The 55713-nt window shown below is 65.5% G+C and carries 50 protein-coding genes and 1 tRNA gene (2 of these 51 running past the window's edge); 28 read left to right on the forward strand and 23 right to left on the reverse strand.

The window, feature by feature from the left end; all coding sequences use genetic code 11:
• Positions 1-244, reverse strand: partial view of a hypothetical protein gene (locus PE058_RS10675; protein WP_271030570.1) — the 5' portion only. Its footprint begins 119 nt before the window's first position; 244 of the gene's 363 nt are visible here — the first part of the coding sequence; the start codon lies at positions 242-244; its stop codon lies off the left edge, out of view.
• Between the two features lie 117 nt (positions 245-361).
• On the opposite strand from PE058_RS10675, the gene PE058_RS10680 reads away from it, so the two are divergent.
• From PE058_RS10680 to PE058_RS10730, 11 genes are all read left to right on the forward strand, one after another.
• Positions 362-877 (forward strand): DUF1993 domain-containing protein, encoded by a 516-nt coding sequence (locus PE058_RS10680; protein WP_271030571.1) that lies wholly within the window; start codon positions 362-364, stop codon positions 875-877.
• Between the two features lie 13 nt (positions 878-890).
• Complete coding sequence (locus PE058_RS10685) at positions 891-1442, forward strand: AAA family ATPase (RefSeq protein ID WP_271030572.1); 552 nt, start codon at positions 891-893, stop codon at positions 1440-1442.
• A 166-nt stretch (positions 1443-1608) separates the two neighbouring features.
• A tRNA-Asp gene (locus PE058_RS10690) sits at positions 1609-1685 on the forward strand.
• Between the two features lie 359 nt (positions 1686-2044).
• Positions 2045-2410: an NADH-quinone oxidoreductase subunit A gene (locus tag PE058_RS10695; RefSeq protein ID WP_271030573.1), complete on the forward strand. Its 366-nt coding sequence runs from the start codon at positions 2045-2047 to the stop codon at positions 2408-2410.
• Positions 2401-2979: a NuoB/complex I 20 kDa subunit family protein gene (locus tag PE058_RS10700; RefSeq protein WP_020087287.1), complete on the forward strand. Its 579-nt coding sequence runs from the start codon at positions 2401-2403 to the stop codon at positions 2977-2979. The genes PE058_RS10695 and PE058_RS10700 overlap by 10 nt, the downstream gene beginning before the upstream one ends.
• A gap of 72 nt (positions 2980-3051) precedes the next feature.
• Positions 3052-3648 (forward strand): NADH-quinone oxidoreductase subunit C, encoded by a 597-nt coding sequence (locus tag PE058_RS10705; protein ID WP_020087288.1) that lies wholly within the window; start codon positions 3052-3054, stop codon positions 3646-3648.
• Positions 3645-4085 (forward strand): hypothetical protein, encoded by a 441-nt coding sequence (locus tag PE058_RS10710; protein ID WP_020087289.1) that lies wholly within the window; start codon positions 3645-3647, stop codon positions 4083-4085. The genes PE058_RS10705 and PE058_RS10710 overlap by 4 nt, the downstream gene beginning before the upstream one ends.
• Positions 4082-4540 carry a thioesterase family protein gene (locus PE058_RS10715; protein ID WP_020087290.1) on the forward strand — a complete coding sequence of 153 codons (459 nt, stop codon included), beginning with the start codon at positions 4082-4084 and terminating at the stop codon, positions 4538-4540. The genes PE058_RS10710 and PE058_RS10715 overlap by 4 nt, the downstream gene beginning before the upstream one ends.
• A gap of 3 nt (positions 4541-4543) precedes the next feature.
• Positions 4544-4984, forward strand: a complete 441-nt coding sequence (locus PE058_RS10720) for a GFA family protein (RefSeq protein ID WP_271030574.1) — start codon at positions 4544-4546, stop codon at positions 4982-4984.
• A gap of 2 nt (positions 4985-4986) precedes the next feature.
• Positions 4987-5418 (forward strand): GFA family protein, encoded by a 432-nt coding sequence (locus PE058_RS10725; RefSeq protein ID WP_271030575.1) that lies wholly within the window; start codon positions 4987-4989, stop codon positions 5416-5418.
• A gap of 9 nt (positions 5419-5427) precedes the next feature.
• Entirely contained in the window at positions 5428-6618 is a 1191-nt protein-coding gene (locus tag PE058_RS10730; RefSeq protein WP_020087293.1) for an NADH-quinone oxidoreductase subunit D, read from the forward strand.
• Between the two features lie 30 nt (positions 6619-6648).
• Here PE058_RS10730 and PE058_RS10735 read toward each other — a convergent pair whose 3' ends face one another.
• Both PE058_RS10735 and PE058_RS10740 read right to left on the reverse strand, forming a co-directional pair.
• Positions 6649-7410 (reverse strand): glycerophosphodiester phosphodiesterase family protein, encoded by a 762-nt coding sequence (locus tag PE058_RS10735; protein ID WP_020087294.1) that lies wholly within the window; start codon positions 7408-7410, stop codon positions 6649-6651.
• 5 nt (positions 7411-7415) lie between these two features.
• Positions 7416-7883 (reverse strand): RidA family protein, encoded by a 468-nt coding sequence (locus PE058_RS10740; protein WP_271030576.1) that lies wholly within the window; start codon positions 7881-7883, stop codon positions 7416-7418.
• A gap of 196 nt (positions 7884-8079) precedes the next feature.
• Between PE058_RS10740 and PE058_RS10745 the strand changes: the two genes are divergently transcribed.
• On the forward strand, positions 8080-8979 hold the full coding sequence (locus PE058_RS10745; protein ID WP_198011224.1) for a cell envelope integrity EipB family protein: 900 nt from the start codon (positions 8080-8082) through the stop codon (positions 8977-8979).
• A gap of 10 nt (positions 8980-8989) precedes the next feature.
• On the opposite strand, the gene PE058_RS10750 is transcribed toward PE058_RS10745, so the two are convergent.
• Entirely contained in the window at positions 8990-9910 is a 921-nt protein-coding gene (locus tag PE058_RS10750; protein ID WP_245257705.1) for an ROK family protein, read from the reverse strand.
• A complete protein-coding gene (locus PE058_RS10755; RefSeq protein ID WP_271030577.1) occupies positions 9903-10208 on the reverse strand; it encodes a DUF3572 domain-containing protein in 306 nt (101 codons plus the stop codon). Before PE058_RS10755 ends, PE058_RS10750 begins: the two co-directional genes overlap by 8 nt.
• 185 nt (positions 10209-10393) lie before the next feature.
• Here PE058_RS10755 and PE058_RS10760 point away from each other — a divergent pair, with 185 nt between their 5' ends.
• Both PE058_RS10760 and PE058_RS10765 read left to right on the forward strand, forming a co-directional pair.
• On the forward strand, positions 10394-10801 hold the full coding sequence (locus PE058_RS10760) for a response regulator (protein ID WP_051113869.1): 408 nt from the start codon (positions 10394-10396) through the stop codon (positions 10799-10801).
• A gap of 47 nt (positions 10802-10848) precedes the next feature.
• Positions 10849-12219, forward strand: coding sequence for a PleD family two-component system response regulator (locus PE058_RS10765; RefSeq protein WP_020087300.1), 1371 nt, complete (start codon positions 10849-10851; stop codon positions 12217-12219).
• A gap of 644 nt (positions 12220-12863) precedes the next feature.
• Here the strand turns inward: PE058_RS10765 and rpmG are convergent.
• The 7 genes from rpmG to PE058_RS10800 all read right to left on the reverse strand — a co-directional run bounded on the left by rpmG (position 12864) and on the right by PE058_RS10800 (position 20939).
• A complete protein-coding gene (rpmG, locus tag PE058_RS10770; protein ID WP_020087301.1) occupies positions 12864-13031 on the reverse strand; it encodes a 50S ribosomal protein L33 in 168 nt (55 codons plus the stop codon).
• Between the two features lie 92 nt (positions 13032-13123).
• Positions 13124-13843, reverse strand: a complete 720-nt coding sequence (locus PE058_RS10775) for an NUDIX hydrolase (RefSeq protein WP_020087302.1) — start codon at positions 13841-13843, stop codon at positions 13124-13126.
• 20 nt (positions 13844-13863) lie between these two features.
• Entirely contained in the window at positions 13864-14322 is a 459-nt protein-coding gene (locus tag PE058_RS10780) for a DUF983 domain-containing protein (RefSeq protein WP_271030578.1), read from the reverse strand.
• Between the two features lie 116 nt (positions 14323-14438).
• The gene (rnr, locus tag PE058_RS10785) at positions 14439-16754 is read right to left on the reverse strand and encodes a ribonuclease R (protein ID WP_020087304.1); all 2316 of its coding nucleotides are present in this window, start codon (positions 16752-16754) and stop codon (positions 14439-14441) included.
• A gap of 31 nt (positions 16755-16785) precedes the next feature.
• Entirely contained in the window at positions 16786-19536 is a 2751-nt protein-coding gene (topA, locus tag PE058_RS10790) for a type I DNA topoisomerase (protein ID WP_271030579.1), read from the reverse strand.
• 254 nt (positions 19537-19790) lie between these two features.
• A complete protein-coding gene (locus PE058_RS10795; protein ID WP_020087306.1) occupies positions 19791-20054 on the reverse strand; it encodes a hypothetical protein in 264 nt (87 codons plus the stop codon).
• Between the two features lie 171 nt (positions 20055-20225).
• Positions 20226-20939, reverse strand: a complete 714-nt coding sequence (locus PE058_RS10800) for an HAD-IA family hydrolase (protein WP_271030580.1) — start codon at positions 20937-20939, stop codon at positions 20226-20228.
• A 143-nt stretch (positions 20940-21082) separates the two neighbouring features.
• Here PE058_RS10800 and rpiA point away from each other — a divergent pair, with 143 nt between their 5' ends.
• From rpiA to PE058_RS10815, 3 genes are all read left to right on the forward strand, one after another.
• On the forward strand, positions 21083-21811 hold the full coding sequence (gene rpiA / locus PE058_RS10805; protein ID WP_020087308.1) for a ribose-5-phosphate isomerase RpiA: 729 nt from the start codon (positions 21083-21085) through the stop codon (positions 21809-21811).
• Between the two features lie 104 nt (positions 21812-21915).
• Positions 21916-23283 (forward strand): glutathione-disulfide reductase, encoded by a 1368-nt coding sequence (gene gor / locus PE058_RS10810; protein WP_271030581.1) that lies wholly within the window; start codon positions 21916-21918, stop codon positions 23281-23283.
• Positions 23284-23507: 224 nt separating this feature from the next.
• Complete coding sequence (locus PE058_RS10815; protein ID WP_020087951.1) at positions 23508-24263, forward strand: SDR family NAD(P)-dependent oxidoreductase; 756 nt, start codon at positions 23508-23510, stop codon at positions 24261-24263.
• 22 nt (positions 24264-24285) lie between these two features.
• Here PE058_RS10815 and PE058_RS10820 read toward each other — a convergent pair whose 3' ends face one another.
• Positions 24286-24486 carry a hypothetical protein gene (locus PE058_RS10820; protein ID WP_020087950.1) on the reverse strand — a complete coding sequence of 67 codons (201 nt, stop codon included), beginning with the start codon at positions 24484-24486 and terminating at the stop codon, positions 24286-24288.
• Positions 24487-24843: 357 nt separating this feature from the next.
• Between PE058_RS10820 and ypfJ the strand changes: the two genes are divergently transcribed.
• Entirely contained in the window at positions 24844-25842 is a 999-nt protein-coding gene (ypfJ, locus tag PE058_RS10825; RefSeq protein WP_026868338.1) for a KPN_02809 family neutral zinc metallopeptidase, read from the forward strand.
• Positions 25843-25923: 81 nt separating this feature from the next.
• On the opposite strand, the gene PE058_RS10830 is transcribed toward ypfJ, so the two are convergent.
• Complete coding sequence (locus PE058_RS10830; RefSeq protein ID WP_271030582.1) at positions 25924-26406, reverse strand: cupin domain-containing protein; 483 nt, start codon at positions 26404-26406, stop codon at positions 25924-25926.
• Between the two features lie 190 nt (positions 26407-26596).
• Complete coding sequence (locus PE058_RS10835; RefSeq protein ID WP_271030583.1) at positions 26597-27526, reverse strand: SPOR domain-containing protein; 930 nt, start codon at positions 27524-27526, stop codon at positions 26597-26599.
• 406 nt (positions 27527-27932) lie between these two features.
• On the opposite strand from PE058_RS10835, the gene glmU reads away from it, so the two are divergent.
• The 4 genes from glmU to PE058_RS10855 all read left to right on the forward strand — a co-directional run bounded on the left by glmU (position 27933) and on the right by PE058_RS10855 (position 33714).
• Positions 27933-29294, forward strand: a complete 1362-nt coding sequence (gene glmU / locus PE058_RS10840) for a bifunctional UDP-N-acetylglucosamine diphosphorylase/glucosamine-1-phosphate N-acetyltransferase GlmU (protein ID WP_271030584.1) — start codon at positions 27933-27935, stop codon at positions 29292-29294.
• Positions 29295-29425: 131 nt separating this feature from the next.
• Positions 29426-31246, forward strand: a complete 1821-nt coding sequence (gene glmS / locus PE058_RS10845; protein WP_020087946.1) for a glutamine--fructose-6-phosphate transaminase (isomerizing) — start codon at positions 29426-29428, stop codon at positions 31244-31246.
• Between the two features lie 106 nt (positions 31247-31352).
• Positions 31353-32819, forward strand: a complete 1467-nt coding sequence (locus tag PE058_RS10850; protein ID WP_271030585.1) for an SPOR domain-containing protein — start codon at positions 31353-31355, stop codon at positions 32817-32819.
• Positions 32820-32895: 76 nt separating this feature from the next.
• Entirely contained in the window at positions 32896-33714 is an 819-nt protein-coding gene (locus PE058_RS10855) for a DUF502 domain-containing protein (RefSeq protein WP_271030586.1), read from the forward strand.
• A 43-nt stretch (positions 33715-33757) separates the two neighbouring features.
• Here the strand turns inward: PE058_RS10855 and recG are convergent, their stop codons facing one another.
• Complete coding sequence (gene recG, locus PE058_RS10860) at positions 33758-35872, reverse strand: ATP-dependent DNA helicase RecG (protein ID WP_271030587.1); 2115 nt, start codon at positions 35870-35872, stop codon at positions 33758-33760.
• Between the two features lie 200 nt (positions 35873-36072).
• On the opposite strand from recG, the gene PE058_RS10865 reads away from it, so the two are divergent.
• Both PE058_RS10865 and mfd read left to right on the forward strand, forming a co-directional pair.
• Positions 36073-36339, forward strand: a complete 267-nt coding sequence (locus tag PE058_RS10865; RefSeq protein WP_020087942.1) for a succinate dehydrogenase assembly factor 2 — start codon at positions 36073-36075, stop codon at positions 36337-36339.
• 42 nt (positions 36340-36381) lie between these two features.
• Positions 36382-39873 carry a transcription-repair coupling factor gene (mfd, locus tag PE058_RS10870; RefSeq protein WP_271030588.1) on the forward strand — a complete coding sequence of 1164 codons (3492 nt, stop codon included), beginning with the start codon at positions 36382-36384 and terminating at the stop codon, positions 39871-39873.
• 35 nt (positions 39874-39908) lie between these two features.
• On the opposite strand, the gene PE058_RS10875 is transcribed toward mfd, so the two are convergent.
• The 3 genes from PE058_RS10875 to PE058_RS10885 all read right to left on the reverse strand — a co-directional run bounded on the left by PE058_RS10875 (position 39909) and on the right by PE058_RS10885 (position 43796).
• Complete coding sequence (locus tag PE058_RS10875; RefSeq protein WP_020087940.1) at positions 39909-40247, reverse strand: hypothetical protein; 339 nt, start codon at positions 40245-40247, stop codon at positions 39909-39911.
• Positions 40248-40527: 280 nt separating this feature from the next.
• Positions 40528-42075: a class I adenylate-forming enzyme family protein gene (locus PE058_RS10880; RefSeq protein ID WP_271028380.1), complete on the reverse strand. Its 1548-nt coding sequence runs from the start codon at positions 42073-42075 to the stop codon at positions 40528-40530.
• 17 nt (positions 42076-42092) lie between these two features.
• On the reverse strand, positions 42093-43796 hold the full coding sequence (locus PE058_RS10885; RefSeq protein ID WP_271030611.1) for an extracellular solute-binding protein: 1704 nt from the start codon (positions 43794-43796) through the stop codon (positions 42093-42095).
• Positions 43797-44235: 439 nt separating this feature from the next.
• On the opposite strand from PE058_RS10885, the gene PE058_RS10890 reads away from it, so the two are divergent.
• Positions 44236-45105 (forward strand): invasion associated locus B family protein, encoded by an 870-nt coding sequence (locus PE058_RS10890; RefSeq protein ID WP_020087937.1) that lies wholly within the window; start codon positions 44236-44238, stop codon positions 45103-45105.
• Positions 45106-45207: 102 nt separating this feature from the next.
• Here PE058_RS10890 and hspQ read toward each other — a convergent pair whose 3' ends face one another.
• The 3 genes from hspQ to PE058_RS10905 all read right to left on the reverse strand — a co-directional run bounded on the left by hspQ (position 45208) and on the right by PE058_RS10905 (position 48289).
• Positions 45208-45528, reverse strand: a complete 321-nt coding sequence (hspQ, locus tag PE058_RS10895) for a heat shock protein HspQ (protein ID WP_020087936.1) — start codon at positions 45526-45528, stop codon at positions 45208-45210.
• 172 nt (positions 45529-45700) lie between these two features.
• Positions 45701-46756 carry an HpcH/HpaI aldolase/citrate lyase family protein gene (locus PE058_RS10900; RefSeq protein ID WP_020087935.1) on the reverse strand — a complete coding sequence of 352 codons (1056 nt, stop codon included), beginning with the start codon at positions 46754-46756 and terminating at the stop codon, positions 45701-45703.
• A 162-nt stretch (positions 46757-46918) separates the two neighbouring features.
• Positions 46919-48289, reverse strand: coding sequence for a polyhydroxyalkanoate depolymerase (locus tag PE058_RS10905; RefSeq protein ID WP_020087934.1), 1371 nt, complete (start codon positions 48287-48289; stop codon positions 46919-46921).
• Between the two features lie 268 nt (positions 48290-48557).
• On the opposite strand from PE058_RS10905, the gene PE058_RS10910 reads away from it, so the two are divergent.
• From PE058_RS10910 to PE058_RS10920, 3 genes are read left to right on the forward strand one after another with little or no spacing between them, the layout of a single operon-like run.
• Entirely contained in the window at positions 48558-51866 is a 3309-nt protein-coding gene (locus PE058_RS10910; RefSeq protein ID WP_271028381.1) for a transglutaminase family protein, read from the forward strand.
• Positions 51867-51879: 13 nt separating this feature from the next.
• Positions 51880-54378, forward strand: coding sequence for a circularly permuted type 2 ATP-grasp protein (locus PE058_RS10915; protein WP_271028382.1), 2499 nt, complete (start codon positions 51880-51882; stop codon positions 54376-54378).
• Positions 54375-55265, forward strand: a complete 891-nt coding sequence (locus PE058_RS10920; protein WP_271028383.1) for a transglutaminase family protein — start codon at positions 54375-54377, stop codon at positions 55263-55265. The genes PE058_RS10915 and PE058_RS10920 overlap by 4 nt, the downstream gene beginning before the upstream one ends.
• A gap of 14 nt (positions 55266-55279) precedes the next feature.
• Here the strand turns inward: PE058_RS10920 and PE058_RS10925 are convergent, their stop codons facing one another.
• Positions 55280-55713 carry the 3' end of an ATP-binding protein gene (locus tag PE058_RS10925; protein WP_271028384.1) on the reverse strand. It continues 1054 nt past the right edge of the window, so 434 of the gene's 1488 nt are visible here — the last part of the coding sequence; its start codon lies off the right edge, out of view; its stop codon occupies positions 55280-55282.

Consider the following 55713-nt stretch of genomic DNA (forward strand, 5'->3'; position numbering starts at 1 on the left):
TGTCCGCGATCGTCGCGGTCAGGTTGGTGCATTCGTTTCCGGCCATCTCGTAGAGCATCCGGCGGCCCTTCTCCATCGCGTCCTTCTGGACCTCCGGATCGTCGGATTTGAGGGGAACGGACATGTTGTAGCTGACCGTGACTTCAACGGCGCGTGCGGCGTCGGAGGCTTGCGCGCGGGGGGCCGTCGAAAATGCCGTCGCGGCTGTGATGGCAAAAAGCAGGTGGAGTACAGATATACGCATGCCCGGTCCTTCCCGATGATGATCGCTGTCGAGACTAGGCACAGAAGATGACCATGGCACGTGCGCGGCGGCCCGATCGCGTGCGATGGTAAAGGCGCTCTAACCATGAGGAAACGCATGTCCATCACGATGCACGAAATCGCCGTTCCGTCGTTTACCAAGCATCTCGAGGCGCTCGACGCGATCCTCGACAAGGCGGCGGCTTACGCAGAGGCGAAGAAGATCGATCCCAACGCGCTGCTCACGGCGCGGCTCTATCCGGACATGTACACGTTCACCAAGCAGGTGCAGTCGGCCTGCGATTTCGCGAAGCTGTCGGTGGCGCGTCTCGCGGGGATCTCGGCTCCCGTGCACGACGACAGCGAGACGACGTTCGCGGAGCTCAAGACGCGTATCGCGGAGACGCTTGCGGTGCTCAAGGCCGCGCGCCCCGAGCCGATGGAAGCCGCTGCGGACCAGGAGGTGAAGATCAAGGCGGGTCCGCGCGAGCTGACGTTCACGGGGCGCGAGTATCTGCTCCACTTCGCGCTTCCCAACTTCTATTTCCACTGCGCCACGGCCTACGGAATCCTGCGCCACAACGGGCTCGAGATCGGAAAGCGCGATTTCATGCGGCGCATGCCTCCCGCGTAAGGGGCTGCAGGCTGTGAGCAGCGGCGGCGGGATTGAGCGGTTTCTCGTGGTGACCGGCGGACCTGGGTCTGGGAAGACGACATTGATCGATGCGCTTCGGGCGCAAGGCTTTCAGGCCATGCCCGAAGCGGGGCGCGCGATCATTCAGGACCAGGTGGCGATCGGCGGGGCGGCCCTTCCCTGGGCCGACCGGCTTGCGTTCTCCGAGCTGATGCTCGGCTGGGAGCTGCGCTCCTACCGCGAGGCGCAGGCGCACTATGGGCCTGTCGTGTTCGACCGCGGTGTGCCGGACGTGATCGGCTATCTGTCGCTCTGCGGGCTTCCTGTCGGAGATCACGTCGCGCGTGCGGCAGAGCTTCACCGCTATCGGCGTGAGGTGTTCATTGCGCCGCCTTGGCCCGAGATCTTCACGCAGGACGCCGAGCGCAAACAGTCGCTCAATGAGGCGGAAGCAACCTATCATGCCCTCGCGGGCGCCTATGAGCGCTGCGGGTACGGCCTCGTGCCACTGCCGCGGGCGCCGGTTGCGGAGCGGGTGCGCTTCGTGCTGTCGCGGATCGGGTGAGGGGCGGAACGGTGCTCGGCCGCCGCGGCGCTCTGCGGCAATGGCGCCCTCCGGTAAAAACACCTAAAATAGGTCGTTCGCTTCGCTTGACTTAGGCCACGCGAACACGTATCTCACCCTTCGCTTTTGCGTCGTTCGGCCGCCAAGTCGTGCCGGGACGCGGATTGCGGGAGTAGCTCAGTTGGTTAGAGCGCCGCCCTGTCACGGCGGAGGCCGCGGGTTCAAGTCCCGTCTCTCGCGCCATTTTTCCGAACCTCGATGCCATGACCGATGACCGATCTCGCCCTGGGCCGCACCTGGGGTTGTGACGCGTACTCGCGGCTCTTCGAGCCTGCTTGGCGCCCGAGCTGTGGCCGGGCTCGCTTCATCCGCAAATTTCTTCGCAGGGCTCAACCCAGATCAAAGACTGGGGGATTCGGAGCCGCCATGGTCCCCGCATCCTGGCCTTTGGTTCGCGGCAAAAAAGGCCGGCAGAGAGCCAGGATTTCCCTCGGTAGCTGTTGCGTGTCCGACGGGCTATGGGTTAACACCAAGGGCGTGATTTTGCGTCGCGATAAGTCCTCGCAAAAGCGGACGTGCGGGCTCCGGAAGGACGGGACTTCATGAACGAGCTGCTCACTGACTACCTGCCTCTTGCCGTCTTCATCGGCGTCGCGCTCGCTATAGGTGCAGCGCTCATGATCGCGCCGTTCCTGGTCGCCGTTCGCAACCCCGACCCCGAGAAGGTCTCGGCTTACGAGTGCGGCTTCAACGCCTTCGACGATGCGCGCATGAAGTTCGACGTGCGCTTCTACCTCGTGTCTATTCTGTTCATCATCTTCGATCTCGAGATCGCGTTCCTGTTTCCGTGGGCGGCTGCCTTCGGCGATGTGGGGCTGTTCGGCTTCTGGTCGATGATGCTGTTCCTCGGGGTGTTGACTGTAGGCTTCATCTACGAGTGGAGAACGGGAGCGCTCGAATGGGATTGATCGTTCCGCCGGAGTTTCAGCTTGACCGCGCCAAGGAAGGCGCTGGCGGGTCTCAGGGCGCGCTGGTGAAGCCGGGTGATCCGTTCTTCACGGAGCTTTCCAACGAACTCGGCGACAAGGGCTTCCTCGTCACCACGACCGACGATCTCATCAACTGGGCGCGCACGGGCTCGCTGATGTGGATGACGTTCGGCCTTGCGTGCTGCGCTGTGGAGATGATGCAGGCGTCGATGCCGCGTTATGACCTCGAGCGCTTCGGCTTTGCGCCGCGCGCTTCGCCCCGCCAGTCCGACGTGATGATCGTCGCTGGCACGCTCACCAACAAGATGGCCCCGGCGCTGCGCAAGGTCTACGACCAGATGCCGGAGCCCCGCTACGTCATCTCCATGGGAAGCTGCGCCAACGGCGGCGGCTACTACCACTATTCCTACGCGGTGGTGCGCGGTTGCGATCGCGTCGTGCCGGTGGACGTGTACGTGCCGGGCTGCCCGCCGACGGCGGAAGCACTCGTCTATGGCGTGCTGCTGCTTCAGCGGAAGATCCGGCGCACGGGAACGATTGAGAGATAGGCGGCAGTAGGGCCTCACCTGCTTCGATCACGCACTGCCTACTGCCTTAAGGCCTGTTGCCCAGGATCTGACATGCTGAACGAACTCGACGCGCACATTTCGTCCAAGCTCGGCGACAAGGTTCTCGACCGGCGGATCGCGGTTGGAGAGCTGACGCTCACAGTATCCGGCGACCGGATCGTGGACGTGCTCACCTTCCTCCGCGACGATGCAGGGTGCCGCTTCGAGGTCCTGATCGACATCTGCGGCGTGGACTGGCCCGCGCGGGCGCAGCGCTTTGACGTGGTCTACCATCTGCTGTCGCCGCGGCTCAATCAGCGTGTCCGCGTGAAAGTGCTGACCGACGAGGAGACGCCGGTGCCGAGCGTGATCGGCGTCTATCCGGCTGCCAACTGGTATGAGCGGGAAGCCTACGACATGTACGGCATCCTGTTTACGGGCCATCCGGATTTGCGCCGCCTGCTTACGGACTACGGCTTCCAGGGCTATCCGCTACGCAAGGATTTCCCGCTGACGGGCTATGTGGAGGTTCGCTACGACGACGCCGCAAAGCGCGTGGTCTACGAGCCGGTGAAGCTCGTGCAGGACTTCCGTTCGTTCGATTTCGAGAGCCCCTGGGAGGGGCCGCATTACGTGCTTCCGGGCGATGAGAAGGCCGGACCGCAATGACCCTCGAGGCGGAGCGTCTGGCGCAGATCAAGGCGAACGTCGAATTTGCCCTGCAAGAGTTTCGCGAGCTGGCTGACAAGGATGTCTCGCTCGACGCAGATTCGGTTGCGTGGGTCGAGGGCTTCATCGAGAGCGCGCGTGGCCGCTACGTCGGCGTGGACGGTGGCGTGCCGAGCGGGCTCATCGGATTGATCGGCAGCTATCTCGGTGAGGCGATCATCGCAGAGACCAACGGACAGTGGGTCGAAGACGAGGCCGGCGGCTTGGGCGTCGCCTTTCCGAACGGCGATATCGTCTTTCCCTTCACCAAGGTCGAAAAGCAGTTCGACATGGGCGTTGCGGGCGGCGAGTCGATCCTGAGCTTCTATACGGTGGCCGTGAGCTACATCGCGGTCGGAGGATTGCGCGACGCCGCGCCGGCAGGGGAGCGGTCATGAAGGCCACGCTTCAGCCCGGCGCCAAGGCGCAACTGGTGTTCACGGTGCCGCCCGAGAAGACGGTGCCCAATCTCTATCCGGAATCGCCTGACTTTCGCGCCATGCCGGGCGTGTTCGCCACTGGCTTCATGGTGGGGCTCATGGAATGGGCCTGCCTCGAGGCGATGAAGCCGCATCTCGATGCGGGGGAGGGCTCGCTCGGCATTCACATCAACGTCTCGCACAGCGCGGCGACCGTGCCGGGGCAGACCGTGACGGTGGATGCCGAATGCACGAGCGTGGCCGGGCGCAGGGTGGCGTTCAAGGTCACGGCGCACGACGGCGTCGAGGTGATCGGCGCGGGCAGTCACGAGCGGATGATCGTGCCGTGGGATCGCTTCGTCGGACGGGTGAACGAGAAGGCCAAGCGCGCGGGAGCCGCGCCCATTGCCGCCGTCGAAAGCGTGGGGGCCTGAGCAATGGCGTCGGCAGGTCACACGGTCAAAGGGCACTGCCTCTGCGGGGCCGTCGCGTTCTCGGCGGACGTGGCGAAGCTCGAGGTCGATGCCTGTCACTGCAGCATGTGCCGGCGCTGGGCTGGCGGGCCGTTCATCGCGCTTTCCTGTGACGGCGAGCTGCGCATCACGGGCAAGGATCATCTCGCCACCTATCGCTCGTCCGAGTGGGGCGAGCGCAGCTTCTGCCAAACCTGTGGGACGTCGCTCTTCTGGCATCTCGTCGGCAGCGATCACTATGCACTCTCGGCAAACACGCTCGACGACCAGAGCGGGCTGGTGCTGACCTCGCAGATTTTCATCGACGAGAAGCCCGGCTTCTACGAGTTCGCCAACGACACGCCGAAACTGACGGGAGTGGAAGTCGTCGCGGCGTTCGAGGCCAGCAAGGGAGGGGAGAGCTGACGATGGCCGCCTCCCTTGATGTCTCCGGGCACTGCCTCTGCGGGGCCGTGAGCTACAACGCAACGGCCGTATCGCATGACGTCAGCGTATGCCACTGCGGCATGTGCCGGCGCTGGACCGGCGGGCCGCTGATGTATTTCGATGTCGAGGGGGCGCCCGTGATCGAAGGCGCCGAGTCGATCGGCGTCTACAAGTCGTCCGATGTCGGCGAGCGCGGCTTCTGTAAGCGCTGCGGCTCGGTGCTGTTCTGGAGGGTTGCGGGCGAGGATCGCTATACGTTCACGGCGGGATCGCTCGATACGCCCTCGGGGCTTATCCTCACGAAGGAAATCTTCGTCGAGGACAAGCCCGCGTTCTATGAGTTTGCCAATCCGACCGAGAAGCTGCGCGGATCGGATGCGATGTCGGCCTATACCGGCGACGAACCCAAGTGAGACTGCGACATGGCTGAGACAGAGATCCGCCCGTTCAACATCAACTTCGGCCCGCAGCATCCGGCGGCGCATGGCGTGCTGCGCCTCGTGCTCGAGCTCGACGGCGAGGTGGTGGAGCGCGTCGATCCGCACGTGGGGCTGCTGCATCGCGGCACCGAGAAGCTGATCGAGGCGAAGACCTATCTGCAGGCGATCGGCTATTTCGACCGGCTCGACTACGTGGCGCCGATGAACCAGGAGCACGCGTTCTGCCTCGCGGCGGAGCGGCTGCTCGGCATCACGGTTCCGCGCCGCGCGCAGCTCATCCGCGTGCTCTATTCCGAGATCGGGCGGCACCTCTCGCATCTTCTCAACGTGACGACGCAGGCCATGGACGTTGGCGCGCTGACGCCGCCGCTGTGGGGCTTCGAGGAGCGCGAGAAGCTGATGGTGTTCTACGAGCGCGCGTCGGGCAGCCGCATGCACGCCAAGTATTTCCGCGTCGGCGGCGTGCACCAGGATCTTCCGCCGGAGCTGATCGACGACATCTATGCGTGGTGCGACCCGTTCCTGAAGGTGCTCGACGACATCGAAGGGCTTCTGACCGAGAACCGCATCTTCAAGCAGCGCAACGTCGACATCGGCGTCGTGAGCCTGGACGACGCGTTCGCGTGGGGATTCTCGGGCGTGATGGTGCGCGGCTCGGGTGCGGCCTGGGATCTCAGGAAGTCGCAGCCCTACGAATGCTACGCGGAGCTCGATTTCGATATTCCGGTGGGCAAGAACGGCGACTGCTACGATCGTTACCTGATCCGCATTCTCGAAATGCGCGAGAGCGTGAAGATCATGAAGCAGTGCTGCGAGAAGCTCAAAAGCGCCGATGGCGCGGGGCCGGTGACGGCTCCCAACACCAAGGTGGTACCGCCGCGGCGCGGCGAGATGAAACGCTCCATGGAAGCGCTCATCAATCACTTCAAGCTGTACACCGAGGGTTTCCACGTTCCCGCCGGCGAGATCTACGCGGCGGTGGAAGCTCCCAAGGGCGAGTTCGGCGTCTATCTGGTGGCCGATGGGTCCAACAAGCCGTACCGCTGCAAGATCCGTGCGCCCGGCTTCCCGCATCTCGCGGCCATGGACTTCCTGAACCGCGGCCACATGCTGGCCGACGTGTCAGCGATCCTCGGCTCGCTCGACATCGTGTTCGGCGAGATCGATAGGTAGGCGCAGGGCTGGCCGAGTGCGTGGCCTGATCTAGGGTTCGAAGCCTTCGAAAATCGGCGCGTCGGCGTGGCGGGCCGCGATGCGGCGGTCTTCGTCCGTGCGGACAGTCCAGGTGAAGAGCGGAAGCCCTGAGGCGCGGGCGCGCTCGGTTTCGGGCGTGGGCAGCGCGGCGATTTCATACGCATAGAATGCGGGATCGACGGCGGCGCTTTCCTCCAGACGCGCCAAGCTGCGGCGACGCTCGTCCGTGAGCGACGAGCCCGGCCACCAGCCTTCGCCATCGTCCTCGAAATAGGAGCCCGAGACGATGCCGCGCGGCACGGCGGGCGCGAGGTCTTTCAGCACGGCCATCACGCCGGGGTCGAACGACATGAGTGCAAGCGGGCCTTCGTAGCCCGCGGCGAGACGTGCGATCTCGGCAAGAAAAATGCGGTCCGGCGGGTCCCATTCGCTCTTCACCTCGGCGAGCAGCGGCACGCGTCCGGCGATCAGCGCGAGCAGATCGGCAAACGTCAGGATGCCGGTCAGGTCCGCGCCTTTGAACGGAAGCTTGGCCGCGCAGGCGGGCTGGAGATCCGTGATCAGGCCGCTGCCGCGCGTGAGCCGATCAAGCTCGAGGTCATGGAAGACGAGCGGCAGGCCAGTTGCGGCGGGCTGCAGATCGCATTCGATGCCGTAGCCCTTGGCGATGGCCGCCTCGAATGCGGGCCTCGTGTTCTCGACAACGCCCTTCGCCGCGTCGTGGAGACCGCGATGCGCGATGGGACGCAGGAAAGCCGCGCGGTCGAGCATCCACTTTACCCGGCGATGGCGATGATGGCGTCCACCTCGACGGCGCAGTTGAGCGGCAAACTCGATACGCCGACGGCGGCGCGGGTGTGGCGTCCCTTGTCGCCGAGCACTTCCACCATAAGATCCGATGCGCCGTTCACGACCTTCGGATGGTCGGCGAAGTCGGCGGTGGCGTTGACGAACCCGGTGAGCTTCAGCACCTGGCCGATGCGGTCGAGGCTGCCGAGGGCGGATTTGGCCTGGGCGAGGATGTTGAGGGCGCAATGGCGCGCGGCCTGCTGGCCGATCTCGACGCTGACGTCGCGGCCGAGGGCGCCGGTGACGACGGTGCCGTCTGCGGCCTTGGAAATCTGTCCGGAAATGAACAGCAGGTTTCCGGAGATAGAGAAGGGCACGTAGTTGGCGACCGGATTGGGCGCTGCGGGCAGGGTGAGGCCAAGCTCGGCGAGGCGGGCTTCGATGGTTCCGGTCATGGGAACGTGTCTCCGGGTGTTAACGGGCGGGTGAAACGGTGCGCCGGTGCCGTTTTCGGGGGCACCGGCCGCAGAATGGTCAGGGTTCCTTGTTACCGCGTCGAACGGACTTTGCAACGGCCTGACAGTACCCTAGATTCCAGGGACTGAGGGCAGGGCGGCTCGCGCCGCCTTCGCGATGAACAGGATGAGCAGAATGCAGGATCGGACTCGAAGCCGGGCGGGCGGCGTCTTGAATGCGGCGTCGGCGCTGGGACTTATGGCGTTCGCGGTTTGGTCCGTGCCTGTAACGGGTGCCTATGCGCAGGCCGCGCTCAAGGAGGTCGTGTTCGCGCCCCATCGGGCTGTCTACGATCTGTCGCTCGACGGCGCGAAGTCCGGCTCCGGCGTGGCGGGCGTCACCGGGCGCATCGTCTATGAGCTCAGCGGCAATGCCTGCGAGGGCTATGCGCAGAGCATGCGGTTCGTGACGCAGACGCTCAATCAAGAAGGCGAGATGCAGACGACGGACCTCAGGACGTCGAGCTGGGAAGAGGTGCCGGCGCGCAAGCTGCGGTTCAGCACGAGCACCTATCAGAACGAGATGCCGGCGGAGCAGACGCAGGGCATGGCCAAGCGCGCGCAGCCGAACGGTCCCGCGACGGTGGAGCTAACGCGCCCCAACGAGCGCAAAGCCAATCTCAAGGGGAACATCTACTTCCCGATCCAGCATTCGATGGCGATCATCCAGGCGGCGCGGGCTGGGCGGACGATCCTTGCCGCGGACCTGTTCGACGGATCCGAGACCGGCGACAAGATCTATTCCACCTCGACCGCGATCGGCCGGCAGATCAAGCCGGGCACGGGGCCGGTGGTCTCGCTCGCGAAGGGCGTCGATGGTCTCGACCGCGTGCCGTCGTGGCCGATCTCGGTCAGCTATTTTGCATCCACGCAGGAGCCGGGCGATGCGGTGCCGCTCTACGAGATGTCGTACCGCTTCCACGAAAACGGCGTGACGGGCAGTCTGCGCATCAACCATGGCGATTTCGCCATTGCGGGCGAGCTCAAGGAGCTCACCTACTTCCCGCCGTCGCCCTGCAAGCATCCTGCGCCCTGAGGCACTCTTCTCACGTGTTCCATAGCCAGGCGGCGCCGCGCACGCCGCTGGCGTCTCCCCATTTGGGGGGACGGATGTCGAGGGCTACGACGTCGGAGAAGACGTAGGGCGCCGCGAGGCGGGGCAGCACCTCGTAGAGGTGCGGCAGCTTCGAGAGGCCGCCGCCGAGCACGATGATTTCCGGATCGATGACGTTGACGATGTGCGCGAGCCCGCGCGCGAGGCGGGAGGCGTGGCGGTCTAGGCTGGTCTGCGCGGCGGCCTCTCCCAGCTCGGCGCGCGAGACGATCTCGTGGCCCGACACCAGCTCGCCGGTCCGTCTCTTGTAGTCGGCCGAAAGGCCGGTCCCGGAGGCCCACATCTCCATGCAGCCCTTGCGGCCGCACCAGCATTCGGGGCCGGGATGCTCGTCCGGCTCGGACCAGGGAAGGGGATTGTGGCCCCATTCGCCGCCGATGCCGCGCGCTCCTTCCAGAACACGGCCGTCGATGACGATGCCTCCGCCGCATCCGGTGCCGACGATGACGCCGAAGACTGTTCGGGCGCCGGCTCCCGCGCCGTCGACGGCTTCCGAGAGCGCGAAGCAGTTGGCGTCGTTGGCCATTCGCACCTCGCGTTCGAGTGCGGCCTCCAGATCCTGACGCAAGGGGCGGCCGTTGAGCCAGGTGGAGTTGGCGTTGCGGACGAGACCGGTGGTGGGGGAGAGGGAGCCCGGCATGCCGATGCCGACGGTGGCGCGGGAGCCGGCCTGGGCCTCAAGGTGACGGACGACGTCTGTCAGCGCCGTCACCGTGTTCTGATAATCGCCCTGGGGCGCCAGGATACGGTAGCGGGTGATCTCCTCGCCATCGACGGCCAGCACGCGGCCCTCGATTTTGGTGCCTCCGAGATCGATGCCGATGCGGAGGCTCGGGATCACCGGGCTACTCACGGGCGGCCTCGATGCCGAGCGATTGCGCCAGCGCGGCGCGCGACGGCTCCACGCTCTCCGGTGCGATGCCTTTGGACGCTGTAAATACAAGAAGAAGGGATTCGTCTCCGAGCAGGTAGTCGAGCACTGCGAGCAGGGTCTCGGGGGCTCCTGCCGCGGCGCGGAGCTGGTCAGGGCCGATGCCGGTGAGGGCGAGGAAGCGGCCAAGCCGGGGGCCGTCCTCGGCGAGGAAGGAGAGGCCCGTCAGAGCCAGTGTCGAGGCGCTTTCGGCCGTCGGTTTCGAGCCCGTTTTTCTCATTCCTGCGCTTTCTCCCTTTTCTTTTATTTTCCGCTAGTTAGCGCACCATCGGTCTCTAGGCGCCATGTTTCAACAGTTGCTTAAGCTAACTCGGGCACACTGCTCTCCATATGGCCCGCAGAATCGGTGCAGTTAAAGGCGGGGCAAGGTGAAGACCTTCGACGATGACCTATCAGGAGACGAGAATGGCCGTCGAGGGCCAGACGCAGGGCGTTCGTCGTGCTGCGAAGACCGTGCTGATCGTGGAGGACAACGAGCTCAATATGAAGCTCTTCCACGACCTGCTCGACGCTTATGGATATCTCACCGTCCAAACCCGCAATGGGCTCGATGCTCTGACGCTCGCCCGGGTGCACCGGCCAGATCTTATTCTGATGGACATCCAGCTTCCGGAAGTCTCCGGGCTCGAGGTGACCAAATGGCTGAAGGAAGACGAGGAGCTGCGCGACATTCCCGTCGTTGCGGTGACGGCCTTTGCCATGAAGGGGGACGAGGAGCGCATTCGGTCCGGGGGATGTGAGGCTTACGTTTCGAAGCCGATTTCGGTCGCGGTGTTTCTCGATACGGTGCGGCGTTTCGTGGGGGATGCTTGATCCGCGCGTGGATTGCGGAACGGGCGTCGGTGTTTTGAGAGTTAGTCATGACTGCCAGAGTTCTTGTCGTCGACGACATATTGGCCAACATCAAACTTCTGCAGGCCAGGCTCGAAGCCGAGTACTTCGAGATCGTCACGGCAACGAACGGGCGCGACGCCCTCGAGATCTGTCAGCGTGAGCGCGTCGACGTGGTGCTGCTCGACGTGATGATGCCGGGCATGGACGGCTTCGAAGTCTGCCGCAGGCTCAAGGCGTCTCCGCAGACGCTGCACATTCCCGTGGTGATGGTGACGGCGCTGGACCAGGCGTCGGACCGGATTCAGGGCCTCGACAGCGGCGCCGACGATTTTCTGACAAAGCCGGTGGACGACATCGCGCTCGTTACACGCGTCAAGAGTCTCGCGCGGCTCAAGATGCTGAACGACGAGATGCTGATGCGCGTGACGACGAGCCGGCAGATGGGGCTCGCGGACGAGGACACGCTGGGGCGCATCCTGGCCGACCGGCCGGGGCGCGTGCTGGTGGTGGACGACCATCCCCGCTCGTCTCAGCGCGTGATGTCTGCGCTCGCCAAGGCGCATGATGCCTACATCGAGACGGATCCGCAGGCGGCGCTTCTGCATCTTGCCGATCAGCCGTTCGACCTTCTCGTGGTGGCGCTCAATCTCGAGCATTCGGATGGGCTGAGGCTCTGCTCGCAGGTTCGCTCCCTGGACCGCACGCGCCATCTTCCGATCCTGATCATGGTCGATCCCGGCGACGAGGCGCGTCTGCTGCGCGGCCTGGACATGGGCGTGAACGACTACCTGATGCGGCCGGTGGACCGCCACGAGCTTTTGGCGCGGGTGAAGACGCAGATCCGTCGCAAGCGCTTCTCGGACTACCTGAGAAACCAGATCCGCGAGAGCGTGGAGCTCTCTATCACCGATCCGCTCACGGGGCTCCACAACAGGCGCTACATGGAGCGCCATCTGAAGACGCTGATTACGGATGCGAAACGCACCGGCCGCTCGCTCTCGGTGCTGATCGCCGACATCGATCACTTCAAGAACGTCAACGATACCTATGGCCACGATGCCGGCGACCTGGTGCTAAAGGAATTCTCTGAGCGCTTCCGCCGCTATACCCGCGGCGTGGACATGGCGTGCCGGCTCGGCGGAGAAGAATTTCTGATCATCATGCCCGACACCGACAAGATCCTTGCCCGTCAAGTGGGGGAGAGGGTGCGTGAGTGTGTCGCAGTCCAGCCCTTCCAAATTGGGCAAGATCGCGAAATCTGGGTCACCGCAAGCGTCGGGCTTGCAACCTGGGAGGGAGACGGGGATACCCCCGAAGCGCTCTTCAAACGGGCAGACAATGCTCTTTATGCTGCCAAAAGGCAGGGGCGCAATCAGGTCGTCGCGGATGCGGCGTGAGAGCCGTAGGCGACAACCCTTTTAAAGAATTTCAGAAAACTGGATTGCTGCATAAGCGAGCAATGTTCAATGCTGCTGTGCGCATAAATGCAGTCCACGGACTATAATCCGCTATCTCGATCAGCCTTCGGGGGAATTAACTCCGAATCGGATTGTGGCCGTGGTTGCCACGCAATGGTCAAGCTCTAAACTTGCAATCGCCGATCTGTTCTGCCAGACTTATATTTAGTGGAGGGAGATCACACAATATTGGTCTTGATACCGATTGGCGCGAGTTTGCGTTTTGCCGATCGTTCAAGCCCAACGGTTCCCGCAGCCCATTGGGTCCGCCGCATCTCCTGATGGAGCGGGAAATTGTAGTGGGGTCCGCGACGGCTTGGAGTCACCTCCTCAGTTACACCGTTTCTGGGTCCACTACGACACCAGGTGGTAAGTCAACGCCCTCTTTGACGCCATCTGGTCACTAGGCCAGGGTCCGTGGCTATCTCGGAATGCTTACCCCGCTGCCGAGCGGTTACGGACCCTGGTTGAGGGCCTTTTCCGAAATCAGATCTGTCAAAGCCTGCTGGCATCCCGTGCGCTGATCGGGGGCCGGGCCATCGTGCGTCTGGCCTTTGCGCCGCTCGAAGGCGAGCGGCGGCGCATTACTTGATCTTCGTCTCTTTGAACTCGACGTGCTTGCGAACGACGGGGTCGTAGCGCTTGAAAACGAGCTTCTCGGTGGACGTGCGCGGGTTCTTTTTCGTCACGTAGAAGAAGCCGGTTCCCGCCGTGGAGAGCAGCTTGATCTTCTGGGTAATCTGCTTAGCCATTGGCCTAGAGACCTCGAAGTGGAATAACTCTTAAATTCGGATTGGGCACCATACTGACCGCGCCTTGAGTGTCAAGCTGTAGAATGGGCGCGTTAGATAATCTTGCGTTCAAGGCGGCCGTGGCGCTCCACATAGAACGGAACACCGTTCTTTTGACGATGTTTTCCATGCATGTTTACGAGTGTCGCGATGTCCTCCATCACATGGCGCGTGATGGACGGGAGATCGAGCGTTTTCGCGCGTTCGATGGTGTACCAATCGATGTCGAGCAACTCGCCGTCGACACGCTCGGCGCGATGGGCGACCTCCGAGGCATCGACGATGAAGAAGCGCGTGTCATAACGGCGCGGGCGCCCGGGCGGGGTGATGGCCCGTGCAAAGAACGCAAGCCTGTCGAGACGCGGCCGGAAGCCTGCCGCCAGGAAATCGCTCCAGCCGCCCTCAGGGTCCTGCGGGACTGCGCCTGCGGCCTCTCCAACAACGATGCCCGTCTCCTCGAACGTCTCGCGAATGGCTGCAAGTGCGAGGGCGGCGGCGCGCGTGTCCGTGGGGCGTCCACGCATGGCGATTTTCAAGCGCTCCGTCTCGCTCGGTGCGAGTGCGTGGTGACGCGCGAATGCGCGGTCGGCTGCCTCCACGCGTCCGCCTGGGAACACGAAGGTGTTGGGCAGGAACACCTGATCGGGCCTGCGCCGTCCCATCAGGATGCGAGGGGAGGACGTTGTGCGATCGACGATGACGAGGGTGGCGGCGTCTCGCGGCCTCTGATGCGCGCGCGATGTATCGCCGGTGTCGCGCCCGGGCTTCGGCATGCCGTTTCGTCTCGGGCCGGTCATTGCCGCTCGGGATCGGGCAGAGGCTCGACCTCGTCGGCGTGGCCGCCAAAGCCGTGCATGCGAAGCGCCCATTGCAGGCCGACGAGCGCGCCTTTGACACGCGGGAGCAGAAGCAGGCTCATGATGATGATCGTCGGCAGCCAGATGACGAGGTGCACCCAGCTCGGCGGTGCGTAAGTCTGCTCGAGCGCCAGCACGCCGCCCACCACCACGTGTCCGACGACGACCATGGTGAAGTACGGCGGCGCGTCATCTGCGCGCTGATGGTGCAATTCCTCGCCGCATACGGGGCAGACATCCGAGACCTTGAGGTATTTGTGGAACAGCGCGCCTTCTCCGCAGGCAGGGCATTTCTGTGCGAAGCCGCGCATCATGGCGGTGGTGACGGAACGGGGCTCGGCGCTCTCTGCCGGGCGTGCGCCGGGCTGCGGGGAGGCGGTGTCGAATTCGATCATGGTACGTCTTCCTGGGGGCGGAGGCGGGATCCCCGGCAGGGCTCGGTGACCTCTCGCTGCTCACTCTAAGCGGGCCTATGCTCGCTCTCAACGTGGCATTGTCTCTCTTATCCGCCTCATCTGCGCCGCTGGCGAGGGCGCTTGCGGAATTTGTGGGCGCCCTTGAGGTGGCTGAGCGTGCCTTTCTTACCCGGCGTCAACATCTCGAAACGCAGAGCGCCGGCGGTGGGCACGGCCTCTACGAGGCGCACCGTCACCTCGTCGCCGAGCTGATAGGTCTCGTTGCTGCGGCTGCCGACGAGGGCGTGGGCTTCCTCAACGTGGTTGTAGAAGTCCTGTCCCAGCGTCGAGACCGGCACGAAGCCGTCGGCGCCCGTCTCCTTCAGCTTGACGAAGAGACCCGAGCGCGTGACGCCCGCGATGCGTCCTTCGAACGTCGCGTTGATGCGCTCGGCCAGGTGAGAGGCGATCAGGCGGTCGACGGTCTCGCGTTCCGCGGCCATGGCGCGCCGCTCGGCGTCGGAGATCTCCTTGGCGGTATCGGCGAGGCGCGTGATCTCCTGGTCATCGAGGCCATCCGGGCCAAGCTTCAGCGCGCGGATCAAGGCGCGGTGCACGATGAGATCGGCGTAACGGCGGATTGGCGAGGTGAAGTGGGCGTATTTCGCTAGGTTCAATCCGAAGTGGCCGATGTTCTGCGGCGTGTATTCGGCCTGTGCTTGAGAGCGGAGGACGACCTCGTTCACGAGCTCCGGCACGGGTAGCGACTTGGCTTGCGCGAGGATCTTGTTGAACGCCTCAGGCTTGAGGACGTTGCTGGCGGGCAGCCTCATGTCGAGCGTTTCGAGGAAATCGCGCAGGCTCTTGAGCTTCTCCTTCGAGGGCACGTCGTGCGTGCGATAGACGAGCGGGGTCTTCATCTGCTCGAGCGTCTCGGCGGCCGCGACGTTCGCCTGGATCATGAACTCCTCGATCAGGCGGTGGGCATCGAGGCGTTCGGGTACGACGACGCGGGCCACACGGCCTTCCTGATCGAGAAGGATCTTGCGCTCCGGAAGATCGAGGTCGAGCGGCTGGCGCTGGTCTCGGGCGCGGGCGAGCGCGCCGTAGGCTTCCCACAACGGCGCGAGCGCGCGCTCCATGAGAGGTGCGCATTTCTCGCTGACGCGTCCGTCGATGGCAGCCTGGGCTTCCTGGTAGCTGAGCTTGGCCGCACTCTTCATCACCGCGCGCAGGAATTCGTGGCGGCGCTTCTGGCCGTGCGCGTTGAAGATCATGCGGACGGCGAGGCAGGGCCGGTCTTCGCCTTCGCGCAGCGAGCAGAGATTGTTCGAGATGCGCTCTGGCAGCATGGGCACGACGCGGTCGGGAAAGTAGACCGAATTGCCGCGAAGCTGGGCTTCCTTGTCGAGGCGGGTTCCGGGGCGGACGTAGTGCGCGACGTCGGCGATGGCGACGATGACGACGAAGCCGCCGCGGTTGCGCGGATCGGCATCGGGCTCGGCGTAAACGGCGTCGTCGTGGTCACGCGCATCGACGGGGTCGATGGTGAGGAGGGGCAGTGAGCGCAGGTCCGTGCGGTCGTCTGCCGAGAACGGCTCCAGCGCTTCGCTCTCCGCCATGACGGGGGCGGGGAAATCGTCTGGCAAGCCGTGGGCGTGGACGGCGATCAGGCTGATCTTGCGCTGGTCGTGCGGGTTGCCCAGGCTTTCGAGCACGCGCGCTTCGGAAACGGACTGGCGGTTGCGCGCCGAAAGATCGAAGCGGACGAGGTCGCCGTCCTTCGCGTTGCCGTCGTTGCCCTGGCGCACCTGCCAGGCGCGCAGCTCGCGGCGGTCCACGGGCTCGATGGTGCCGCCGCCGCGCGCATGGGTGCGATAGATGCCGAGCATGCGGCGTTTGTCGCGCGGGAGAACCTTGATGGGCTCGGCCTCGTATTTGAGGCCTTCGACATCGGGCTCGGCGAGCTCCGTCACGCGAGCAAGAATGCGGTCGCCGACGCCGATGATGGCGTCGCGCTCCTCGGCGCGTGCGCGATGGGTGAGGACGAGCACGGCGGGGGCTTCGCCGTCGGCCGCATTCCAGACGGCCGGGCGCGCGATGAGATCGCCGTCGCTGTCGCGGCCCGTCACTTCGAGCACGGTGACGGGAGGAAGCTTGCCGACCTCGCGCAGCTCCTTGCGGGTGCCCGAGAGCAAGCCTTCGGCTGCCATTTCGGAGAGCAGGCGCTTCAAGCCGATGCGCGCCTCGCCCTTGATGTTGAAGGCGCGGGTGATCTCACGTTTGCCCGCAGTGCTGTCGCTTTCGCGCAGAAACTGAAGGATCTCCTCGCGCGAGGGCAAACCCTCGTCGCGCTGCCGCCTTACGGGCTCTCTGCGAAACCCTTTGCCACCTTTCGGCATCGAGCGTCGCGTGGGCGGCTTGCGTGCCATGACTGACCTTATGCGGAGATCTTCGTCGCCATCAGCTTTCGGTGGAGGCCTTCGAGGCGGCTTTCTTCTTGGCGGCTGGCTTGGCTTTGGCGGCGGTTGAGGACTTGGGCTTTGCAGCCTTGGCCTTGGCGGGCTTCTTCTCGCCCTCCGCTTCGGCGTCGGCCGCGGCTGTCTTTGAAGACTTCGCCTTGCCAGCTGCCTTCCTCGCAGGCTTCTTGCCGCCGCCCTTGGCGATGCGCTCCTGCAAGAGGCGGATCGCGTCGTCGATCGTGAGGGTTGCGGGATCGGTGCCCTTGGGCACGGTGGCGTTGACCTTGTCGTGGCTGACGTAGGGGCCGTACTTGCCTTCCAGCACCTGGATCTTGCCGCCGCCGCCGGGATGCTCTCCGAGATCCTTCAAGACGGTCTTGGCTGCCGCGCGACCGAAGCGATTGCCCTTGCCCGCGCGCTTCTCCGCAATCAGCGTGACCGCGCGGTTCAAGCCGATGGTGAAGACATCCTCGATGCTGTCGACGTTGGCATAGGTGCCGTCGTGCTGCACGAAGGGGCCGTAACGGCCGAGGCCGGCGAGGATCGGCGTGCCGGTCTCCGGATGGATGCCCACCTCGCGCGGCAGAGAGAGAAGCTGCATGGCCTTCTCGAAATCGATGGTGGCCGCATCGATGCCGCGCGGGATCGAGGAGCGCTTCGGCTTCTCGTCGCCTTCGGCTTCGCCGAGCTGGAGATAGGGCCCGAACCGGCCGGATTTGACGAGCACGGGGAGCCCGGTCTCGGGATCGAAGCCAAGCTCGCGGTCACCCGTAGCGCCCGAGGCATCGCCCGTGAGCTGGCGGGTGTATTTGCAGTCGGGATAGTTGCCGCAGCCGATGAAAGCGCCGGACTTGCCCGAGATCTTGAGCGACAGGCGGCCGGTGCCGCACTTGGGGCAGGCGCGCGGATCGGATCCGTCCTCCTTGGCGGGGAAGATGTGCGGCCCGAGCATCTCGTTCAGCGCTTCGAGCACATCGCCGACGCGCAGGTCCTTGATGCCGTCGATGGCGCTGGTGAAATCGCGCCAGAAATCGCGCAGCACCTCTTTGTACTCCATCTCTCCGGAGGAGATGAGATCGAGCTTCTCCTCGAGCGCGGCGGTGAAATCGAACTCCACATACTTGCGGAAGAAGCTTTCGAGGAAGGCGATGACGAGGCGGCCCTTGTCCTCGGGGATGAGGCGCTTCTTGTCGATGCGGACGTAGTCGCGCTCCTGCAGCACGGCGAGCGTGGAGGCGTAGGTAGAGGGGCGCCCGATGCCGAGCTCCTCCATCTTCTTGACGAGGGTGGCTTCCGAGTAGCGCGGCGGGGGCTGCGTGAAGTGCTGCTCGGCCTCGATCGCGCGGTCGGTGACGCGGTCACCTTCGCGGAGCTGGGGCAGGCGGCGGCTGGTATCCTCCTCCTCGGAGGTATCTTCCTTGCCCTTGTTGAGGGTCATGACGCGATCGTCACGGCCTTCGTCGTAGACCTTGAGGAAGCCGTCGAACTGAATGACGGAGCCCGTTGCGCGCAGCGTGTACGTCTTGCCGTCGCGGCCCTTGATCTCGATATCGGCGGTTGTCTGCTTGAACTCCGCCGAGGCCATCTGGCTCGCGACGGCGCGTTTCCAGACAAGCTCGTAGAGGCGAGCCTGGTCCTTGTCGAGGTAGCGCGCGACATCGGACGGCTTGCGCGTCACGTCGGTGGGGCGGATAGCCTCGTGCGCTTCCTGCGCGTTCTTCGCCTTGGTCTTGTACTCGCGGACGAAGGGAGCGACGTACTTCTGCGAGTATTCGCGCGCCACGAGACCGCGGATGGCGTTGATCGCCTCCGGCACGATGGTGACGCCGTCGGTTCGCATATAGGTGATGAGGCCGACCGTCTCGCCGCCGACGTCGACGCCTTCGTAGAGGCGCTGGGCGACCTGCATGGTCTGCTTCGCGGAGAAGCCGAGCTTGCGAGAGGCATCCATCTGCAGCGTGGAGGTCGCGAACGGCGCATAGGGGTTGCGCTTGACGTCCTTGCTCTCGACGGAGACAACGCGGAACTCGCCCTTCTCGATGGCGCGCTTGATGGCGAACGCGGTCGCCTCGTCCTTGATGCCGAGCTTCTTCAGCGTTTCGCCGCCGATCGCGTTCAAGCGAGCCGGAAACTCCTCGCCCTTCGCAGTGGCCAGGGTGGCCTCAATGGTCCAGTATTCGTCGGTCTTGAAGGCCTCGATCTCGGCCTCGCGGTCACAGACCAGGCGCAGCGCCACGGATTGCACGCGGCCGGCAGAGCGCGCGCCCGGCAGCTTGCGCCAGAGCACAGGAGAGAGCGTGAAGCCCACGAGATAGTCGAGGGCGCGGCGGGCGAGGTAGGCGTCCACCAGAGGCTCGTCGATCTGGCGCGGTTCGGCGAGTGCGGCGAGGATCGCCTGCTTGGTGACTGCGTTGAAAGCCACGCGCTCGATCTCGAGACCCTTCTTGAGGGCTTTCTTCTGGCCGAGGATCTCCAGCAGGTGCCAGGAGATGGCCTCGCCCTCGCGATCAGGGTCGGTGGCGAGAATCAGTTTGTCGGCGTTTTTGACCGCGTCTGCGATCTCGCGGATGATTTTCTGGGAGCCGCCGTCGATCTCCCAGGTCATCTCGAAGTCCTTGTCGGGGACCACGGAGCCGTCCTTCGACGGCAGGTCGCGGACGTGACCGAAGGACGCCAGCACCTTGTAGTTGCTGCCTAAATATTTGTTGATCGTTTTGGCCTTGGCGGCCGATTCCACGATAACGACGTTCATAATATTGCGGGCCTTGACCGTTCCGGCGCCTGGGATTTCCCGCCGCGCTCCACTTTAAATTGTCCGACGCGGTGCGCTGCGCGGGACGGTTCCATGCTTCAAACTCGGGCCGGGAACATGGGAGAGGATCGGCCCGCTGTCAAACGGCCTACCGTCTCAGAGCCTTTCCAAAGCCCTAATATAAAGAGAGCGGCACAGGGGCCGCTCTCCCGAAATCATTGGATATTTTCGCTCCGGCGATGGCGCCCGGAGGATTATTTTCCGATCGCGCCTTCGATCTCCGTGGCGACGGCGGCGGCCTCGGTGAACTGGCTCTGCTCGCAATGGCCTTCGAGCTTGGTCAGCAGATCCTCGATCTTGGCCAGCTTGTCCTCCGGGAGCTTCTTTTGCTCGGCGGATTCGGCCAGGTCGATGGCACGCTTCAGGCACTCGTCCGAGTCCTTCGGCGCATCGGCCGCGAACGACGCAGTGGCGAGGGCCGCGGAGATCGCAAGAGCGGCAGTCAGTGATTTCAGCATATGACGTATCCTTTGTCCTTGTGACCTGTCGCAGGTCTCGAACGCGGCCGTATGGCGCCGGCGCATTCTAACGTGTTGAGTTGTCTCGTTGTCCCTGACAGCCCGGCGTTGTGCCGCCAGGCCAGCCCCTGACCGCCTCCTCGACGGCAAACGTCCTAGGCGTGCCATCTGTTAAATTTGTGGCTTTGCAGCTCCGGCCGCGGCTCCCGCGGAAAAATTGGCGAGGAGCGCGCGGACGGCGGGTTCCAACTCGCCATAGCCCGTGATGATGGCGTCCGGCGCGAGGGTATCCATCGGCGCATCCGAATAGCCGAAGGTGCAGCCAATGACCGGCACGATGGCGGCGCGGGCGGCTGCGATGTCGATGCTGGTGTCGCCCACCATGACCGCGTTCCTCACGTCACCGCCCGCCATGCGCACGGCGCCGGTCAGGTGATCGGGGTGGGGCTTGTAGACCGGGAAGCTGTCTCGCCCTGCGATGGCGGCGAAGAGGCCATCGATGCGCAGCTCCCGCAGCAGGCGCTCGGCGAGCGCGAGGCGCTTGTTGGTGCAGATGGCCAGGCGGGCGCCTTCTCCCTTCAAGCGCTCGAGCACCTCCACGGCGCCTTCGAAGGGGCGGCTCTCGCGGGCGATGTTCGGCTCGTAGTAATCGAGAAAGAGCGCCAGGAGGCGGTCCAGCTCGGCGTCCGGCAGCGTGAGGCCGGTCTGCTGCAGCCCCTCCACAATCATGCGGCGGGCGCCGAACCCGATGGCGTGACGCAGCGTTTCGGCAGGGATGGGAGGCAGATCGAGGTCGGCGAGGGCGTGGTTGGTGGCGGCGACCAGATCGGGCGCCGTATCGACGAGCGTTCCGTCCAGGTCGAAAACGAGGGTCGCATTTTGCATGGTCCTCGTTTATGCGCTTAAGATAGGGCTCGCAAGGCGCACATCCGCCGCATTCTTCCGTCTGAGCCTCTTCCGGCCGTTCTTCAAGCTTGCCCTCGCGCTGATCGGCTGGCAGACAAAGGTATTTTCGGAAGGACAACGGAATGTCGTCGGTCGATACCTACAAGCTGGACGCAGCGCGCCGGGCGCTGAGCTTCGTGGAGCCCAGGATGCGGCTCGGCCTGGGTACGGGCTCGACGGCTTCACTGTTCGTAGAGCTGCTGGGCGCGGAGGTTCAGAAGGGACTTTCCGTCATCTGCGTGCCGACCTCGGAGGAGACGCGGATCAAGGCCGCGCGCTTCGGCATTCCCCTGACGACGCTCGACGAGACGCCGCTGCTCGATCTCACGATCGATGGGGCGGACGAGCTCGACGGCGAGCTGCGGCTGATCAAGGGCGGGGGCGGCGCACTGCTGCGTGAGAAGATCGTCGCCACGGCGTCCGACCGCATGATCGTGATCGCGGATTCTTCGAAGCGCGTGGAAAAGCTCGGAGCATTCCCGCTTCCGGTCGAGGTGGTCCGCTTCGGTGTGACGGCCACGCGCAACATGATCGAGATGCTGGCCGCAGACGCGGGCTGCCATGGCGAGATCAGGCTTCGTCTGGGTGCGGATGGACAGCCGTTCGTGACGGACGGCGGCAACTACATCTTCGACTGCGCCTTCGGGCGTCTCGACGATCCCGAATCCCTCGACGAGGCCTTGAAGTTCATTCCGGGCGTGGTGGAGAACGGCTTGTTCCTCGGCATTGCCGATGCGGCCATCATCGGCGGTCCCGACGGGGTCGCGGTGATCGAGGCCAGCTACGGGGAGAGCCACGAAGAGGCGGTCTGATCCCGGTCTTGGCCGGCGCTGCGGCGGCCGGGCAGGTTGCGCGGGTGGCGCAGTTCAGTCAGGTTTACGCCGACTTACGGACCCATGAGCCCGAGCCTTAAAACATGACAGCGACGGACTATGATCTCTTCGTCATCGGTGGCGGATCCGGTGGCGTTCGCGCGGCGCGCATCGCGGCCGGCTATGGAGCGAAGGTCGCGATCGCGGAGGAGGACCGCTACGGGGGCACGTGCGTCATCCGCGGGTGCGTGCCGAAGAAGCTGCTCGTCTATGCGTCGCGCTACGGCGACGAGTTCGAGGATGCGCGCGGCTTTGGGTGGACGAGCGGGCCTGCGACGTTCGACTGGCGGACGCTGATCGCCAATAAGGATCGCGAGATCGCCCGTCTGGAGCAGATCTACGAAAGCAATCTCAAGGCCAAGGGCGTGGTGACGCTCAAGACGCGCGCGGAGCTGATTGGCCCCGGTGCGGTGAAGCTTTCCGACGGGCAGCGGATCACGGCGCGGACCATCCTGATCGCGACCGGCGGGCGGCCGAGCCGTTACGGCGATATTCCGGGCGCCAATCACATCATCACCTCGAACGAGGTGTTCGAGCTGGAGGATCTGCCGAAGCGCATCGTGGTGTGCGGCGGCGGTTATATTGCGGTCGAGTTCGCCTCGATTTTCGCCGGGCTCGGCGTGGAGACGACGCTGGTTCATCGCCGGGACAAGGTGCTGCGCGGCTTCGACGAGGATCTGCGGGACGGCCTGATGGAAGCGCTCGCGGGGCGTGGGATCAGGCTCCTGATGAATGAAGCGCTGACAGGTGTTGCGCGCGATGGCGCGGCCTACCACGTGGCGCTCAGAGGCGGGGGCTCGCTGGAGACGGATCTCGTCCTCTCCGCGATCGGCCGCGAGCCGGCGACGAAGGGCCTAGGGCTCGACTCGGCGGGCGTGCGCACGGGTGCCAAGGGCGAGATCATCGTCGACAGCTTCTCGCAGACGACGGTGCCGGGCATCTTCGCGGTGGGCGACGTAACGGACCGGGCTAACCTTACGCCGGTCGCCATTCGCGAGGGACATGCCTTCGCCGACACCGTATTCGGCAAGCGCCCCGTCCAGGTCGATCACACGCTCATTCCGACGGCTGTGTTCACGACGCCCGAGCTGGCGACGGTCGGGCTTTCGGAGGAGGCCGCGCGTGCGCTCGGGCACGAACTCGATCTCTACAAGTCGCGCTTCCGGCCGATGCGCAACACGATCTCGGGGCGCAACGAGCGCATGTTGATGAAGCTCGTGGTCGACCGGGTGACGGACCGCGTACTCGGCTGCCACGTGCTGGGGCCGGATGCGGCGGAGATCGTGCAGATGGCGGCGGTGGCGCTGCAGCTCGGGGCGCGGAAATCGGACTTCGACGCGACGATCGCGCTGCATCCGTCTGCTGGCGAGGAGCTGGTTACCCTGCGCGAGAAGTGGGCGCCGCCCGCCTGAAGGATTCAGCAAACGATACGATTTAATTCCGGCCCGCTCAGGGCTGTTGCATAGTTCCGGGGACCAGCAATAAGTGGCAGACGGAACTCGGCGGAGTACTTGGGAAACCGGTCTCCCGCGCGCCTGACGTCGTCCCGCAGCCGTGCTTCGCAGGGCCGGCCGGGATCCTGACATCTCTGTTGCATCGCGCTCTCGTATTCTCATCCACGAAGGTTTGAAGGCATATGGATCGACTGAAAGACAAGGTCGCGGTGGTGACGGGGGCAGGGGCCGGCATCGGCCGTGCGATCGCGAGCCTGTTTGCGGCCGAGGGTGCGCACGTGTTCGTGACGGATCTCAACGGAGAGAGTGCCGCCCAGGTTGCCGAGGGACTGCGAGGGCAGGGGCTTCAGGCCACGGCGATGACGGTTGACGTCTCGCGCGGGCAGGACGTGACGGCATTGTTCCGCGAGGTGGAGCGCGCCTTCGGGCGGGCGGACGTGGTCGTCAACAACGCCGGCCTCAACGTGCGCAGCGACTTCCGGCATCTCTCGGATGCGGACTGGGTGAAGATCCGGGAAGTGAACCTGGACGGCGTGGTGCGGATCGCGCGGGACGCGTTCGGCTTGCTCAAGGCTTCCGGCGACGGTTCGCTGATCAACGTGTCGTCGATCATGGGGCAGCGCGGGTTGCGACAGCTCGCGGGCTATTCCGCAACTAAGGGCGCCGTGACGGCGCTGACGAAGGCGCTGGCGGTCGAGTACGCGCCCTACAATATCCGCGTGAACTCGGTGGCGCCGGGCTACATCGACACGGCTCTGACCGAGCGCTTCCTCAAGAATCCGCTCGTCAGCAAGGCGCTGCTCGATAAGACGCCGCTCAGGCGTTTCGGGACGGCCGAGGAAATCGCGCGGGCGACGCTGTTCTTCGCGAGCGCGGATTCTGCCTACGTAACGGGTGCCGAGCTGGCCGTGGATGGCGGCATGACGGCGGGGCTCTAAGCTTCCCCGGCCTCGCCGCGCCTCATGCGTGCGCGTCGCGGCCCAAGATCTTGAGGGGCGGGGCGGCGTTCAGCCGCGCAAGCTTGATCGGATGGCGCTGGGCCTTGACGGCGATCGCAGCCGTCTCCTTGCGGCCTTCGCCGCTGGGCTTGGGCGCGATGGGCTTCCTCGACGGCTTGGCGCGGAACGGCGGGAACGGACGCAGCAAAATCGCCTCCATCATCAGGGTTTGCGGTGCGGGCGGGATACCCCTCGGGGGCCGCCCGATGTAGCACTCGCGTTTCGAGATCGACAATCGGCGAGGATGCCTCGCCCACAGACATCTCTGTCCGAAAAGGAATAGCAATCGTCATGCCAGGGTGGTGTGACGGAAAAATGCGTGGCAGGTCAGGCCGGTGCGCCGGCATGTTGCGCCGCATCGCCTGAGCGGGGCGCCGGCGCGTTCAAAGTTTCGGCGCGCTCTGCCTATATCATCGGCATTCTTGCGCCCGGAAAATCGCGATCCGGTCCAAACGACTGGCTCTTGTCCTCGCTCAAGAGCTATGGTCTGAAAACGAACGAAGCGAAGACAGGTGCCTTCATGCGCTACGAAGATGACGACCGCCAGAGCAGCAACGTAGATGACCGGCGCGGTCAGGGCGGCGGCGGGTTCCGTTTCCCGGGAGGTGGCGGCGGGCGCGGTATCCAGATCCCGATCGGCGGCCGTGGCGGCATGAGCATCACGTCGCTGCTGATCCTCGGCGCGATCATGCTGTTCTTCGGCATCAACCCGCTGGACGTGCTGCTGGGCGGTGGTCAGGGCATTCCCGACATCTCGAATATGCCTCAGCAGCAGCAGGCGCCGCGCCGCACGGCGGAGCGCAACAATCCCTTCGAGATCCCCGGGCTGCCCGGCGCTGAGCCCGCCGGACAGGAGAAGCCGGTTCCTAAGGCCACCGACGAGATGAAGGTGTTCATCTCGCGTGTGCTCGCCGATACGGAGGACGTTTGGAACCAGGTGTTTCAGAGCTTCGGGCGCAAGTACAAGGAGCCGCAGCTCGTGCTGTTCAGCGGCGGCACGCAGACGGCGTGCGGCACCGGCGTTTCGGCCATGGGGCCGTTCTATTGCCCGCTCGATCAGAAGGTCTACGTGGACCTCGTTTTCTATGACGAGCTGAAGCGCCGCTTCAACGCGCCGGGTGATTTCGCGCAGGCTTACGTGATCGCGCACGAGGTCGGCCATCATGTGCAGACCCTGCTCGGCATCTCGGATCAGGTGCAGCGGGCGAAGTCTCGCGTGAGCGAGCGGGAAGGCAACCGCATCCAGGTGATGATGGAGCTGCAGGCCGATTGCCTGGCGGGCGTGTGGGCCAATCTCAACGATCAGCTCAAGAACCGGCTCGAAAGCGGCGACATCGACGAGGCGCTCAACGCGGCGAGCCAGATCGGCGACGACATGATCCAGAAGCGCACGCAGGGCCGCATCGTGCCGGATGCGTTCACGCACGGCACCTCGGCGCAGAGGCAGGCGTGGTTCAAGCGCGGGTTCCAGTCCGGCGAGATGAAGGCGTGCGACACCTTCAAGGCGGACGATCTCTAGGTTTCGCCAAGACGCAGATCCTTCCCCGGTCATAGTGGAGCGATGCTCCGCAGGGGCCGGGAGAGGAATGCCGCGCGCAGGTCAGTCTTTCTCGCGATCGTAATAGTCGACCGTGTTCTCGGCGCGGAAGATCTTGCGCAGGCCGCGCTCGCCGCGATTGCCGGTCACGATCGAAACCTTCTGTGAATCCGGGTATTCGCACGCTTCGACGTCGACGAGGTTCGAGAGTGCCAGATAGCGCATCGTCGTCGCGCCCGTGTTGATGATCTGATGCGCCACCTCAGGTCCTCCCGGCGGGCACGCGATGACGTCGTGCTTGCGGATCGGATAGCGCCTGTCTCCGAAGCGCAGCTCGCCTTCGCCTTCGAGGATCAGAAACATTTCCTCTTCGCCGTGATGGCAATGGAAAGGGCACTGGACCTTCCCCGGCGGCAGGACGGTCAGATTGTACCCCAGTTTCTTCGCGCCGATGTGATCGCTGATCTGGCCGCGGCTCGACGTGTAGATGCCGTTTTCTTCGACATCGTCGAATTCGACCTCGTCGAGGTTCATGATGGGCTTCATGTGTGCTGCTCCTCAGACCGGTTGGTGTCACGCGGTTCTGGCGTGCAGACATGGCGGTTGTTTGCCGGCGCGTGCCTTGTGGCGCGCGAAGCCGTCGCCAAAACGGCGTCTCCCCGCGCTCGTGGCGGAGCTGAGCTTCGCCATGAGCCGGGGAGGACGTGTGGTCGCGTCGTGTCGCTCGTGCCGTGGGCTAGAGCGCGTCGCCGGTGAAGCGGCCGACGGAGCAGGGCGTCGCCTTGAGGGCCAGCTCCTGGCAGAGCCTGCGCGCCTCGTCCACCGAGGCGACCGGGCCGACAACCAGATCGTAGGTCTGCTCGGCGCCGGAAGAGTCGGTGGTGTAACGCGGCTCGAGGGCGCGGAGGGTGTCGCCGTGGCGCTCGTTGAGCAGGGTCCAGCTCAGACGCAGGCTGTCGACCGAGGGGCCGGTCGCGATCTGCACGCCGATAAGGGGCTTCGCTGGCGGCGCCGTCTGCGAGGGCGGAACGGCAATGGTGGTGGTGACGGTCGGCGGGCCAAACGTGATGGCGCCGGCTGCGGGCTGGGCGACGCTGCCGGTCTCTAGGCCCGGCGCGGCCTTGTTGGCGGCCGCCTTCTTCGCGGCTTCCTTCTCAGCCGCTTTCTCAGCCGCTTTCTGGGCGGGAGTGGCTGCGGCCGTCTGGGCCGGCTCGGCCTTGGTCTTGGCGCCCTTGGCCTGCGCGGCTGCCGTCTTGGCGTTGGCATCCTTGGCGGCAATGCGCTGCGGGTCCGCCTGATCGGCCGCTTCCAGCGCCGCCATGCGGGTGGCGAGATCACGGGCCGCATCGGTCTGGCCCGAGACCTGGGCGCGCAGCTCGATCAGCTCGTTGCGGAAGAGATCGATCGTCTCGCGGAGCGTATGCACCTCCGCCACAGCCTCGCCGATGGCCTTCTGGGAAGCTTCAGTCTCTGCCGCGGCCGTCTTCGTGCCGGCGGCGCCCAGATAGCGGGCGACGAGGGCGGGCTGCGTGGCGAGAAGACCGAGATAGATGAGCGACAGGGTGGCGAGACCCGCCCAAATCAGGACGTAGGGGGTGAAAGTGCGGCTCCTGGCGGGCGGGGCGCTCGACGGCGAACTCGGCTGCGGGAGGCTTTTTTCCGTCATGATCTGTTTTCCGGACCCTACTGTGTTGGAGGCTTTCCAGCGCCGCCGCCAAATGAAACCGGCCTTTCGATCAGGCCTTCCGAACACCGGGCGACGCGGCCTCTTGCATGAGAATGTTGGTGTCTGAGTCGGGCCCGGAGGGTCAACGTAACGGGGTGATGCAACTGTGGACGATTTGGGGAAAAGCCAGCAGGCCCGGGAGGGGTGTCCGGGGTGCATCAGTCCGGCGGCTGATTTGCGATCCGGCGTGGGGAGCGATAGCGTGCTGCCCGATTCTCGCGTGCTGCGGCCGGTCCCGGTTCCCAAAGGACCGTAGAATGGTCGCAAGCTCTTCAATTGGCCGTGCTTTTCTGCGGGGAACCGGGTTCCGGTCCTCCGGCGGCCCTCAAGCGTCCAGGGTTTCTCCATGAGCAGATCGCTGCTTACCGTCATACTTGCCGCCGGCAAGGGAACGCGCATGCGCTCGAACCTGCCGAAGGTTCTACATCGCATCGCGGGCCGATCGATGCTGGGGCACGTGCTCGCACGCGCCAAGAGCGTCGGCGGGGACAAGCTCGCGGTGGTGGTGGGCCCCGGCATGGACGCGGTGCGCAAGGAGGCGACGGCGGCGGTTCCGGATGCGGCTGTCTACGTGCAGGAGAACCAGGCGGGGACGGCGGATGCCGTGCTGGCCGCGCGCGAAGCCATCGCGGCGCATAAAGGCGACCTGCTGGTTCTGTTCGCGGATACGCCGCTTATCACGAAGGAAACCCTGGAGGCGCTCATCGGAGAGCTGGACCGGGGTGCGGCGGTGGCGGTGCTCGGCTTCTATGCGCGCGATCCCGGCAGCTATGGGCGGTTGCTCACGTCGGTAGACGGCACGCTGCTCGCGATCCGTGAAGCCAAGGACGCGAGCCCGGCCGAGCGCGAGGTCAAGCTCTGCAACTCCGGCGTGATGGCATTCCGGCTCGATCTGCCGATCGCTGTGCTCGACAAAATCGGCAACGCCAACGCGAAGGGCGAGTTCTATCTCACGGATGCGATCGAGATCGTGCGCAGCCAGGGCGGCCGCGCGGGCGTGGTCGTGTGCGAGGAGGACGAGGTGCTCGGCGTCAACGCGCGCCGGGAACTCGCTCAGGCGGAAGCGATCTGGCAGCGCCGCGCACGGGAGCAGGCCATGGACGAAGGCGTGACGCTGATCTCGCCCGAGACGGTGTGGTTCTCGTTCGATACCGCGCTGGCGCGTGACGTGGTGGTCGAGCCCAACGTGTTCTTCGGCCCGGGCGTGACGGTGGACGAGGGCGCCGAGATCAAGGCCAACTCCTACCTCGAAGGCGCGCGTGTGGGCGCGGGCGCGCGGGTCGGCCCCTACGCGCGGCTCCGGCAGGGCGCGGTTCTGGGACGAGACGTGCACATCGGAAATTTTGTCGAGGTGAAGAACGTGGCGCTTGGCGACGGGGCCAAGGCCAACCACCTCTCCTACCTGGGCGACGGCTCGGTGGGGGCGAAGGCGAACATCGGCGCCGGTACGATTTTCTGCAATTACGACGGCTTCTTCAAAAGCAAGACCGAGATCGGGGAGGGGGCGTTCGTCGGCTCCAACTCCTCGCTCGTCGCGCCGGTCAAGATCGGCGCGGGGGCCTACATCGGATCGGGCAGCGTGATCACCAAGAACGTGGAAGCGGATGCGCTGGCGCTGGAGCGCAGCTCCCAGGAGGAACGTCCTGGGTGGGCTGCCAAATTTCGCATCATGATGGCGCGCCGGAAGGCGCAGGCGAGTGGGAAATAAGTCGCGTTAAGAATCGACATATTGTTTGATTTGATAGGCCGCCGCTCGTTTCGTACGGCAAGTCCGGGGGCGTCTTCCATCTCTCCGTCCGATTCCGGTCGATCTCCAGCTTTGCAGCGAAAGGCTCACCGATGTGTGGCATTGTCGGCATTCTCGGCAGCAAACCCGTGGCGACGGATCTCGTCGATGCGCTGAGGCGGCTCGAGTATCGCGGCTATGACAGCGCCGGTGTGGCGACCGTCGAAAACGGGCATCTCGAGCGGCGGCGCGCGGAAGGCAAGCTGCGCAATCTGGAAACCCGGCTGCTCTCGGAGCCCCTCTCGGGGCACACGGGCATCGGGCATACGCGCTGGGCGACACATGGGCGGCCCACGGAGCGCAATGCGCATCCGCACATGAGCGCCAAGGTGTCGGTGGTTCACAACGGCATCATCGAGAACTTCCGCGAGCTCAAGACGGAGCTCACTGCCAAGGGGCACACGTTCGAGACGGACACGGATACGGAAGCCGTCGTGCATCTCGTCACCGATGAGATGGAGCGGGGCGCGGGGCCGATCGATGCGGTGAAGGCCGCGCTCGGCAAGCTGAAGGGTGCGTTCGCGCTCGGCATCATCTTCGCGGGTGAGGACGATCTGATGATCGCCGCGCGGCAGGGAAGCCCGCTCGCCATCGGGCACGGCAGCGGCGAGATGTATCTCGGCAGCGATGCCATCGCGCTCGCGCCGTTCACGGACGCAATCACCTATCTCGAGGAAGGCGACTGGGCGGTGATGCGCCGCGCGGGCGTGCAGGTGTTCGACCGCGCAGGCCAGCCCGTGACGCGCCCGCTCATCAAGTCGGTCGCGAGTTCGCTGCTGGTCGACAAGGGTAATCACCGCCACTTCATGGCGAAGGAGATCCACGAGCAGCCGGACGTCATCAGCCATACGCTCTCCAACTATCTGGACATGGCGAATGCGCGGGTGAACTTTCCGGATCTCGGCATCGATCTCACCAAGATCTCGCGCGTGACGATCTCTGCGTGCGGCACCGCTTACTACGCAGGTCTCGTGGGCAAGTACTGGATTGAGCGCTACGCGCGCGTGCCGGTCGAGATCGATGTCGCCTCCGAAATGCGCTATCGCGAGGCGCCGCTGCCGGCGGACGGCCTCGCCGTGTTCGTCTCGCAGTCGGGCGAGACGGCGGACACGCTGGCGACGCTGCGCTATGCCAAGGCCAATGGTCAGCGCATCGCCTCCATCGTCAACGTGCGCACGTCGACGATCGCGCGCGAATCGCACGCAGTGCTGCCAACGCTCGCGGGGCCCGAGATCGGCGTCGCCTCGACCAAGGCTTTCACCTGCCAGCTTGCCGCGCTCGCGTGCCTCGCCATCGCGATTGGGCGTGCGCGCGGGGCGATCTCTCAGGAGCTGGAGCAGGAATTAGTGACGGCGCTCGTTGAGGTGCCGCGTCTCATCTCGACGGTGCTGCGCAACGAGGAGCAGTACATCGAACTTGCTCACGGGCTCTCGAAGGCGCGCGACGTGCTCTATCTCGGACGCGGCTCCAGCTATCCGCTGGCGCTCGAAGGGGCGCTCAAGCTCAAGGAGATCTCGTACATCCACGCGGAGGGCTACGCGGCGGGCGAGCTCAAGCACGGGCCGATCGCGCTGATCGACGAGGCGGTGCCGGTGATCGTGGTGGCGCCGGAGGACGACCTGCTCGAGAAGACGGTGTCGAACGTGCAGGAAGTGGCCGCCCGCGGTGGACAGATCATATTGATCTCGAACGCTAATCCCGAGACGATCGGGTGCGCGCTCGCGGCCCATATCCCGACGCCCAAGGCGCATCCGTTGACCAATCCGCTGATCTACGCGATCCCGGTTCAGCTTCTCGCCTATCATACGGCCGTGTTCATGGGGACCGACGTCGATCAGCCGCGTAATCTCGCCAAGTCGGTTACGGTCGAATGAGGGGGATAAGCGCGGTCACCGTGTTGCCCCGGATTTGCCTCTTCCGTCTGGTTGACTTAGATGTTCGTGGGGTGCTGCGTCAGGCTAGCGGCAGGGAAAATAGCGCATGGTAAACGCTGCTCATCGAAAGACGGGCGCCGGGCGGGTGGGTTTGCCCTTGTTGGCAGCCGCGCTGGCGCTTGGCGTCGCGGTGCTGCCGGCGAGCGCGTATGCGGCTGGCGAGACGAACAAGAAGACCACCAACAAATCCGCCAAGCAGAAGAAGCAGGATGCCGCGCCGCAGGTCGATACGGCTGCGATCCAGCGCGCTTACGCCGCCGGTACCAAGGCTTTCGAATCCGGTGACATGGCCGGGGCGGAGCAGCAGCTCAGCGTGGCTCTTGCGGGCGGCGGTCTGCCCAACGCGCAAATGGCACGTGCGCTGTATTTCCGTGGTTCGGCTTATCGGCAACTCGGCCGGCCCGCGCAGGCGATCTCGGATCTGACCACAGCCATCTGGCTCAAGGGCGGGCTTCCGGACACTCTCAAGAAGAAGGCAACCGAGGAGCGCCAGCTCGCCTATCGCGAGGCCGGGCTGGGTGATAATCCGCCCCCGATCGGCGCGGCGCCGCTCGATCAGTCGACGGCGACGGCCTCTGCAGGCGGGGCGAAGCCCGGCGCGCAGGTGGTGGATGTCTCGCAGCAGTCCTCGTTCTGGAATTTCCTTTCGCTGCCGACACTGCCGTCGCTGACCGGCGGCTCGTCCTCGCCGTCGGCGGCGCCCGCGCAGCAGACGGCGCAGGCTACGGCCGTCGTGCCGACCTCCATGTCTGCGGCCATCGCTCCCGCGCCCGCTGCCGCACCGGTTTCCGGGTTTGTGGCGGCTCCCGAGGCTCCCGCGGCCGTTGCGCAGACCTCGTGGGATACGCAGACCGCGACGACGAGCTCGCCGCCACCGGCTCAGGCGCAGATCGTGGCAGGCTATGCCCCCGCGTCGGACGCGGGCGGTTTCAACACGATGCCGGGCGCGGCCGCCGCGCCGCAGAGCCCGGCCTCGAACCCTCTCGCGGGCGCAGGCTCGGCGGTGAGCGGGTTCTTCGGCAACATCTTCGGCTCCGGCACGTCCGGCTCGCAGGCCTCCGCCGAGGCCTCGCCGGTCACGACCGGCTCGACGGCGCAGCCGTCCGGCTGGGGCCCGGAGACGACAGTTACCACGGCGCAGACGTCGTCCATGGTTCAGCGCGGACCCGACGCGCCGACCGAGCTGCCCTGGGGAGGCCCGCAGACGGCAACCGCACCGGCGCCCAGCAAGAAGACCAAGACCGCATCGGTGGGTGCGGCAGGTGGTGCCTACAAGCTCCAGGTCGCGGCCGTGCGCTCGCGCGAGGAGGCCGAAAAGCTCGCGCAATCGCTGCGTACCTATCAGGCCGTGCAGAACGGCACAGTGACGCCCGAGATCGACGAAGCCGTGATCGGCAGCATGGGCACGTTCTACCGCGTGCGGCTCGGGCCTTATGCCGATGCGGCGGAGCCCGGCCAGCTCTGCAAGACGCTCAAGCCACAAGGTTTCGACTGTCTGGTGGTGACGCAGTAGCGGACCGGCGGCCGGGACTTGGCGGATCGCGGCGGGTGTTGACGAGTGACACCCGAGACCCCACCATGGTCCTGCGATGACGAACACCCCTTCCGGCAAAAAGCCCAGCGGCAGCGACGACGGCGGACTTTCTGCCGGGCTTCAGCGTCTGGCTACCGATGATGGTGCCCCGCTACGCATCGGCGCCCGGCTCCGGAACTACTTTCTGACCGGCCTCATCATCGTCGGCCCGGTCACGCTCACGATCTACATCATCTGGTGGGTGATCAACGTCACGGACGCGTGGCTCAAGCCGTTCGTGCCGCGCATCTATCTTCCGGATACGTATCTTCCCTTCGCGGTGCCCGGCATCGGGCTTCTGTTCGGCATCCTGTTCCTGACGGTGACCGGCGCGCTCGCCGCCAACCTGTTGGGACGCTCGCTGATCTCGTTCGGTGAGATGGCGCTCGATCGCATGCCGATCGTGCGCAATGTGTACCGGGCGCTGAAGCAGTTCTTCGAGTCGCTGGTGTCGGCGTCAGCGAGCGGCACGCAGCAGGGCTTCCAGAAGGTGGGTCTGATCGAGTTTCCCTCGAAGGGTCTCTGGTCCATCGTGTTCGTGACGGGCGAGACCAAGGGCGAGATCAACATCGCGCAGCCCGGCGGGGAAGAGGACCTGCTGACGGTGTTCATGCCGACAGGCATCGTGCCGCCGACGGGCTTCATCTGCTTCGTGCCGCGCCGCGACGTAAAGTTCCTCAAAATGAGCGTCGAGGATGCGGCCAAGATCGTGATGTCGGCTGGCATGGTCGTGCCGGACTACGAGGCGCGGCTCAAGCAGCTCGCCGAGCGCGGCATCAGAACCGAGACGAAGCGGCCTCCGCCTCCCGGGACGACGCCCGAGGGCGGGACATGAGCGGCTAGCGCTGCCATCCGGAACGTGATGCGCGCGGTTCTGTCTACGCCGCGCGGAACAGGCGGATGGCCTCGTCGCATTCGAAGAGATAGAGCAGGCGGCGCAGGGCCTGGCCGCGCTCAGTGGTGAGCGCGGGGTCGGCCTGATAGATCAGGCGTGCGTCGTCGTGGGCTGCTTGCAGCATCTCGGAGAAGTTCACGCCGCCCGCAACGCGGAACTCCGCTTCTCCGCTCTGGCGCGCACCCAGCACCTCGCCGCCGCCGCGCAGCTCGAGATCCTTCTCCGCGATCAGGAAGCCGTCCTCGGTCTCCTCCATCATCTTGAGGCGCTCTTGAGCAGTCTTGGTCAGCGGCTCCTGATAGAGCAGCATGCAGAAGCTCTCGCGGCTGCCGCGGCCTACGCGGCCGCGGAGCTGGTGAAGCTGGGCCAGGCCGAAGCGCTCGGCGTGCTCGATCACCATGATGTTGGCATTCGGCACGTTGACGCCGACCTCGATGACGGTTGTGGCGACGAGCACCTTGAGATTGCCGTCGGCGAAGGCGGCCATGGTGGCGTCCTTGGCAGTGGCGTTCATGCCGCCGTGGAGGAGGCCGACGCCTTCGCCGAGGATCTGGGTCAGATGCGCGTGGCGTTCCTCGGCGGCGGCGAGATCTGACACGTCCGAGCTTTCGATGAGCGGGCAGACCCAATAGACCTGCGCGCCCTCCGCAAGCTGTACCTTGATGCGCGCGATCAGCTTCTCGATGCTGGTGTTGGGGATTTGGCGCGTGGTGATGGGTTTGCGGCCGGCGGGCTTCTCGGAAAGGCGCGAGACTTCGAGATCGCCGTAATGCGTCATGAGAAGCGTGCGCGGAATGGGCGTTGCCGTCATGACCAGCATGTTGGCGCCGCCTTCGCCTCCCTTGGTCTGGAGCGCGAGGCGCTGGTGGACGCCAAAGCGATGCTGCTCGTCGATGACGGCGAAGGCGAGATCGCGAAAGACGACGTCGTCCTGGAAGAGCGCGTGGGTGCCGATGAGGATGTCGATCTCGCCCGAGGCGAGGCGGCTCAAAAGCTCGTCGCGGGCGCGGCCTTTCTCGCGCCCGGTGAGGAGGCCGACGCAGAGGCCCGCGGCCTCCGCGAGCGGCGCGATGGTTTCTGCGTGCTGGCGGGCGAGCACCTCGGTCGGGGCCATGAGGGCCGCTTGTGCGCCGGCCTCCACCGCCGTTGCCATGGCCAGCAGCGCGACGACGGTCTTGCCGGAGCCTACGTCGCCCTGGAGCAGCCGCAACATGCGCCGCGGCGAGCTCATGTCGATCTCGATCTCCTTGAGCGCGGCCGTCTGCGAGCCCGTGAGCTTGAAGGGTAGGGCGGCGACAATCTTTTGGCGCAGGCGTCCGTCGCCTTTCACAGGGCGGCCGCGCTGAGCCTTGAAGCTTTCGCGCACGATGGCGAGCGCGAGCTGGTTGGCGAGCAGCTCGTCGTAGGCGATGCGCTGGAGCGGGGTGCTGCCGGGGGAGACGTCTGCGGCGTCGTCCGGGTGGTGGAGGCGTTTCAACGCCTCGGCAAAGGTGGGCCATCCCCGTTGCTTGAGCCAGGCCGCATCCTGCCACTCGTCAAGCGCGGGGGCTTTGTCGAGGGCCTGGCGCTCGGCCTTGAGCAGCACCTTTCCGGAGAGGCCGCCCGTGAGCGGATAGACCGGCTCCAGCAGCGGGAGATCGCCGCGCGCCTCGGGGGCCACGATGTAATCCGGGTGCGCCATCTGGAGTGTTTCGCCATAGCGCTCGACGCGGCCGGAGATGTAGCGCTCCTCGCCCACGGGGAGCTGCCGCTCGATGAAGGAGCGCTCTGCGCGGAAGAAGATGAGATCGAGGCGGCCGGTCTCGTCCTCGGTCGAGACTTTGTAGGGCGCTTTGTTGTTTCCGCGCGGGGGCGCCTTATGCTTCAGCACGCGCACCTTGAGGGTGGCGATGGTGCCGGGAATGGCGGCGGCTACGGTTGGCTCGGCGCGCCGGTCGATGACGCCCGTGGGCAGATGCCAGAGCAGGTCGATGACGCGGGGTTGCGCGACGCCCGGGGGCAGTTTCAGCGCCTTCTTGAGCAGCGTCATGACGTGCGGGCCGACACCCTTCAGGGTATCGGCGGATGCGAACAGGGGAGATAGCTCGTTGGGCCGCATGTCGTCTGCGTCGGAACCGCGCTCGGGGGTTTGGTTATCTCGTTGTTCTGGGTCTGGAAAGAGTTTCCGGAACCGGCCTGCGGCGACGCGGGAGGGCGACCGCCCTCTCCATGGGCTGACAGGCCCCGGAGAGGGCGTTATATGACACCCCGAGGCGGGCGAAGCAAAGCGGGCCCGGCACGCAAACGGTTTTTCTGATCATGAGCGACGATATTGAGGTGCGGCGCCGTCGCGCAGCTTGGCGCGCGGCCCACCGGGGAACCAAGGAGCTCGATCTTCTGGTGGGCCGGTTCGCGGAGGAGCGGCTCTCCGGCATGTCGGGCGAGGAGCTGGCGCGGTTCGAGCGCTTCCTGGCCGTGACCGAGCCGCAGATCCAAGCCTGGCTGCTGGGGCCGCCTCCCGGCGATGTGGCGTTCGAGTTCTCGGACGTGGTTGCCGAAATCCGGAAGTTTCACGGTCTCGGTTGAGCGGGGCTGGCGCACGCACCGGCTGCGTGCGGATCAAGAGGTATGAACGAGGCTATGAGCGAGCGGGCGGATCTGATCTTCACGGGCGTGCCGGAGGGGCTGGACGCGCTCGTGCTCGCACGCCTGGTGGAGGAGGCTGCCGAAGGCGAGCGTGCGGGCATCGTGCTACACGTGGCGCGCGACGACCGCCGCCTCGAAGCGCTCGAAGGACAACTGCGCTTTTTCGCGCCGAAAGTGCGCGTGGTGCCGTTTCCGGCGTGGGATACGGTGCCGTATGACCGCGTGGGGCCGAACCCCGAGATCGTGGCCAAGCGCATCACGGCGCTGTCCCGCCTCGCCCTCGGCAACCGCAGTGAGCCGCTGATCGTGCTGACCACGGTGAACGCGGTGCTTCAGCGGGTGCCGCCGCGCGCGTTCATCCGCAACGCCATGAAGAGCGTGGCGCCGGGGCAGCGGGTGGATCTCAACCGGTTCGTCGCGCGGCTTTCGCTTGCGGGCTACACGCGCACCGGCACGGTGATGGAGGCCGGCGAGTTCGCCGTGCGGGGCGGCATTCTCGACCTCTTTCCGCCGGGGCGGCAGAACCCGGTGCGGTTCGATTTCTTCGGCGACACGCTGGAAAGCATCAAGGTGTTCGATGCGGAGACGCAACGCACCGCCAAGCCGCTACGCAAGCTGATCGTGATGCCGGTTTCGGAGGTGGCGTTCGGCGAGGCGCCGACGGCGCTGTTCCGCTCGCGCTATGTGGAACTGTTCGGCGGGGCGACCGGTGACGATCCGCTCTACGAAGCCGTGAGCGCGGGAAGCCGCTACGGCGGGCAGGAGCACTGGCTGCCGCTGTTCCACGAGACGCTCGAAACGCTGACCGACTACATGGACGGCGCGACGCTGAGCTTCGACAATCTGGTCGACGACGCGGTGAAGAGCCGCTTCGAGCAGGTGAGCGAGCACTATCTCGCGCGCACGGAAGGGCTCGAGGCGCAGCGGTTCGGCGCGCCGCCCTATAAGCCGGTGCCGCCGGACATGATGTTCCTCGACGCGGCGCAGTGGGGAAAGGTGCTCGCCCAGCACAAGGTCGTGCGGCTGACGCCTTTCGAGATGACCGAGGGACCGGGCGTTCGCCCCTGGCGCGGGCGTGCGGGGCGCTCGTTCGCGCCCGAGCGGCAGAATCCGGATGCGAACGTGTTCGATGCCGTCGTGGCGCACGTGAAGAAAGTGCACGCCGAGCACCGGCGCGTGCTGGTGGCGGCGTGGACGCCTGGTGCGCGTGAGCGGCTCTCGTCTCTCCTCTCCGATCACGGCCTCAAGGCGCAGGCCAAGGTCGAGGGATATGCGGATGCGCTCGCGCTCGATCCCAACGTGACGGGGCTTGCCGTTCTCGGTCTCGAGCAAGGCTTCGAGACGCCGGAGCTCGCCGTGATCGCGGAGCAGGACATCCTGGGTGACCGGCTCGTCCGGCCGCGGCGCAAGGCCAAGCGCGCGGCCGACGTTCTGACCGAGGCTACGAGCCTCTCGGTCGGCGATCTCGTCGTGCACGCGGACCACGGCATCGGCCGGTTTCACGGCCTCAAGACGATCACGGCGCTGGGCGCGCCGCATGACTGCCTGGAATTGAAGTACGCGGGCGGCGATACGCTCTACCTGCCGGTCGAAAACATCGAGCTTCTCTCGCGCTACGGCTCGGACGACGGCACCGCGCAGCTCGACAAGCTCGGCGGCGTCGCTTGGCAGTCACGCAAGGCCAAGCTCAAGAAGCGGCTGCGCGAGATGGCGGCCGAGTTGATCAAGATCGCAGCGCTCCGTCAGCTTCGCGAGGCGCCGGTGCTGGCGCCCCCCGCCGGTGCCTACGACGAGTTCGTTGCGCGGTTCCCCTACGAGGAGACGGAAGACCAGGCTGCGAGCATCGATGCGGTGCTGGGCGACCTGCAGGCGGGCCGGCCCATGGACCGCCTCGTCTGCGGCGACGTGGGCTTCGGCAAGACGGAAGTGGCGCTGCGGGCTGCGTTCGTCGCTGCGATGAACGGCTTGCAGGTCGCCATCGTGGTGCCGACGACGCTGCTCGCGCGGCAGCATTCGCGAACGGTGAACGAGCGCTTCAAGAACCTGCCGCTCAAAATCGCGCAGGCCTCGCGCCTCGTCTCGGCCAAGGATCTCACCGAGGTGAAGGACGGGCTCAAGAACGGGACTATCGATATCGTCGTCGGGACGCACGCGCTGCTCGGCAAGCAGATCGAGTTCCAGAGGCTCGGGCTTTTGGTGATCGACGAGGAGCAGCATTTCGGCGTGTCGCACAAGGAGCGGCTGAAGCAGCTCCGCGAGGACGTGCACGTGCTGACGCTGTCCGCGACGCCCATTCCGCGCACGCTGCAATTGGCGCTGACGGGCGTGCGCGAGCTTTCGCTGATCACGACGCCGCCGGTGGATCGCCTCGCCGTGCGCACCTACATCTCGCAGTTCGATCCGGTCATTCTGATCGACGCGCTGAAGCGCGAGCGTGATCGCGGCGGGCAGACGTATTACGTCGCCCCGCGCATCTCCGATCTCGACGACGTGGCGGAGTTCCTGCGCGAGGCGGTGCCGCATCTCAAAGTCGCGCGGGCGCACGGACAGCTCGCGCCCTCTGAGCTCGAAGACGTGATGACGGCCTTCTACGAGGGGCAGTACGACGTGCTGCTCTCAACGGCGATCGTGGAATCCGGTCTCGACGTTCCCAACGCGAATACGCTGATCGTGCATCGCGCCGACATGTTCGGGCTCGCGGCGCTCTATCAGCTCCGCGGCCGCGTCGGCCGCTCCAAGCGTCGCGCGTATGCCTATTTCACGACACCGCCGGGGCAGAAGCTCACGGAAGGCGCGGAGAAGCGCCTCAAGGTGCTGCAGTCGCTCGATACGCTGGGTGCGGGCTTCTCGCTCGCCTCGCACGATCTCGACATTCGCGGCGCGGGCAACCTGCTCGGCGAGGAGCAATCGGGCCATATCCGCGAGGTGGGCTTCGAGCTGTACCAGTCGATGCTGGAGGAAGCGGTCGCGGCCATGAAGGGCGGAGACCTGGGCGAGGCGGACGAGCGGTGGAGCCCCGAGATCTCGATCGGGCTTTCCGTGCTCATCCCGGAAACCTACGTCGCTGATCTGCAACTCCGGCTCGGGCTCTACCGGCGTCTGTCGGCGCTGGAAACGCGGAGCGAGATCGACGCATTCGCGGCGGAGCTGGTGGACCGGTTCGGCGAGCTGCCGGCCGAGGTCGATCACCTGCTCGACGTCATGGAGATCAAGGGCCTTTGCCGGGCGGCCGGCATCGCCAAGGTGGATGCGGGGCCGAAGGGCGCCGTCATCGTGTTCCACCGCAACGCGTTCGCCAACGCGCAGGGGCTCGCGCAATTCCTGCAAGCCTCGCGCGGACTCGCGAAGCTGCAGCCGGATCACAAGCTCATCTTCAAGGGTGATTGGGACCAGCCGCAGGTGCGCTTCAAGGGCGTGCGCGGGCTCGTGGCGGCGCTGGCCGAGATCGCGGCCAAGGGCGCCAAGGCGGCGTAGGAGAGGAGGCAACGGGCAACAGGCAGCGCGGGCGATCAGGCGCCGGCGCGTTTGGCGTGACCGCGAGCCGTGGGCGAGGGTGCGCCGCCGAAGGCGATCTTCGCGAGGTGGATCGCCTGGTGATAGACCAGCGGGAAAATGACGATCAGGAAGGCGCCGATGATCTGGAGGTCACGCAAGTCAGCCTGGAACCCGCGGTAGAAGACCAGGATGCCGGAGACGAAGCCGGCGGAGCAGAGCATGGTGACCAGCACGGCGTGCAGATGATGGGCGACGACATACCAGCCGCCGATCACGGCCAGCAGCACGAAGACGCCGAGCGAGCCGAGAATGACCGGATGGTCCATCAGATACTGCGTCAGCTCCTGAAGCATGGTTCGAACCCCCTCTTACGCGATGATGCGCGCCTTTCGCGCGACGGCGGGCGAGCGACCGCTCTGCCCTGTGCCATCATTTCCTAGAGAGCGGTCGATTGAATCCGGATCGCGCTCCAGGGCTTTAACGAGACCCGACATGGTCTAGCCGGTCTGGGGGCGTCCCGCCAGCCGGGGACGCCAACTCTATGGGGATGAGAGGCTTCGCTGCCGCACCTCGGCGCGACGGGCCTATTTTCCCGCTGCGGCTCGCTGGAGAAGCCGTTGAGGCGGCTTGCGTTTACTGCGAGGCGTAAGCGACGAGCGCCGAGCGTTTCACCTTGCCGTTCGGCGTGCGGGGCAGGCGGTCGAGAAAGCGGATCTCGCGCGGGCATTTGTAGGCGGCGAGCCGCTCGGCGGCGAAGGCCAGGATGCCGGCGCTATCGGGGGTGGCCTCGCTCTTCAGCACCACGAAGGCGCCGACAACGTGCACGTCCGCCCGCACGGCGAGCTCCGCGCAGGCGACCTCCGCGATGTCGGGATGGGTGGCGAGCACGGCCTCCACCTCCATCGGAGAGACGCGGTAGCCGAGTGCCTTCATGATGTCGTTGTTGCGCCCGGCGTGGGTGATGTAGCCGTCGGCATCCATCAGGCCGAGGTCGCCGCCGGTGAACCATTCGCCGCGCTTGACCTCGATCTGCTCGTCCGGCCGGTTCCAATATCCCAGCATGAGGCCCGGATCGGAGGTGTGAACGGCAATGAGGCCCTCGGTGCCGGGCGGCAATGGCGTATCATCTCCCTCCGTGGCCAGGATGGCCACGCGGCGGCCGGGTTGTGGCTTGCCAACTGTTCCGGGCTTTCTCGGTATGCCCGGGCCGGTCGAGATGTAGGTCGAGATCTCGCTCATGCCCAACGCTTCGTAGAGCGGGCGACCGGTGCGGTCCTGCCAGTCCTCGAACAGGCCCGGAGGCGGGGCCTCGCCTGCCATGAGGGCGTGGCGCAGCGTCGGCATGGCAGCAGGCGACAGCTCCGCGTACTTCAGGATCTGACGGAAGAGGCTCGGGACGCCCGCAAACAGCGTTGCCTGCGCGAGGTCGATCAGGCGCGGCCAGAGGGCGGGGTCTTTCTCGCCTGTGTAAATGAGCGCGGTGGCGCCGTTGGCCCAAGGGTCTGTGAGGCCCACGCCGAGCGTGAAGGTCCAGTTGAACGCGCCCGCGTGCAGCACGCGGTCGTTCGCGCTGATGCCATACCAGCCTTGGTACATCGGGCGGCGGCCGAGGGCCGCGCGCTGGGCGTGGAGCACGCCTTTTGGGTTTGCCGTGGTGCCGGAGGTGTAGATGAGGAACGCGGGGGTTTCTGCGTGCGTCGGCGCATAGTCGATGCGGGGGCCTTCGCGCATCATGCGCGCGACGTCGGCGGGGGTGAGGTGGATCGGGGCCTTGCCTGTGCTCTCCGGAGCGAGCGTGACGGCGGAGGCGAGGACAGCGGCGCCGCTGTCATCGAGCAGGAAGAGGGCCTCGCGATCGGTGAGCTGGCTGGAAGCCGGAAGCGCCACGAGACCGGCTGCAAGGGTGGCGAAGAACAGGATGGCGTAGGCGCTGGTGTTGTCGAGGCGGATCATCACGCGATCGCCTTCTGCAAGCCCCATCTGGCGCAGCGCTCCGGCCGTGCGGAGCACGGCGTCCTCGAGCCCCGCGTAGGTCCAGGTTTCGGCAGGTGTGGCCGCTGCAGGATCCGCGATGACGATCAGGGCGGGCTTGTCCGGCGTTGCGGCGGCGGCACCCGCGAGACAGTAGCGGGCCATGTTGAACGGCGGATTGACGGCGGGTGTGAAGAGCGGCGTGTACATCGGTGTTGTTCTGACGGTCAGTTCTGGGGTTTGACCCACCATGTGTCGAGATTGAAGCCGAACAGCGGAATGGTGCCGGGGTGTGCGAGACGCTTCCAGGACGCGATCCACTGGGCTGGTGCATGGAACAGTGGGATCACGTAATGCCCCGAGAGCAGCACGCGGTCCAGTGCGCGGACAGCGGAAACGAAGTCCTCGTTCGAGTGGGCGGCGAGCATGGCTGCGATCATGGCGTCCGCGGCGGGGTTCTGCACGCCTGCGTAATTGTAGGAGCCAGGATCTTTTGCGACGCGGGATGACCAGCGGAAGAGCTGCTCGTTGCCGGGCGAGAGGGACGAGGGCCAGGTGAACTGGATCATGTCGTAGTCGTAGTCCTTGAGGCGCGACTGGTATTGCGCGCTGTCCACGACGCGGATACGGGCGGTGATGCCGAGCTTCTGCAGGTCGGCGGCAAAGGCGCCGAGCAGGCGCTCCTGGCTCGTCGTGGAGGCCAGGATCTCGAAGGCGAGGGGTTTGCCCGCCGCGTCCACGAGGCGGCCTCCCTTGAGGCTGTAGCCAGCCGCTTCCAGGATTTCGTAAGCCCGCCGCGCGTTGGTGCGGTTGTGGGGCGTGCCGTCGCTCACGGGCACGCGGTAGGTGCCGTCCAGGATTTCGGGCCTGACTGCGCCAGGGAACGCTGAGAGCAGGGCGCGCTCACGCTCGTCGGCCTGGCGGCCGGCGGAGGAGAGCATCGAGCGCTCGAAGTAGCTCTCGGTGCGCTTGTAGAGGCCGTGGAAGAAGCTCTTGTTGACCCATTCGAAGTTGAACAGGTGGATCAGGGCTTCGCGCACGCGCTCGTCGGCGAAGATCGGGCGGCGCGTGTTGAAGACGAGCCCTGTCATGCCGGCCGGAAGGCCGATGGGCATCTCCTCGCGGGCGATGCGTCCGTCGTTCGCTGCCGGGAAGTTGTAGCCCTTGGCCCAGAGGGCCGGGTCGTCCTCGTTGCGAAGGTCGATGGCGCCGGTCTTGAAGGCTTCGAACAGCGTCGAGCCCTCGCGGTAGTACTCGAAACGGATCTCGTCGAAGTTGAAGCGGCCCCGATTGACGGGAAGGTCCCGGCCCCAATAGTCCGGATTGCGCTGGTAGGTGATGGAGCGGCCGGGATCGACGGCGGAGATGCGATAGGGGCCTGATCCGATAAGCGGCGTGAGCGTCGTCTCGTCGAACTTCTCGGCGCTCATGGCGTGGCGCGGCAGGATGGGCATGAGGCCGAGGATCAGGGGCAGCTCGAGGTCGTCGGCATCGGCGAAGACGAAGCGGATTTCGTGATCGGAGATCACTTCCGCCTTGGTCACCTTGGCGTAGTAGGTGCGGTAGTTGGGGCGCCCCTTGTCGCGCAGGGCTTCGAAGGAGAAGAGCACGTCGGCGGACGTGAGCGGCGTTCCGTCCGAGAATTTGGCGAGCGGGTTCAGGCGGAACGTCACCTCGCTGCGGCTCTCGGGGACGTCGATGGTCTCGGCGATGAGGCCGTAGAGCGTGAAGGGCTCGTCCTGGCTGCGGGCCATGAGGCTTTCGATCACGAACTCGCGGATGCCCTGCACCGGCTCGCCCCGGATGATCATGGGGTTCAGGTTGTCGAAGGAGCCAGACGAGCCGAGGGTGACGCGGCCGCCCTTTGGAGCGTCCGGCACGACATAGGGAAACGCCGGGAAGTTTTCCGGTAAAAGGGCGTCGCCGTGCATGGCTATTGCGTGCGCCGGTTTTGCCAGAACCGGTGAGCGGATGGCCCCTGCCAGGACGAGGGCGAGGACCGCAAGGCTCACGATGATTGATCGTTGCACGGAGTTCTCCTCAAGGGGCTTGCGCAAGGCGTTGGTTTTGCTGACAGCCCAGCGATCACGTAGCACACATCGAAGGCTCTCCAATGGCGGATCAGCACGATGTTTGCGTGGCGGGTTTGCAACGGCCGTGTCATTTCGATCTGTTGAAGATGCCGGCTTGGTTTCTACGGTCACGGGATTGCCGCAATCCAGGCTTTACTGCCGGTCCGGATGACGCCGCGGGCGTCAGGACCCGCGCGCCCAGAATTGCCGATTGAGCGCAGCGAAGTGGGGCTGAGCCGCCAGCAGGGGATTGTCGGGCGGCTCCTGGACTGGCTCATAACGAAAGGTCGATTTTTCTATGTCACACAGAGATGGCATCGCAACCAGCTTGGGGCGCAGCGTGTTGGCGTGCGGCGCCACGCTCGCTCTGGTCCTCGGGCTCGCCATGAACGGCGGGGCTGCTTACGCCCAGGACAAGAAGGACGCTCCCAAGGAGAAGGCCGCTCCGGCTGCCAAGGACGCCAAGGCAGAGGGCGCCGCGGCCGCCGGCAAGCAGAGCGCCTGGGTGAAGCTTTGCGAGAAGTCTCCCCTCGTCAAGCGGGACAAGGACGGCAAGGAGGTCAAGGAAGAGAAGGACATCTGCCTGACCCACCATGAGCGCCTGGACGGCAACTCGGGCATGGTTCTGGTCTCGGCCGCAATCCGCCAGGTCGAGGGCAACGAGCATGACCACCTGATGGTCATGGTTCCGCTCGGCATGGCTATCCCACCCGGCATCAAGGCCGCTGTCTACACCAAGGAGCAGTGGGAGAAGGCAGCCAAGAACGAGAAGATCGACGACAAGGATCTGAAGCCGATCGACCTCAAGTTCTCGCTCTGCCACCCCTCGGGCTGCACGGCTGAGGTCGAGGCGACCAAGGAGATCATCGATCAGATGAAGACCGGCGGCGGCATCATGGTTCTCGCCATGAACGCCTCGGCTCAGCCGATCGGCTTCCCGGTTCCCCTGGACGGCTTCTCCGAGGCTCTCGCCGGCAAGCCCGTCGACAATGCCGAGTACAAGAAGGCCCGCGGCCAGCTGATGGCGCAGATTCGTCAGCGTCAGCAGGAAGCCTACGAGAAGTTCAAGACCGAGCAGATGAAGAACCTGCCGCCGCAGCCGGGCGCCGACGGTGCCGCTGCTGCTCCCGCGGCGAAGAAGGATGCGAAGCCGGCCGAGAAGAAGTAAGCCGGTCAGCCGTTGAAATGCAGAAGGCCGCCCGAAAGGGCGGCCTTTTTGCTTGGCGTTGTGGTTGAAACGCGTGAGCCGCGTGTGCTGCGGAGTGCGCCGTCAGTGCGGCTGGAACACCGCGCGATAGCGGCCGTCCTCGTCCTCGACGAAGTAGTCGCCGAGCTGCGGGTGGCGCAGGGGCTCGCCGCTGGTGTCGGGCAAAAGGTTCTGCTCCGAAACGTAGGCGATGTACTCGGTCTCCGCGTTTTCGGCCAGCAGGTGGTAGAAGGGCTGGTCCTTGATCGGGCGGATCTCCGCCGGAATGGACAGCCACCAATCCTCGGTGTTGTTGAACACGGGATCGATATCGAACACGACGCCGCGGAACGCATAGACGCGATGGCGCACGACCTGGCCCACGGAAAACTTGGCTTTCCGCATGGCAGGAGTAGCGGCCGCAGGCTTCGGAGAAGCCCGCTTGCGCGGTTTGCGTGTCACTGATTCAGGTTTGGGCGGCATTGTCTAATCCCCACGAGGCTCCATTCGAGGGGAGGGCTCTCCGGATGTCAACGGATCTGTGCAACATAGTTGATTGACGAGACTTCTTTCAGCCTCAAAAGCCGTAGGCCGCGGCGCGCTCGGGATCCTTCTTGGCGACGAGGCGGGCGAGATCGACGATCACCTTGGCCTGCTTCCATGTGGCGTCGTCCTGCATCTTGCCGTCGATCATCACGGCGCCGGTGCCATCGGGCATGGCCTCCAGGATCCGCTTGGCGAAGGCGACTTCCTTCACGTCAGGTGAGAAGACGCGCTTGGCGATGTCGATCTGGGTCGGATGGAGCGACCACGCGCCGAGGCAGCCCTGGATGAAGGCGTTGCGGAACTGGGCTTCGCAGGCGGCGCCGTCGGAGAAGTCGCCGAACGGGCCGTAGAACGGCTTCAGGCCATAGGAGAGGCAGGCGTCCACCATCTTGCCGACGGTGTAGTGCCAGAGATCCTGCTGATAGCGCGCGCGCTCGGCCTTCGCATCGGCGCCTGCGTCGGCGAGCACCGAATAGTCCGGATGGCCGCCGCCAACGCGGGTGGTCTTCATGCCGCGCGAGGCGGCGAGATCGGCGGGGCCGAGGCTCATGCCGTGCATGCGGGGCGAGGCCGCGGCGATGGCTTCCACGTTTTTCACGCCTTCCGCGGTTTCGAGGATCGCGTGGATGAGAATCGGCCGCTTCACGGCGTACTTGGCCTCGAGCTGGGCGAGGAGCTGGTCGAGGTAGTGGATGTCCCAGGGGCCTTCGACCTTGGGCAGCATGATCACGTCGACCTTGTTGCCGGCTTCCCGCACGATCTCGGTGACGTCGTCGAGCATCCAGGGCGAGTTGAGGCAGTTGATACGCGTCCAGAGGCCGGTGTCGCCGAAGTCGTTCTCGCGCGCCATCTGGATGAAGCCCTTGCGCGCGGCCTCCTTGTCGCCCACGGGGATCGCGTCCTCGAGATTGCCGAGCACCACGTCAACCTGGGAGGCGATATCCTTGATTTTGGAGCGGATCTTCTCGTTGTGGGGCGGCACGAAGTGAATCATGCGCTCGATGCGGACGGGAAGCACGCGGTAGGGCTCGGGAGCGCCGATGGCCAGGGGGGCAAAGTGTTTCGCAGGCGTGCGGACGGCGCTCATCGGGCGAACCTCTAGATCAATCGCAAATGCGGGATGGGATTTGCGGCGCACTCTAGTGGCCGGACGGCAAGAGTCAACGCGAGGGCGCCGCGGCATGGTTAGCCGGGTCGCGGGGTAACCGCGGTCGCTTGCCTGGGTCAGGGGGCCCGTGTCGGGCCTGGATCAGCGGGCCGATCCGTTGGGCGTCGCGCCGTTCACCGCCGTGCCGTTGGGGGCGCGCCAGTCCACGACGTTCTCGCGGGCCGGATGCAGCGAGCGATACGGCAGGGGCATCTTGGTTTCCGAGTTGCCGGCTTTGCGCTTGAACTGCACCGTGCGGATCATCTCGCGGATGCGCGGCTGGATCTCCGTGCGCCAGCGCGTGCCGCTGAAGACGCCGTAGTGCCCGACGCCCGGCTGGACGTAATAGTAGTGCTCGTCCACGGGGATGCCCGTGCACAGGCTGTGAGCGGCTTCCGTCTGGCCGAGGCCGCAGATATCGTCCCGCTCGCCTTCCACCGTCATCAGCGCCGTCTTGCGGATCGCGGAGCAATCGACGCGCTGGCCGCGGTGCATCATCTCGCCTTTGGGGAGCGCGTGATCCTGGAACACGGTCTTGACCGTCTGCAGGTAGAAATCCGCAGGGAGATCCATGACGGCCAGGTATTCCTCGTAGAAGGACTTGTGCTGGTTGACGCTGTCGCAGTCGCCTTTGACGAGGTTCTCGAACAGCTTCATGTGCGCCTGCGTGTGGCGCTCGAGGTTCATGGTCATGAAGCCGGTGAGCTGGATGAAGCCCGGATAGACGCGCCGGCCGAAGCCCGCGTTGGGGAACGGCACGTAGTGGATCACGTTGCTCTCGAACCAGGAGAGCGCTTTCTCCTCGGCGAGCTTGTTCACCTGCGTGGGATTGCGGCGCGTGTCGATGGGGCCGCCCATAAGCGTCATGGACGCGGGCTGGCACGGATCGTCGTTGGCGGCCATGACCGCTGCCGCTGCGAGGGCGGGCACAGCCGGCTGGCAGACTGCGATGACGTGCGTGTTCGGACCCAGGAACTGGATGAACTCGATGATGTAGTCGATGAAGTCGTCGAGATCGAACGAGCCTTCATAGGCGGGCACGTCGCGCGCATCGATCCAATCGGTGATGTAGGTGTTGTGCTCCTTGATCATCTCCTGCACCGTGCCGCGCAGAAGCGTCGCGTAGTGACCGGACATCGGTGCGATGATCAGCACCTTCGGATCGTAGCGCTTGCCGACCACGGTCTCGTCGCGATCGAAGTGGAGCAGGTTGCAGAAGGTCTTCTTCATCACGATCTCCTCCCGCACGGGGACGGTGAGACCGTGGACCTTCGTTTCCTTGATGCCGAACTCCGGCTTGCCGTAGCGGCGCGTCATGCCTTCAAACACTTCGCAGGCCGCCGACATGTTCTTGGCGATCTCGGTTTCAGCGAAGGGATTGAAGGGGGCGTCGATCTGCGCCTTGAAGGCGCGGGTCATAAGCCGGACGGGATGCATGAAGGCGTGAGCAAGCTCATAAGTGTAATAGTGCATTCCGTCAGCTCTCCCGAAGCCCCCGACATCCTGCAATGCAGCAGGCATGTCCGCTGACGTCAAGCATTCCGTCTTAGAAATGTCTCAATTGGCGAAATTACAGGCAAATATGTGACTAATCTTTAGTCGATATGCCTCGAGAACGCGGCTTGACCGCGAATTGCCCGACAATGCAGCATCGTTGCAATGCACAATACGGGCGCCGGGTTGTTATTGTATTGTTGTGCCACAGCTTTCGCCCGTCAGCCCCTCGAGGTCGTTCCCGGCGATGGCGATTTTAACCAGCCTCCACCACGTCACTCGATACGTTTATGACAAGCCCGTTTCGCTCGGTCCGCAGATCATTCGGTTGCGACCGGCGGCGCACTGCCGAGTTCGCATCCCGAGCTATTCGCTGAAGGTCTCGCCGGGTAACCATTTCGTCAATTGGCAGCAGGATCCGCACGGAAACTGGCTCGCACGCTACGTCTTTCCGGAGAAAACAACGGAGTACACCGTCACCGTCGATCTTCTGGCGGAGATGGCGATCGTCAATCCGTTCGATTTCTTCATCGAAAGCTACGCGGAGGAGTTTCCGTTCGCGTATGCCGATTCGCTCGCGAGCGATCTCGCCCCGTATCTCGTGATCGAGGAGACGACAGGGCCGCTGTTCGCGCAGTTCGTCGGCAGCGTCGCACCGAACGGAAAGGCGGAGCGGACCATCGATTTTCTCGTGGCGCTCAACGCGCGCATCAATCGCGAGATCAGCTACCTTATCCGTCTCGAACCGGGCGTGCAGACACCCGAGGAGACGCTGAAGCTCGGGTCTGGATCGTGCCGCGATTCGGCGTGGCTGCTGGTGCACGTGCTGCGCAAGCTGGGTCTCGCGGCGCGATTCGTCTCGGGCTATCTCATCCAGCTCAAGCCGGACATCAAATCGCTCGACGGCCCCTCGGGCACGGACCACGATTTCACCGATCTTCACGCGTGGACCGAGGTCTATCTGCCGGGTGCAGGATGGATTGGCCTCGATCCGACATCCGGTCTCTTCTGCGGCGAGGGGCACATTCCGCTCGCGGCGACGCCGCACTACAGAAGCGCTTCGCCGATCAGCGGCGGTGTCGATCCTTCCGAGGTGACCTTCAATTTCGACATGAAGGTGAGCCGTGTCGCGGAGAAGCCGCGCATTACGCTGCCGTTCTCGGAAGAGAGCTGGGAGGCCCTGCTGGCTCTCGGCGATCGCGTCGACGGCGACCTTGCGGCGGAGGGCGTGGGGCTCACCATGGGTGGGGAGCCAACGTTCGTCTCGATCGACGACTACCAGTCGCCCGAGTGGAATACAGCCGCGGTGGGCCCGACGAAGCGGGCGCGCGCCGACGATCTTATCCGCCGCTTGCGGGCGCGCTTTGCGCCGGGCGGCTTTCTGCACTACGGGCAGGGAAAGTGGTATCCGGGCGAGAGCCTGCCGCGCTGGACCTTCGCGCTCTACTGGCGCTGCGACGGTAAGCCGATCTGGCGCAACGATGCGCTCGTCGCGCGCGAAGGTTTCCGCGCCCCGACCGATGTGGAAGGCGCCAAGGCGTTCTGCGAGGGTATCGCCGAGCGTCTCGGTGTCGGCGGCGAACATGTGATCTCGGCCTACGAGGATCCCGCGCACTGGATCGTCAAGGAGGCGCAGCTTCCGGTCAATGTCGACCCGCTCGACAGCAAGATCAGCGACGCGGAGGAACGGGCGCGGATCGCGCGGGTGTTCGATCGCGGGCTTGGAACTGCGTCGGGGTTCGTGCTGCCGATCCAGCGCTGGAATGCGCGCGCTGGTAAAGGCTGGATGAGCGAGAAGTGGAAGCTCAGGCGCAATCAGTTGTTCCTGGTGCCGGGCGACAGTCCGCTGGGGCTCAGGCTACCGCTCAACTCACTGCCGTGGCTTCCGCCTATGGCGGTGCCGCACGTCGTGACCGACGATCCATTCCTGGAACGTGGCGATCTCCCCGATCCGGACGCGTTTCTGCAAGTCTATCGCCGCGTGGGCGACAACCCGTATCGCCAGCCCATTCCGCTCGTGCAGGACATCGAGGGGGCGTCTGTGCGCACCGCGCTCGCGGTGGAGCTTCGCGAAGGCAAGCTCTGCGTGTTCATGCCGCCGCTCGGTGCACTCGACGACTATCTGGAGCTGCTGACCGCGGTGGAGGCGGCCGCAGACGAGCTGATGCTGCCGGTGCACATCGAAGGTTATCCGCCCCCGCCGGATCATCGTCTCAACGTCATCAAGGTCACGCCCGATCCAGGGGTGATCGAGGTGAACATCCATCCCGCTTCCTCGTGGCGCGAGTGCGTTGCGACCACGGAGGGCGTCTACACGGAAGCGCGCCTTTCGCGGCTCGGCACCGACAAGTTCATGACGGACGGGCGCCATACGGGAACGGGCGGGGGAAACCACGTCGTGGTGGGCGGTGCTGCGCCGTGGCAGAGCCCGTTCCTGCGCCGCCCTGATCTGCTCAAGAGCCTCATCGTCTTCTGGCAGCGCCATCCGTCGCTCTCGTATCTCTTCTCCGGCCTCTTCATCGGGCCGACGAGCCAGGCGCCGCGCGTGGACGAGGGACGTCACGAAAGTCTCTATGAGCTCGAGATCGCGCTCGGCATGATCCCGGGGCCGGGCGAGGGGCCGCCGGTTCCGCCGTGGCTGCTGGACCGGCTGCTCCGTAACCTGCTCGTCGATTCCTCCGGCAACACGCATCGGAGCGAGATCTGCATCGACAAGCTCTATTCGCCCGACGGTACGGCGGGCAGGTTAGGGCTGATCGAGTTCCGCTCGTTCGAGATGCCGCCGGATGCGCGCATGAGCCTGGCGCAGCAGCTTCTCCTGCGCGCGCTGATCGCGAAGTTCTGGAAGGAGCCCGAGCGCGGTGATCTCGTGCGCTGGGGCACGGCGCTGCACGATCGCTTCATGCTGGAGCACTACGTCTGGGCGGATCTGCTCGATGTTCTCGACGTGCTGCGGCGGGCGGGCTACGCTTTCAAGAGCGAGTGGTTCGAGGCGCAACGGGAGTTCCGCTTTCCATTCTACGGAAACGTGGAGCATGGGGGTGTGAAGCTTGAGGTGCGCCAGGCGCTCGAGCCCTGGCATGTGATGGGCGAGGAAGGGGCGATCGGGGGGACGGTGCGCTACGTGGATTCCTCGGTGGAGCGGTTGCAGGTGAAGGTGGACGGGTTAAATCCGCGCCGTCACGTGCTTGCCTGCAACGGGCGGCGCGTGCCGCTGGCCTCCACAGGGCGCTCCGGCGAGTTCGTGGCAGGCGTGCGGTTCAAGGCATGGCATCCGCCGTCCGGGCTGCATCCCACCATTCCGGCTCATGCGCCGCTGACCTTCGACGTGCTCGACACGTGGAGCCATCGCTCGCTCGGCGGCTGCGTTTACAGCGTCGCGCATCCGGGCGGGCGGAACTACGAGACCTTTCCGGTGAACACTTACGAGGCCGAGGCGCGCCGGCTCGCGCGCTTTCAGGATCACGGCCATACGCCGGGCCTCGTCACGACGCCGCCTCCCGAGCGCAACGACGAATACCCGCTGACCCTCGATCTCAGGCGGGCGCCGTCATGACGCGGGACGTATCGTGACGTCCGGGGCGGCTCAGATATCCGGTGGCGCGCCGGATGGCACGGGATTGATCGCGGGCTATCGTCCGCTACCCGGCGTCTACGACGAGATGGTGGATGAAGCGGGTCTCGTGCGGCCGCATTGGCGCCCTTTCGTCGAACGGCTCGCGGCAGAAGGGCCGGACGCGCTGGCCCAACGCTTCGGCGCCGCGGATCGCTATCTCAAGGATTCCGGCGTCTTCTATCGCGTCTACGACGATCCGACAGCGGCCGAACGGCAGTGGCCGCTCGCGCATGTGCCGCTTCTGATCTCGCCCGAGGATTGGGCGGTGATCGAGGCCGGCGTGATCCAGAGGGCGCATCTCATCGAGGCGTTTCTGTCGGATTGCTACAGGGGCGGGCGCCAGATGATGGCGCTTGGCCTGCCTGCGTCGCTCATCACGGGCAGCGCGGAGTTTCTGCGGCCGCTCGTTCAGGCCGAACGCCCGTCTCCACGGCAGCTTCATCTCTTCGCAGTCGATCTGGGGCGGAGCCCGACCGGGCAATGGTGGGTGTTGCGGGACCGGACGCAGGCCCCTTCGGGAGCGGGCTTCGCGCTCGAAAACCGCATCGCGCTGTCGCGGGCGATGTCGGAGGTGTTTCGCGCGTTCGACGTGCAGCGGCTGGCCCCGTTCTTCGACGCCTTCCGCGCGGCGCTCGCCAGCCATCGCGAGGCGGACGATGCGGGCGTGTGCCTGCTGACGCCGGGACCTCTCAACGAGACCTATTTCGAGCATTCCTATCTCGCGCGCTATCTCGGCCTCCGGCTGGTCGAGGGCATGGACCTTCTCGTGCTCGGCGGGACGGTTTTCCTGCGCACCGTGGCAGGCCTGCGGAAGGTGCGGGTTCTGTTGAGGCGTATCGACGGCGATTTCGCGGACCCGTTGGAGCTCAACACGCAGTCGCGGCTCGGGATCGCGGGGCTGGTGCAGGCCGTGCGGCAGGGCAACGTGACGCTTGCCAACGCGCTTGGCTCGGGGCTCGCCGAAGCGCGCGCGCTGCTGGGCTTTCTGCCGACGCTGGCGGAGCCGCTGATCGGCGAGCGGCTGCTGCTTCCGAACGTTGCGACGTGGTGGTGCGGGCAGGAGGATGCGCGCCGGCAGGTGCTGGATGCGCTCGACGACCGTGTGATCGCGCCGGCCTTCTCGCGCGCTTCGAGCGGCATACCGCCCGGCGGGCCGTGGGTGATGTCGGAGCTTTCGTCGCCGGACCGCGACATCCTCACGACCGCGATCGAGCGGCGCGGCGTGGATTTCGTCGGCCAGGAGGTGGTGAAGCTTTCGACGACGCCGGTTTGGGCGAACGGGCGGCTCGAGCCGCATCCGTTCACGTTCCGCGTGTTCGTCGCGGCGACGGCGGACGGCTACAAGGTGATGCCCGGCGGCTTTGCGCTGATTGGCGACCAGCGGGACCTGCGGGCCGTCACCATGCAGCGGGGGGCCCGCTCGGCCGACGTGTGGGTGCTGTCGCGTGGACCGGTGCCGCAGACGACGCTGATCCCGTCCGAAACCCAGATCATGGTGCGCCGCTCAACGGGTGCGCTGCCGAGCCGGGCGGCCGACAATCTGTTCTGGCTCGCGCGGTATGTGGAGCGGGCGGACGAGACGTTGCGGCTGATCCGGGCGCTGGTGGCGCGCATCTCGGCTTCGCGGGCGCACACCCTGCCGGAGGTGGGCGGTCTCTGCGAGCTGCTGGTGCGCTGGGGCGCGGCAGGGAACACGGCTTCGGGTGGCGAGCCGGTGTGGATCGCGGAGACGGCGCTTCGTGACGGCGAGAGCGACGGGGCGGTGCCGGCGCTGGTGGCGGCGGCGCGGCGCGCGGCTTCCCTCATTCGAGATCGCTTCCCGCCGGATGCATGGCGGGCGTTGGAAGACCTTCACGCCTATATGCAGACGCCGATCGACGGCCAGGGCGGCAGCGCGGCGGCTTTCGACAGGGCGAGTACCGCGCTCAGGCTGATCGCGGCGGTCACCGGGTTTCAGCTCGAGACCATGAACCGGCTTGCGGGCTGGCGGTTTCTGAAGCTCGGGCTTCGCATCGAGCGTGGGCTCGCCGTCTGCCGGTTCGCGCGGCAGTTCGCGCGGCCGCAGGGCGGATCGCGCGAGGAGCTCGATCTGTTGCTGGAGCTCAACGATTGCCAGATCACGTATCGCTCGCGCTATCCATTGGGAGCCGCGTTCGCGCCGGTGCTGGATCTCGTGCTGCTCGACGAGAGCAATCCGCGCTCGCTTCTGTTCCAGCTCGGGCGGCTCAAGGCGCACACACTCGCGCTGCCGCTGCTGCCGCCTGCGCATCGGCCGAGCCCGGCGCTGGCGGTGGCAGAAGCGCTCTACGCGACGGTCTCCGCGATGGAGCCCGCCAAGATCCGCAGCGACGACATCCTCGGCATCGAGAACGGCCTCATGCATCTCTCGGACGAGATTTCGCTTTCCTATTTCCGCGTGCGCGACCCATTGCTGACGGAGGGGAGCGCATGACGGTCTACGACATCCGCCAGACGACCTCCTACGCTTATGGCTCGTTCGTGCCGTTCGCGGCGCACGTGCTGCGTCTCATGCCGCTTTCGGCCGGGCGTCTCGACGTACTCGACTGTGACATGGTGATTGATCCGGTGCCGAGCGAGTATGCGGTTGGGCGCGATTTCTTCGGCAATGCGACGACGCACATCACGCTCAAGGCGCCGCACAATCGTCTTACCGTGGAGAGCCGATCCGTCGTGAGGCTCGCGCCGTGCGAACTCGTGGAGCCACGCGATACGCCGCCCTGGGAAGAGGTGCGCCACTGGGCTCATGAGACGGCGGGCCTCGCTCGACGCTCTCCTGCACATCAGATCTTTGCGTCACGTCACGTACCGCTCGATGCGGCGTTCCTTGACTACGCGGCGGCGCTGTTCCCGCCGGGGAGGCCCGTGCTCGAGGGCGCGCTCGCGTTGATGGAGCGGATCCGTGCTGAGTTCACCTACGATCCCCATGCCACGGACGTCATGACGCCAGCGCGGGTCGCGTTCGCGACGCGGCGCGGCGTGTGTCAGGATTTCGCGCATATCATGATCGGCTGCCTGCGTTCGCTGGGGCTCCCGGCAGCCTACGTGAGCGGCTATCTGCGCACGCACCCGCTACCCGGCATGGCGCGCCTCGAAGGCGCGGATGCGATGCACGCGTGGGTCTCGGTCTGGTGCGGCGAGGAGGCCGGGTGGCAGGATCTCGACCCCACGAATGCCATGCGTGCGGAGCGGGATCACGTGCCGCTAGCTTTCGGACGGGACTATTCGGATGTCTCGCCCATCGATGGGGTGATTTTCGATTCCGGCCGCCATTCGCTCTCCGTCGCGGTGGATGTGTGCGAGCGGGTCGAGGATGCGTGAGACGGCGGCGCGTCTCAGGTGAGCACGCGTGTCTCCGGCGGGCCACCCGAGCGGACGGGAAGCGTGACGTTGAGGGCTGTGCCGGCAGGCTGCATGGTCTCGATGACCAGCGTGCCCGAGAGCGCGCGGACGCGCTCGCGCATGCCGGCCAATCCGTAGCCGAGCGCGGCGTTGTCGGAGATGCCGACGCCATCGTCCGTGATGCGCAGGCGGACGCTGCGTCCGGCCTGTGCTTCCTCTGCGGACATGCTCACCGAGACCAGCGACGGGCTCCCGTGGCGGACGGCATTCGTGAGGCCTTCCTGCACGCAGCGATAGAGCGTGAGGTCGATGTCCTCGCCGAAGCTCGTCGGGAGATCTGCAAACGTGCGCTCGAAGCGTTTGTCGGGATGGCGGCGCTCGAAGGTGAGGATCAGCTCGCTGATCAGCTCCGTGAGCGTGGTGCGGC

Source organism: Hyphomicrobium sp. DMF-1, from assembly GCF_027886585.1.
In the GTDB taxonomy this organism is placed as follows: domain Bacteria; phylum Pseudomonadota; class Alphaproteobacteria; order Rhizobiales; family Hyphomicrobiaceae; genus Hyphomicrobium_C; species Hyphomicrobium_C zavarzinii.

What these genes read in the sequence shown, in the direction of transcription:
- PE058_RS10680 (WP_271030571.1), top strand. Translation starts at nt 362, where the DNA reads ATGTCCATCACGATGCACGAAATCGCCGTTCCGTCGTTTACCAAGCAT.
- PE058_RS10695 (WP_271030573.1), top strand. Translation starts at nt 2,045, where the DNA reads ATGAACGAGCTGCTCACTGACTACCTGCCTCTTGCCGTCTTCATCGGC.
- PE058_RS10700 (WP_020087287.1), top strand. Translation starts at nt 2,401, where the DNA reads ATGGGATTGATCGTTCCGCCGGAGTTTCAGCTTGACCGCGCCAAGGAA.
- PE058_RS10705 (WP_020087288.1), top strand. Translation starts at nt 3,052, where the DNA reads ATGCTGAACGAACTCGACGCGCACATTTCGTCCAAGCTCGGCGACAAG.
- PE058_RS10710 (WP_020087289.1), top strand. Translation starts at nt 3,645, where the DNA reads ATGACCCTCGAGGCGGAGCGTCTGGCGCAGATCAAGGCGAACGTCGAA.
- PE058_RS10715 (WP_020087290.1), top strand. Translation starts at nt 4,082, where the DNA reads ATGAAGGCCACGCTTCAGCCCGGCGCCAAGGCGCAACTGGTGTTCACG.
- PE058_RS10720 (WP_271030574.1), top strand. Translation starts at nt 4,544, where the DNA reads ATGGCGTCGGCAGGTCACACGGTCAAAGGGCACTGCCTCTGCGGGGCC.
- PE058_RS10725 (WP_271030575.1), top strand. Translation starts at nt 4,987, where the DNA reads ATGGCCGCCTCCCTTGATGTCTCCGGGCACTGCCTCTGCGGGGCCGTG.
- PE058_RS10730 (WP_020087293.1), top strand. Translation starts at nt 5,428, where the DNA reads ATGGCTGAGACAGAGATCCGCCCGTTCAACATCAACTTCGGCCCGCAG.
- PE058_RS10735 (WP_020087294.1), bottom strand. Translation starts at nt 7,410, where the DNA reads ATGCTCGACCGCGCGGCTTTCCTGCGTCCCATCGCGCATCGCGGTCTC.
- PE058_RS10740 (WP_271030576.1), bottom strand. Translation starts at nt 7,883, where the DNA reads ATGACCGGAACCATCGAAGCCCGCCTCGCCGAGCTTGGCCTCACCCTG.
- PE058_RS10745 (WP_198011224.1), top strand. Translation starts at nt 8,080, where the DNA reads ATGCAGGATCGGACTCGAAGCCGGGCGGGCGGCGTCTTGAATGCGGCG.
- PE058_RS10755 (WP_271030577.1), bottom strand. Translation starts at nt 10,208, where the DNA reads ATGAGAAAAACGGGCTCGAAACCGACGGCCGAAAGCGCCTCGACACTG.
- PE058_RS10760 (WP_051113869.1), top strand. Translation starts at nt 10,394, where the DNA reads ATGGCCGTCGAGGGCCAGACGCAGGGCGTTCGTCGTGCTGCGAAGACC.
- PE058_RS10765 (WP_020087300.1), top strand. Translation starts at nt 10,849, where the DNA reads ATGACTGCCAGAGTTCTTGTCGTCGACGACATATTGGCCAACATCAAA.
- rpmG (WP_020087301.1), bottom strand. Translation starts at nt 13,031, where the DNA reads ATGGCTAAGCAGATTACCCAGAAGATCAAGCTGCTCTCCACGGCGGGA.
- PE058_RS10775 (WP_020087302.1), bottom strand. Translation starts at nt 13,843, where the DNA reads ATGCCGAAGCCCGGGCGCGACACCGGCGATACATCGCGCGCGCATCAG.
- PE058_RS10780 (WP_271030578.1), bottom strand. Translation starts at nt 14,322, where the DNA reads ATGATCGAATTCGACACCGCCTCCCCGCAGCCCGGCGCACGCCCGGCA.
- rnr (WP_020087304.1), bottom strand. Translation starts at nt 16,754, where the DNA reads ATGGCACGCAAGCCGCCCACGCGACGCTCGATGCCGAAAGGTGGCAAA.
- topA (WP_271030579.1), bottom strand. Translation starts at nt 19,536, where the DNA reads ATGAACGTCGTTATCGTGGAATCGGCCGCCAAGGCCAAAACGATCAAC.
- PE058_RS10795 (WP_020087306.1), bottom strand. Translation starts at nt 20,054, where the DNA reads ATGCTGAAATCACTGACTGCCGCTCTTGCGATCTCCGCGGCCCTCGCC.
- PE058_RS10800 (WP_271030580.1), bottom strand. Translation starts at nt 20,939, where the DNA reads ATGCAAAATGCGACCCTCGTTTTCGACCTGGACGGAACGCTCGTCGAT.
- rpiA (WP_020087308.1), top strand. Translation starts at nt 21,083, where the DNA reads ATGTCGTCGGTCGATACCTACAAGCTGGACGCAGCGCGCCGGGCGCTG.
- gor (WP_271030581.1), top strand. Translation starts at nt 21,916, where the DNA reads ATGACAGCGACGGACTATGATCTCTTCGTCATCGGTGGCGGATCCGGT.
- PE058_RS10815 (WP_020087951.1), top strand. Translation starts at nt 23,508, where the DNA reads ATGGATCGACTGAAAGACAAGGTCGCGGTGGTGACGGGGGCAGGGGCC.
- PE058_RS10820 (WP_020087950.1), bottom strand. Translation starts at nt 24,486, where the DNA reads ATGATGGAGGCGATTTTGCTGCGTCCGTTCCCGCCGTTCCGCGCCAAG.
- ypfJ (WP_026868338.1), top strand. Translation starts at nt 24,844, where the DNA reads ATGCGCTACGAAGATGACGACCGCCAGAGCAGCAACGTAGATGACCGG.
- PE058_RS10830 (WP_271030582.1), bottom strand. Translation starts at nt 26,406, where the DNA reads ATGAAGCCCATCATGAACCTCGACGAGGTCGAATTCGACGATGTCGAA.
- PE058_RS10835 (WP_271030583.1), bottom strand. Translation starts at nt 27,526, where the DNA reads ATGACGGAAAAAAGCCTCCCGCAGCCGAGTTCGCCGTCGAGCGCCCCG.
- glmU (WP_271030584.1), top strand. Translation starts at nt 27,933, where the DNA reads ATGAGCAGATCGCTGCTTACCGTCATACTTGCCGCCGGCAAGGGAACG.
- glmS (WP_020087946.1), top strand. Translation starts at nt 29,426, where the DNA reads ATGTGTGGCATTGTCGGCATTCTCGGCAGCAAACCCGTGGCGACGGAT.
- PE058_RS10850 (WP_271030585.1), top strand. Translation starts at nt 31,353, where the DNA reads ATGGTAAACGCTGCTCATCGAAAGACGGGCGCCGGGCGGGTGGGTTTG.
- PE058_RS10855 (WP_271030586.1), top strand. Translation starts at nt 32,896, where the DNA reads ATGACGAACACCCCTTCCGGCAAAAAGCCCAGCGGCAGCGACGACGGC.
- recG (WP_271030587.1), bottom strand. Translation starts at nt 35,872, where the DNA reads ATGCGGCCCAACGAGCTATCTCCCCTGTTCGCATCCGCCGATACCCTG.
- PE058_RS10865 (WP_020087942.1), top strand. Translation starts at nt 36,073, where the DNA reads ATGAGCGACGATATTGAGGTGCGGCGCCGTCGCGCAGCTTGGCGCGCG.
- mfd (WP_271030588.1), top strand. Translation starts at nt 36,382, where the DNA reads ATGAACGAGGCTATGAGCGAGCGGGCGGATCTGATCTTCACGGGCGTG.
- PE058_RS10875 (WP_020087940.1), bottom strand. Translation starts at nt 40,247, where the DNA reads ATGCTTCAGGAGCTGACGCAGTATCTGATGGACCATCCGGTCATTCTC.
- PE058_RS10880 (WP_271028380.1), bottom strand. Translation starts at nt 42,075, where the DNA reads ATGTACACGCCGCTCTTCACACCCGCCGTCAATCCGCCGTTCAACATG.
- PE058_RS10885 (WP_271030611.1), bottom strand. Translation starts at nt 43,796, where the DNA reads ATGCACGGCGACGCCCTTTTACCGGAAAACTTCCCGGCGTTTCCCTAT.
- PE058_RS10890 (WP_020087937.1), top strand. Translation starts at nt 44,236, where the DNA reads ATGTCACACAGAGATGGCATCGCAACCAGCTTGGGGCGCAGCGTGTTG.
- hspQ (WP_020087936.1), bottom strand. Translation starts at nt 45,528, where the DNA reads ATGCGGAAAGCCAAGTTTTCCGTGGGCCAGGTCGTGCGCCATCGCGTC.
- PE058_RS10900 (WP_020087935.1), bottom strand. Translation starts at nt 46,756, where the DNA reads ATGAGCGCCGTCCGCACGCCTGCGAAACACTTTGCCCCCCTGGCCATC.
- PE058_RS10905 (WP_020087934.1), bottom strand. Translation starts at nt 48,289, where the DNA reads ATGCACTATTACACTTATGAGCTTGCTCACGCCTTCATGCATCCCGTC.
- PE058_RS10910 (WP_271028381.1), top strand. Translation starts at nt 48,558, where the DNA reads ATGGCGATTTTAACCAGCCTCCACCACGTCACTCGATACGTTTATGAC.
- PE058_RS10920 (WP_271028383.1), top strand. Translation starts at nt 54,375, where the DNA reads ATGACGGTCTACGACATCCGCCAGACGACCTCCTACGCTTATGGCTCG.